General features: G+C 69.3%; 36 protein-coding genes and 1 rRNA gene (1 of these 37 only partly in view). 14 read left to right on the forward strand and 23 right to left on the reverse strand.

From position 1 onward, the window contains the following. Positions 1 to 124, reverse strand: partial view of a Fe-S cluster assembly protein SufB gene (gene sufB, locus ASF76_RS07290; protein WP_055955461.1) — the start only. The gene continues 1,295 nt to the left of window position 1, outside the view; 124 of the gene's 1,419 nt are visible here — the first part of the coding sequence; the start codon lies at positions 122 to 124; the stop codon falls past the left edge of the window. Between the two features lie 255 nt (positions 125 to 379). Here sufB and ASF76_RS07295 point away from each other — a divergent pair, with 255 nt between their 5' ends. Both ASF76_RS07295 and ASF76_RS07300 read left to right on the forward strand, forming a co-directional pair. After that, positions 380 to 1,366 carry a COX15/CtaA family protein gene (locus tag ASF76_RS07295; RefSeq protein WP_055955143.1) on the forward strand — a complete coding sequence of 329 codons (987 nt, stop codon included), beginning with the start codon at positions 380 to 382 and terminating at the stop codon, positions 1,364 to 1,366. 200 nt (positions 1,367 to 1,566) lie between these two features. After that, complete coding sequence (locus ASF76_RS07300) at positions 1,567 to 2,052, forward strand: hypothetical protein (protein WP_055955146.1); 486 nt, start codon at positions 1,567 to 1,569, stop codon at positions 2,050 to 2,052. A 492-nt stretch (positions 2,053 to 2,544) separates the two neighbouring features. Here ASF76_RS07300 and ASF76_RS07305 read toward each other — a convergent pair whose 3' ends face one another. Further along, positions 2,545 to 3,471 carry a heme o synthase gene (locus ASF76_RS07305; protein WP_055955149.1) on the reverse strand — a complete coding sequence of 309 codons (927 nt, stop codon included), beginning with the start codon at positions 3,469 to 3,471 and terminating at the stop codon, positions 2,545 to 2,547. A gap of 225 nt (positions 3,472 to 3,696) precedes the next feature. Here ASF76_RS07305 and tkt point away from each other — a divergent pair, with 225 nt between their 5' ends. From tkt to ASF76_RS07340, 7 genes are all read left to right on the forward strand, one after another. Next, positions 3,697 to 5,796, forward strand: a complete 2,100-nt coding sequence (gene tkt, locus ASF76_RS07310; RefSeq protein WP_055955152.1) for a transketolase — start codon at positions 3,697 to 3,699, stop codon at positions 5,794 to 5,796. Positions 5,797 to 5,814: 18 nt separating this feature from the next. Then, the gene (gene tal, locus ASF76_RS07315) at positions 5,815 to 6,936 is read left to right on the forward strand and encodes a transaldolase (RefSeq protein WP_055955159.1); all 1,122 of its coding nucleotides are present in this window, start codon (positions 5,815 to 5,817) and stop codon (positions 6,934 to 6,936) included. Then, complete coding sequence (locus ASF76_RS07320) at positions 6,933 to 8,558, forward strand: glucose-6-phosphate isomerase (RefSeq protein ID WP_055955162.1); 1,626 nt, start codon at positions 6,933 to 6,935, stop codon at positions 8,556 to 8,558. The genes tal and ASF76_RS07320 overlap by 4 nt, the downstream gene beginning before the upstream one ends. Before the next feature lie 3 nt (positions 8,559 to 8,561). Further along, the gene (gene zwf / locus ASF76_RS07325; protein ID WP_055955165.1) at positions 8,562 to 10,112 is read left to right on the forward strand and encodes a glucose-6-phosphate dehydrogenase; all 1,551 of its coding nucleotides are present in this window, start codon (positions 8,562 to 8,564) and stop codon (positions 10,110 to 10,112) included. Then, complete coding sequence (locus tag ASF76_RS07330; RefSeq protein ID WP_055955168.1) at positions 10,109 to 11,056, forward strand: glucose-6-phosphate dehydrogenase assembly protein OpcA; 948 nt, start codon at positions 10,109 to 10,111, stop codon at positions 11,054 to 11,056. The genes zwf and ASF76_RS07330 overlap by 4 nt, the downstream gene beginning before the upstream one ends. Continuing rightward, on the forward strand, positions 11,053 to 11,841 hold the full coding sequence (pgl, locus tag ASF76_RS07335) for a 6-phosphogluconolactonase (protein ID WP_055955171.1): 789 nt from the start codon (positions 11,053 to 11,055) through the stop codon (positions 11,839 to 11,841). Before ASF76_RS07330 ends, pgl begins: the two co-directional genes overlap by 4 nt. A 174-nt stretch (positions 11,842 to 12,015) precedes the next feature. Next, positions 12,016 to 14,547 (forward strand): AAA family ATPase, encoded by a 2,532-nt coding sequence (locus tag ASF76_RS07340; RefSeq protein ID WP_055955174.1) that lies wholly within the window; start codon positions 12,016 to 12,018, stop codon positions 14,545 to 14,547. Positions 14,548 to 14,590: 43 nt separating this feature from the next. On the opposite strand, the gene ASF76_RS07345 is transcribed toward ASF76_RS07340, so the two are convergent. After that, on the reverse strand, positions 14,591 to 15,871 hold the full coding sequence (locus ASF76_RS07345) for a glycosyltransferase family 2 protein (RefSeq protein ID WP_162240807.1): 1,281 nt from the start codon (positions 15,869 to 15,871) through the stop codon (positions 14,591 to 14,593). Positions 15,872 to 16,164: 293 nt separating this feature from the next. On the opposite strand from ASF76_RS07345, the gene ASF76_RS07350 reads away from it, so the two are divergent. The 4 genes from ASF76_RS07350 to ASF76_RS07365 all read left to right on the forward strand — a co-directional run bounded on the left by ASF76_RS07350 (position 16,165) and on the right by ASF76_RS07365 (position 20,856). Then, on the forward strand, positions 16,165 to 17,493 hold the full coding sequence (locus ASF76_RS07350) for a nucleotide sugar dehydrogenase (protein ID WP_082484906.1): 1,329 nt from the start codon (positions 16,165 to 16,167) through the stop codon (positions 17,491 to 17,493). A gap of 2 nt (positions 17,494 to 17,495) precedes the next feature. Continuing rightward, entirely contained in the window at positions 17,496 to 18,545 is a 1,050-nt protein-coding gene (locus tag ASF76_RS07355) for an NAD-dependent epimerase/dehydratase family protein (RefSeq protein WP_235561251.1), read from the forward strand. 83 nt (positions 18,546 to 18,628) lie between these two features. After that, positions 18,629 to 20,110, forward strand: a complete 1,482-nt coding sequence (locus ASF76_RS07360; RefSeq protein ID WP_055955180.1) for a polysaccharide deacetylase family protein — start codon at positions 18,629 to 18,631, stop codon at positions 20,108 to 20,110. Next, positions 20,107 to 20,856 carry a hypothetical protein gene (locus ASF76_RS07365; RefSeq protein WP_055955183.1) on the forward strand — a complete coding sequence of 250 codons (750 nt, stop codon included), beginning with the start codon at positions 20,107 to 20,109 and terminating at the stop codon, positions 20,854 to 20,856. The genes ASF76_RS07360 and ASF76_RS07365 overlap by 4 nt, the downstream gene beginning before the upstream one ends. A gap of 70 nt (positions 20,857 to 20,926) precedes the next feature. Here ASF76_RS07365 and ASF76_RS07370 read toward each other — a convergent pair whose 3' ends face one another. The 12 genes from ASF76_RS07370 to ASF76_RS07420 all read right to left on the reverse strand — a co-directional run bounded on the left by ASF76_RS07370 (position 20,927) and on the right by ASF76_RS07420 (position 33,157). Continuing rightward, positions 20,927 to 21,280 carry an RNA polymerase-binding protein RbpA gene (locus ASF76_RS07370; protein WP_055955187.1) on the reverse strand — a complete coding sequence of 118 codons (354 nt, stop codon included), beginning with the start codon at positions 21,278 to 21,280 and terminating at the stop codon, positions 20,927 to 20,929. 1 nt (position 21,281) lies between these two features. Then, a complete protein-coding gene (gene secG / locus ASF76_RS07375; protein WP_055955190.1) occupies positions 21,282 to 21,530 on the reverse strand; it encodes a preprotein translocase subunit SecG in 249 nt (82 codons plus the stop codon). 112 nt (positions 21,531 to 21,642) lie between these two features. Then, positions 21,643 to 22,431, reverse strand: coding sequence for a triose-phosphate isomerase (tpiA, locus tag ASF76_RS07380; protein WP_055955193.1), 789 nt, complete (start codon positions 22,429 to 22,431; stop codon positions 21,643 to 21,645). Continuing rightward, on the reverse strand, positions 22,422 to 23,636 hold the full coding sequence (locus ASF76_RS07385) for a phosphoglycerate kinase (RefSeq protein WP_055955196.1): 1,215 nt from the start codon (positions 23,634 to 23,636) through the stop codon (positions 22,422 to 22,424). Before ASF76_RS07385 ends, tpiA begins: the two co-directional genes overlap by 10 nt. A gap of 6 nt (positions 23,637 to 23,642) precedes the next feature. Beyond that, complete coding sequence (gene gap, locus ASF76_RS07390) at positions 23,643 to 24,653, reverse strand: type I glyceraldehyde-3-phosphate dehydrogenase (RefSeq protein ID WP_055955199.1); 1,011 nt, start codon at positions 24,651 to 24,653, stop codon at positions 23,643 to 23,645. Positions 24,654 to 24,756: 103 nt separating this feature from the next. Then, positions 24,757 to 25,383 carry a superoxide dismutase gene (locus tag ASF76_RS07395; RefSeq protein WP_055955202.1) on the reverse strand — a complete coding sequence of 209 codons (627 nt, stop codon included), beginning with the start codon at positions 25,381 to 25,383 and terminating at the stop codon, positions 24,757 to 24,759. A gap of 82 nt (positions 25,384 to 25,465) precedes the next feature. Then, positions 25,466 to 25,771, reverse strand: coding sequence for a hypothetical protein (locus tag ASF76_RS17020; protein WP_156459162.1), 306 nt, complete (start codon positions 25,769 to 25,771; stop codon positions 25,466 to 25,468). Between the two features lie 17 nt (positions 25,772 to 25,788). Continuing rightward, the gene (gene whiA / locus ASF76_RS07400) at positions 25,789 to 26,766 is read right to left on the reverse strand and encodes a DNA-binding protein WhiA (RefSeq protein WP_055955205.1); all 978 of its coding nucleotides are present in this window, start codon (positions 26,764 to 26,766) and stop codon (positions 25,789 to 25,791) included. 41 nt (positions 26,767 to 26,807) lie between these two features. Next, entirely contained in the window at positions 26,808 to 27,686 is an 879-nt protein-coding gene (gene rapZ / locus ASF76_RS07405; RefSeq protein ID WP_055955207.1) for an RNase adapter RapZ, read from the reverse strand. A 30-nt stretch (positions 27,687 to 27,716) separates the two neighbouring features. Continuing rightward, positions 27,717 to 29,642, reverse strand: a complete 1,926-nt coding sequence (gene uvrC / locus ASF76_RS07410) for an excinuclease ABC subunit UvrC (RefSeq protein ID WP_055955212.1) — start codon at positions 29,640 to 29,642, stop codon at positions 27,717 to 27,719. Positions 29,643 to 29,663: 21 nt separating this feature from the next. Further along, the gene (gene uvrA, locus ASF76_RS07415; RefSeq protein ID WP_055955215.1) at positions 29,664 to 32,633 is read right to left on the reverse strand and encodes an excinuclease ABC subunit UvrA; all 2,970 of its coding nucleotides are present in this window, start codon (positions 32,631 to 32,633) and stop codon (positions 29,664 to 29,666) included. 89 nt (positions 32,634 to 32,722) lie between these two features. Then, complete coding sequence (locus ASF76_RS07420; RefSeq protein ID WP_055955218.1) at positions 32,723 to 33,157, reverse strand: MarR family winged helix-turn-helix transcriptional regulator; 435 nt, start codon at positions 33,155 to 33,157, stop codon at positions 32,723 to 32,725. A gap of 35 nt (positions 33,158 to 33,192) precedes the next feature. Here ASF76_RS07420 and ASF76_RS07425 point away from each other — a divergent pair, with 35 nt between their 5' ends. Continuing rightward, entirely contained in the window at positions 33,193 to 33,429 is a 237-nt protein-coding gene (locus ASF76_RS07425; protein ID WP_055955221.1) for a hypothetical protein, read from the forward strand. Positions 33,430 to 33,453: 24 nt separating this feature from the next. On the opposite strand, the gene ASF76_RS07430 is transcribed toward ASF76_RS07425, so the two are convergent. From ASF76_RS07430 to rrf, 8 genes are all read right to left on the reverse strand, one after another. Further along, a complete protein-coding gene (locus ASF76_RS07430; RefSeq protein ID WP_055955224.1) occupies positions 33,454 to 33,876 on the reverse strand; it encodes a VOC family protein in 423 nt (140 codons plus the stop codon). A gap of 14 nt (positions 33,877 to 33,890) precedes the next feature. Then, on the reverse strand, positions 33,891 to 35,960 hold the full coding sequence (gene uvrB / locus ASF76_RS07435; RefSeq protein WP_055955227.1) for an excinuclease ABC subunit UvrB: 2,070 nt from the start codon (positions 35,958 to 35,960) through the stop codon (positions 33,891 to 33,893). 88 nt (positions 35,961 to 36,048) lie between these two features. Continuing rightward, on the reverse strand, positions 36,049 to 36,651 hold the full coding sequence (coaE, locus tag ASF76_RS07440) for a dephospho-CoA kinase (protein ID WP_055955229.1): 603 nt from the start codon (positions 36,649 to 36,651) through the stop codon (positions 36,049 to 36,051). Between the two features lie 62 nt (positions 36,652 to 36,713). Then, complete coding sequence (locus ASF76_RS07445; protein WP_055955232.1) at positions 36,714 to 37,415, reverse strand: hypothetical protein; 702 nt, start codon at positions 37,413 to 37,415, stop codon at positions 36,714 to 36,716. A 92-nt stretch (positions 37,416 to 37,507) separates the two neighbouring features. Continuing rightward, on the reverse strand, positions 37,508 to 38,059 hold the full coding sequence (locus ASF76_RS07450; RefSeq protein WP_055955235.1) for a GIY-YIG nuclease family protein: 552 nt from the start codon (positions 38,057 to 38,059) through the stop codon (positions 37,508 to 37,510). Positions 38,060 to 38,091: 32 nt separating this feature from the next. Beyond that, entirely contained in the window at positions 38,092 to 40,338 is a 2,247-nt protein-coding gene (gene treS / locus ASF76_RS07455) for a maltose alpha-D-glucosyltransferase (RefSeq protein WP_055955473.1), read from the reverse strand. 134 nt (positions 40,339 to 40,472) lie between these two features. Beyond that, positions 40,473 to 41,687, reverse strand: a complete 1,215-nt coding sequence (locus ASF76_RS07460; protein ID WP_055955238.1) for an MFS transporter — start codon at positions 41,685 to 41,687, stop codon at positions 40,473 to 40,475. 150 nt (positions 41,688 to 41,837) lie between these two features. Further along, positions 41,838 to 41,954, reverse strand: a 5S ribosomal RNA gene (gene rrf / locus ASF76_RS07465). Positions 41,955 to 42,079 lie beyond the last annotated feature (125 nt).

Here is a 42,079-nt window from a genome sequence, read left to right on the forward strand (position 1 = left end):
CGCGAACGACGTCCTCGTTGATCCCCCGCTGCGCGAGCGCACCGGCGGCATCGGTGTCGTGCCAGCCGAACTCGTATTGCCCCAGGCTTTCGAGCTCGGGTCGGTCGATGAGTACATCGGACATGGTGATCACTCTCCTTCTCGGGCCTCAACGGTGTCATCCGCCCCGGCATTCCGGACTCCGGTCGAAGTCCCAGGAATGTCGCTGGTGGGCCCGTTCGAAGGCGCTGGCGGCGCGCCTAGACTGTCTCTGGTGCGGATCGCGCGAGCGACGCACCCGGACCCTTCGATTCTACAGGCACCCGCTCCCGGAACGGCAGCACCGCTCCCCCGCACACCGGGACCGCCGGGGCCACCTCGACGCCAGGAAGCCGCACGCATGCCCTCCGCTTCGTCCCCCACGTCACCGACCCGCGCTCCCGAGCCCCTGCGACGCTTCGTCGCGTGGTTGCCCGTCGACGTCGACCGGCGGGTGCGGGTGTTCGCGTGGCTGTCGTTCATCGCGGAGGTGCTGATCATCGGCACCGGCGGCGCCGTCCGGCTCACCGGGTCGGGACTCGGCTGCCCGACGTGGCCGCGGTGCACACCCGACTCCCTGATCAACACGCCCGAGATGGGCATCCACGGCGTCATCGAGTTCGGCAACCGCACGCTGACCGGGCTCGTCGGCATTCTGGCGATCGCGGTCGTCGTGCTCGTGTGGCGCATGCGTCACGAGCGCCGGGTGCTCTTCGTCCTCTCGCTCATCGTGCTGGTGGGCATCGTCGCGCAGGCGATCGTGGGCGGCATCACGGTGCTGACGGGCCTGAACCCCTTCATCGTCGGCTTCCACTACGTCGCGTCGGTCTCGCTCGTCGCCGTGTGCGCGGCCTTCCTGGTGCGGATGTACCAGCCGGCCGGCGCCCGCACACTCGCCGCCCCGCGCTGGTTCGCAGGACTCGTGCACGCCACCACAGCGATCCTCGCGCTGACCATCGTCTTCGGCGTGCTCACCACGGGTGCGGGTCCCCACTCGGGTGACGAGGCCTCCATTCGCAACGGGTTCGACGCCGAAGTGCTCGAGCACGTGCACGCGTGGCCCGGGTACGCACTGTTCGCCCTCACCCTCGTGGTCGTCGTGATCGCGTGGCGGCTCCGCCTGCCGGTACGTCGTTGGGCGACCGCCTTGCTGGCCGTCGAACTCGTGCAGATCGCCGTCGGCCTCTACCAGGCGCGCAACGGCCTGCCCGAGCTCGCCGTCGGCACCCACATGGTGCTCGCCGCTCTGGCCGCGGCGACCATGACCGTCGTCGTTCTTCGCCTGAAGCAGCCGGCCATCGCCAACGAGCCGATCATGCGTCGCGAGACGGCGTCCGCGCGCCGCTGAGCACCCGCCGGCCGGTGCCGTCGGGGCGAGACGGCGCTCTTATACGCTCATAGGGCATTCATCGGCGACCCCTAACGCCGACACCGCCGGGTGAGACAGTGTTGTTCCCCGGGTGCCCCGCGCCCGTGATCCATCCGATGCCACCGCGTCGGATGACGCTTTCCGACTCCCCCGGGTCGGAACGACAAGGAGTTCATCCCATGCACACTCGTCCCCGTCTGCTGACCAGCATCCCCTTCTGGGTGCTCGTCGCCGGATCCCTGGCCGCCATCATCGGCGGACTCGCGATCGTCCTGAACGGGATCACCGCGATGGAGGAGGTCCTCAACGACCCCAACGCCACCGTCGTGCAGGTCTACGTCGGTCAGTCGTGGGTCGTCGTCGGCGCCGCGGTGCTCGGTGCCGGTGCCGTGGGCATCGTGGCCGTTCTCGCGCTGGGCGCAGCCGCCGCCCTGACCCGCCGCCCGGACGTGGCGGTCGAGAGCATCGACTGGTCCAGCGACGACGAGACGGTCGCCGAGCCCGCCGTCGCGGCGTACACCCCCGCCACGACCGCCGCCCCCATCTCGGTGGAGGACGCCGACGTCGAGACGCCGTCGACGGCTCCCGCTCCGGCCCGCGCCGCGGCCGAGGCCGGTCACGACGCCCCCAAGCTCGATGCCGGAGACGACGCCACGCGTCGCTGATCCCGCTCGGACGAACGCGCCCGCTCCCTTCCGGGGGTGGGCGCGTTCGCGTGCCTCGACCTCGCGCGTCGGCTCCACCCCGCGCCTCGACTCCGCCTCGCGCCTCGACGCCACTCGCCCACCGGAGGAAATTCCGCGAGCGGAGGACGGATGCCGGAGCGGCGGCCCTCCGCCGGCGGAACCTCCTCCGCTTCCGCGGCCACCCCGCGGCATCCACGCCCTCTACCGAACGCCGCGGCTCACCGAACGCCGCGGCGCGCGCCACCCGCCCACCGGAGGAGATTGCGCGAGCGGAGGATGGATGCCGCAGCGGCGGTCATCCGCCGGCGGAACCTCCTCCGCTCCCGCGGCCTCTCCGCCCACACCCGTCGACGCCCACGCCCAACCGCGTCGCGGTCGAGCGACGTCGGGGGCGCGACGGCATCCCACGCGCCACTGCTCAAAACGCCGAAGCGCCCGCCCCGATGGGGGACAGGCGCTTCGCGGATCAGGTCAGAAGGGCAGCAGCGGGTCGACGGCGATCGCGACGAACAGCAGCGTGAGGTACGTGATCGACGCGTGGAACACGCGCATGGGACGAGGCTCGCCGCCGCGCACGGCGCGAGAGTAGAGGCGGTGCGATTCGTAGATGAACCAGCCACCGAACACCAGCGACGACACGGTGTACACCAGACCCATGGATGCCACGGGGATCAGCAGCAGCGAACAAGCGACGGTGGCCCACGCGTAGAGGATGACCTGCAGACCCACCTCGGATCCGCTCCGGGTGGCGCCCAGCATCGGGACGTCGACTTCTTCGTACTGCGCGGCGTACTTCATCGAAAGCGGCCAGTAGTGCGGCGGCGTCCACAGGAACACGAGCGCGAAGAGGATGAGCGCCGCCCACGAGAGCGATCCCGTGACGGCCGACCAGCCGATGAGCACCGGGAAGCAGCCCGCGATGCCGCCCCACACGATGTTCTGCTCGGTGCGGCGCTTGAGGATCATCGTGTAGATCACGACGTAGAAGAAGATGGCCGCGGCCGACAGACCGGCGGCCAGGGGGTTGGTGAACGCCCACAGCCAGACGGTCGAGACGGCGGCGAGCGTCCACGCGAACACGAGTGCACCGCGCGGCGAGACCTCGCCGGTCACGAGCGGACGGTTCTCGGTGCGCTGCATGTGCGCGTCGATGTCGCGATCGAGGTACATGTTGAACGCGGCCGCCGACCCGGCGCTCAGCGAGCCACCGATGACCGTGGCGAAGATCAGCCACAGGTCGGGCAGGCCGCCCTGGGCCAGGATCATCACCGGGACCGTGGTGACGAGCAGCAACTCGAGCACGCGGGGCTTGGTCAGGGCGATGTAGGCCCGGACGGTGCGTCCGACGGAGCGGCGATCGGTCGGCGCAATGACGTGCGACGTCGTCGAGATGTCCATCGTCCCCCGGGGTAGCGCGTAAAGATCCTCCCCGATTCTATGCCATCCGCACCACACGCCCGGCCGCCTGTCGAGCCCCGTCACGATCCGCAACAGCGTCGCGGGTTCTCGCTATGCTGGCGGTGAACGCGCGCCCCGCGGCGACACCCCCACCCCCCTCCCACTCCTACGGTGGTGAGCGCGGACGTCGGTCGTGAACGGGCGCAGATCGAGAGAGGCACCGTTTTGTCGGACTTCGAATGGGATGAAATCGATCGGCGCGCGGTGGACACCGCCCGCATTCTGGCGGCGGATGCCGTCGAGAAAGTGGGAAACGGTCACCCCGGCACCGCGATGTCGCTGGCCCCGGCCGCATACCTGCTGTATCAGCGGGTGCTGCGACACGACCCGGCGGACACGCACTGGCCCGGCCGCGACCGCTTCATCCTGTCGGCGGGTCACTCGTCGCTCACCCAGTACGTCCAGCTCTACCTCGGCGGCTTCGGCCTCGAGCTCAAGGACCTCGAGGCGCTGCGCACATGGGGTTCGCTGACCCCCGGCCACCCTGAATACGGCCACACCGACGGCGTCGAGATCACCACCGGCCCGCTCGGCCAGGGTCTGGCCTCGTCCGTCGGCTTCGCGTACGCCGCCCGCTACGAGCGCGGCCTCTTCGACGCCGAGAGCCCCGCCGGCGAGAGCCCCTTCGACCACTTCGTCTACGTCATCGCCGGTGACGGCGACCTCCAGGAGGGCGTGACGAGCGAAGCCTCCTCGCTCGCCGGCCACCAGGAGCTCGGCAACCTCATCGCGATCTACGACTCCAACCAGATCTCGATCGAGGACGACACCAACGTCGCGTTCACCGAAGACGTCGCCAAGCGCTACGAGGCGTACGGCTGGCAGGTGCAGACCGTCGACTGGAAGAAGACCGGCGAGTACGTCGAAGACGTCGCCGAACTCCACGCCGCGATCGAGGCCGCCAAGGGCGAGACGAGCAAGCCCTCGCTCATCATCCTCAAGACGATCATCGGTTGGCCCTCCCCCGGCAAGCAGAACTCGGGCAAGATCCACGGCTCCGCTCTCGGCGCCGACGAGCTGAAGGCCACCAAGGAGGTGCTCGGCTTCGATCCCGAGCAGCACTTCGCCGTCGCCGACGACGTGATCGCCCACACCCGTCAGCTCGTCGAGCGCGGCGAGGCCGAGAAGGCCGCCTGGCAGTCGACCTTCGACGCGTGGGCCGCGAAGTATCCGGAACGCAAGCAGCTGTGGGACCGCCTGCAGGCTCGCGAACTGCCCGAGGGTATCGCCGACGCCCTGCCCGCCTTCGAGGCCGGCAAAGACGTGTCGACCCGCGCCGCCTCCGGCACCGTCATCAACGCCCTCGCCGCCGAGCTCCCCGAGCTGTGGGGCGGCTCGGCCGACCTCGCCGAGTCGAACCTGACGACGATCAAGGATGCCAAGTCCTTCATCCCCTCGTCGTGGTCGACGCACGAGTGGTCGGGAGACCCCTACGGTCGTGTGCTGCACTTCGGCATCCGCGAGCACGCGATGGGAGCGATCCTCAACGGCATCGTGCTGCACGGACCCACCCGGCCCTTCGGCGGCACGTTCCTCATCTTCAGCGACTACATGCGCCCGCCGGTGCGTCTCGCCGCCCTGATGAACATCCCGACCATCTTCGTCTGGACGCACGATTCCGTGGCGCTCGGCGAGGACGGCCCCACTCACCAGCCGGTCGAGCAGCTCGCGACGCTCCGCGCCATCCCGAACTTCGCCCTCGTGCGTCCCGCGGATGCCAACGAGACGTCCGTCGTGTGGCTCGAGCTCCTGCGTCGCACTGCCGGCCCCGCCGGTATCGCCCTCACCCGCCAGAACATCCCCGTCTTCGCCCGCGGCGAGGGCGCGGCATCCGGTGACGAGTTCGGCTCCGCGGAGGGCGCCGTCAAGGGCGCGTACGTGCTCGCCGAGGCGGCAAACGGCGAACCCGACGTCATCCTGATCGCCACCGGTTCCGAGGTGCAGCTGGCCGTCGAAGCGCGCGAGACCCTCGCCGCCGAAGGCGTGCACGCCCGCGTCGTGTCGGCTCCGTCGCTGGAGTGGTTCGCCGAGCAGGACGAGGCGTACCGCGAGTCGGTGCTGCCCGCGTCGGTCAAGGCGCGCGTGTCGGTCGAGGCCGGCTCCGCCCTCAGCTGGGCGGGGATCGTCGGCGACGCCGGACGCTCCGTCGCGATCGACCACTTCGGTGCGTCGGCCGACTACAAGACCCTGTTCCAGAAGTTCGGCATCACGGCCGAGGCCGTCGTCGAGGCTGCGCGCGACTCGCTCGCCGCGGCCAAGAAGTAATCCGAGGAGATTAACGACATGAGCACTCCCACCGCAGACCTCGCCGCCGCCGGCGTCAGCATCTGGCTCGACGACCTGTCGCGTCAGCGGATCCAGTCCGGCAATCTCGCCGAGCTGATCAACGCCCGCAACGTCTCGGGCGTGACGACCAACCCCACGATCTTCGCCGGAGCCCTCTCCAAGGGCGAGGCGTACGAGGGCCAGGTCAAAGAGCTCGCCGCCGCCGGCGCCGATGTCGACGAGGCGATCTTCTCGATCACCACCGACGACGTCCGTGACGCGTGCGACATCTTCCTCCCCGTGTTCGAGGCCACCGGCGGTGTCGACGGCCGCGTGTCGATCGAGGTCTCTCCCGACCTCGCCCACGACACCGAGGCAACCGTCGCGCAGGCCAAGGATCTGTCGGCGCGCGTTGACCGCAAGAACGTGCTGATCAAGATCCCCGCGACCAAGGCCGGCCTGCCCGCCATCACCGAGGTCATCGGTGCGGGCATCTCGGTCAACGTCACGCTCATCTTCAGCCTCGAGCGCTACGAAGAGGTCATCGACGCCTACCTCGCCGGTGTCGAGAAGGCGCAGGCCGCCGGCCACGACATCTCGACCCTGCAGTCGGTCGCGTCGTTCTTCGTCTCGCGCGTCGACACCGAGATCGACAAGCGTCTCGCGACCCTCGGCACCGACGAGGCCGCCGACCTCAAGGGCAAGGCGGGCATCGCCAATGCGCGTCTGGCCTACGAGCTGTTCGAGAAGAAGTTCTCGGAGGACCGCGCCAAGAAGCTGCTCGACGCGGGCGCGACCGTGCAGCGTCCGCTGTGGGCGTCGACCGGCGTGAAGGACCCGGCGCTCCCCGACACCCTCTACGTGACCGAGCTCGTCGCCCCCGGCACCGTGAACACGATGCCCGAGAAGACGCTCGAGGCCACGTTCGACCACGGCGTGATCGCCGGCGACACCGTCACGGGCGCCTACGCCGACGCGCACGAGGTGTTCGACCGCCTCGCCGCCGCGGGCGTCGACGTCGCCGACGCGACGCAGACGCTCGAAGACGAGGGCGTCGAGAAGTTCATCGCCTCCTGGCACGAACTGCAAGACACCGTCAAGACCGCCCTCGAGGCCGGAAGCGCCCAGGCCGCCAAGTGAGCTTCGCGGTCAAGGTCACGGGCCACGTCGGCTCGGTCGTGTCGGCCGAGCTGCCGGGCCTGACCGGCTCGCTGGTCGCGTCGGGCATCACCGCCGGCGACGCGAGCCTCTGGGGCCCGGCCGCTGAAGACGAAGCCTCCCGTCGGCTCGGGTGGGTGCGAGCGGTCTCCGTCTCGCGCCCGCTCGTGCCCGAGATCACGGCCCTGCGCGACGACCTCGTCGCGCGGGGCGTGACCCGCGTCGTGCTCGCGGGGATGGGCGGTTCGTCGCTCGCGCCCGAGGTCATCGCCCAGACCGCCGGCGTTCCGCTGGTCGTCCTCGATTCGACCTCTCCCGGGCAGGTGCTCGCCGCGATCGACGGCGACGCCGAGTCGGGCGGTCTCGCGCAGACCGTCCTGGTGGTCTCCAGCAAGTCCGGTTCGACGATCGAGACCGACTCCGCCAAACGCGCCTTCGAGGCCGCGTTCCGCGACCTCGGCATCGATCCGGCCGAGCGCATCGTCGTGGTGACCGATCCCGGCTCGCCGCTGGAGCAGTCGGCGCGAGCCGATGGCTACCGGGTCTTCACTGCCGACCCCGAGGTCGGCGGGCGCTACTCCGCCCTCACCGCGTTCGGTCTCGTTCCCACGGGGCTCGCCGGCGTCGACATCGACGACCTCCTCGACGAGGCGGATGCCACCCTCCTCGAGGTCGCGATCGACTCCCCCGAGAACCCGGCGCTCGTCCTGGCCGCCGCGATCGCCGGCGGTGGGGCGCTGCGCCGCGACAAGCTCGGCCTGGTCACCGACGGCAGCCACATCGTGGGTCTGCCCGACTGGATCGAGCAGCTCGTCGCCGAATCGACGGGCAAGGACGGCTCCGGCATCCTTCCCGTGGTGCTGCTTCCCGTCTCACCCGAGCTGGAGTCCCGACCCGATGACCTGCAGGTCGTCCGGTTCGTCGACGACGCATCGGCGTTCCACCTGTTCGAACGCCACACCGACGAGGTGCTGGTCAGCGGATCGCTGGGCGCGCAGCTGGTCGTCTGGGAGTACGCGACCGCGATCGCCGGCCGTATGCTCGGGATCGACCCGTTCAATCAGCCGGATGTCGAGTCGGCGAAGGAAGCCACCCGCGGTCTGCTGCAGGCGCAGCCGGCTCCCACCGCGCCGGCATTCGTCGAGGGCGGCGTGGAGGTACGGGTGTCCGACCCGACTCTGGCCGCCAGCGGCACCGTCGCGGGCGTACTCGCGGCCCTGTACGAGCGGGTCGCCGCAGACGGCTACTTCAGCATCCAGGCCTACGTGAACCGCCTCGAGCTCGCGCAGCTCGCGGGCCTGCGCGAACTCGTGGCCGCGGATTCGGGTCGTCCCACCACCTTCGGATGGGGTCCCCGCTTCCTGCACTCCACGGGCCAGTACCACAAGGGAGGACCCGCCACCGGCGTCTTCCTCCAGATCACCGAACGCACCGACGTCGACCTCGAGATCCCCGGTCGACCGTTCACGTTCGGACAACTCATCCAGGCACAGGCCGCGGGAGACGCGAGCGTGCTGGCGGAGGGCCACGGCCGTCCCGTCGTCACGCTGACGCTGACCGACCCGCAGGTCGAAGTGCTCTCACTCTTCGAGGCGGCACAGTAAGACATGGTCGTAGAGATCACACCGGGTCACAATCCCCTGCGCGATCCCGAGGATCGCCGTTTGAGCCGGATCGCGGGGCCCAGTGCCCTCGTGATCTTCGGCGTCACCGGCGACCTGTCGCGCAAAAAGCTCATGCCGGCGGTCTACGACCTCGCCAACCGCGGTCTGCTGCCCCCGGGCTTCGCCCTGGTCGGCTTCGCCCGTCGTGACTGGGAGGATCAGGACTTCGCCGAGGTCGTCTACGACTCGGTCAAGAAGTACGCCCGCACCGAGTTCCGCGACGAGACGTGGAAAGAACTGCTCGAGGGCATCCGCTTCGTCCAGGGCGAGTTCGACGATCCCGAGGCGTTCCAGCGTCTGCGTGCGACCGTCGACAAGCTCGACACCGAGCGCGGGACCATGGGCAATCACGCCTACTACCTCTCGATCCCACCGAAGGCCTTCCCCCTCGTCACGACGCAGCTGAAGGCGTCCGGGCTCGTCGGCGAGACGGCCGACGACACCACCGGCTGGCGCCGCGTCGTCATCGAGAAGCCGTTCGGACACGACCTTGCCTCGGCGCGCGAGCTGAACGAGGTCGTGGAGAGCGCCTTCCCCGCCGACGCGATCTTCCGCATCGACCACTACCTCGGCAAAGAGACGGTGCAGAACATCCTCGCGCTGCGCTTCGCCAACGAGCTGTACGAGCCGATCTGGAACCGCAACTACGTCGACCACGTGCAGATCACCATGGCCGAAGACATCGGCGTGGGTGGCCGCGCGGGCTACTACGACGGCATCGGCGCGGCGCGCGACGTCATCCAGAACCATCTCCTGCAGTTGCTGGCGCTCACGGCGATGGAGGAGCCCATCAGCTTCAACGCCGCCGACCTCCGCGCCGAGAAGGAGAAGGTGCTCGCGGCGGTGCGTCTGCCCGAGAATCTCGCCGAGTCCACGGCCCGAGGGCAGTACGCCGGCGGCTGGCAGGGTGGCGAAGAGGTGCGGGGCTTCCTCGAGGAAGACGGCATGAACCCCGAGTCGGTCACCGAGACGTACGCCGCGATCAAGCTCGAGATCAACACCCGCCGCTGGTCGGGGGTGCCGTTCTACGTCCGCAGCGGCAAGCGCCTCGGGCGCCGCGTCACCGAGGTTGCCGTGGTGTTCAAGCGCGCCCCTCAGCAGCTGTTCTCGCGCAGCCAGACGCAGGAGCTCGGGCAGAACGCGCTCGTCATCCGCGTGCAGCCCGACGAGGGCGTCACGATCCGCTTCGGCTCGAAGGTCCCGGGCGACGGCACGCAGGTGCGCGACGTGACCATGGACTTCGGCTACGGACATGCCTTCACCGAGGCGAGCCCCGAAGCCTACGAGCGCCTCATCCTCGACGTGCTGCTCGGCGACCCGCCGCTGTTCCCGCGGCACGAAGAGGTCGAGCTCAGCTGGAAGATCCTCGACCCGATCGAGGAGTTCTGGGCCGCCGAGGGCGGTCCGCTCGAACAGTACTCGCCCGGGTCGTGGGGGCCGGCATCCGCCGACGAACTCCTCGCCCGCGACGGCCGCACCTGGAGGCGCCCGTGATCATCGACCTGCCCGACACCACCGTCAGCGCGATCTCGAAAAAGCTCGTCAGCGTGCGAGAAGAGGGCGGCGCCGTCGCCCTCGGTCGCGTGCTGACCCTCATCATCGTCACGCACCACGGCGCCGAAGAAGAGGTCATCGAGGCCGCGAACGACGCGTCGCGCGAGCACCCGATGCGCGTCATCGCCGTGCTGTTCGGCGACGAAGACGAAGAACCCCGTCTCGACGCCCAGATCCGCGTCGGCGGCGACGCCGGTGCCAGCGAGGTCGTCGTCCTGCGTGCCCACGGCGCTGCCGGCTCCAACGCCGAGAGCCTCGTCACGGGTCTTCTGCTCCCCGACGCCCCGGTCGTCGCGTGGTGGCCGGCCGAGGCTCCGGCCAACCCCTCGCGCTCGGCCATCGGACGCATCGCGCAGCGCCGCATCACCGACGCCTCGTCGCAGGCCGATCCCGCGGCGTGGGTGGCCGAACTGGGCGAGCACTACGCCCCCGGTGACACCGACTTCGCGTGGACCCGCCTCACGCGCTGGCGCGAGCAGCTCGCGGCTGTGCTCGATCAGCCGCCGTACGAGCCGGTCACCGCGATCGAAGTGCGCGGCGCTGCCGACTCCCCCTCGACCTCGTTGCTCGCGGCGTGGCTGGGCATGAAGCTCGACGCCCCCGTCGACTACGCCTACCTCCCGGCAGACGAGTGGGCGAGCGGCATCAAGTCGGTCCGTCTCACGCGCGCGAGCGGCGACACGCTGCTCGAGCGTCCCGAGGCGGGGGTCGCGATCCTCCGCCAGCCCGGGCAGCCCACGCACGATCTCGCCTTCCCGCGCCGCACGCTCCGCGAGTGTCTGGCCGAGGAACTGCGCCGCCTCGACCCCGACCTGCTCTACGGTCGCGTGATCACCGACGGACACGATCTGCTGCACGCCGCGAGCGAGAGGAGCGGGTCGTGAGCGACGGTTCCGCCAAGCGCGTCATCATCAAGCGCGATGCCGACGCCCTCGCCGAGTACGTCGCCACCCGCTTCGTGAATCGCATCGTCAAGCGTGTCGCCGAGGGCAAGCGCATGCACATCTGCCTCACCGGCGGCACCATGGGCGGGGCGGTCCTGCGCACCGCCGCGCGTGACGAGCGCGTCGCCGACATCGACTGGTCGCTCGTGCACTTCTGGTTCGGCGACGAGAGGTTCGTGCCGCGCGACAGCGACGACCGCAACGAGAAGCAGGCGCGCGAGGCCTTCCTCGATCACATCGACGTCCCGGCCGAGAACATCCACGCCGTGGCATCCAGCGAAGACGGGGTCGATCTCGACACCGCGGCGATCGCCTACGCCGACGAGCTCGCGCAGTTCGCCCCGTCGGATCGCAGCGAGACGGGCCCGTGGCCGTCGTTCGACATCTGTTTCCTCGGTGTCGGCCCCGACGCGCACATCGCCTCGCTGTTCCCGGACCGCCCCGAGATCTCGGTGACCGACCGGGCCACCGTGCCCGTGCGGGAGTCCCCCAAGCCGCCGAGTGAGCGGGTCTCGCTCACGCGTCCCGTCATCAACAGCTCGAAGCGCGTCTGGATGGTCATCGCCGGCGCCGACAAGGCCGCGGCCCTCGGGCTCGCCCTGGCCGGGGCGAGCTACCAGAGCGTTCCGGCCGCGGGGGCGAAGGGTCGCCGTCGCACGGCGTTCTTCGTCGACGAGGTCGCCGCCGATCAGGTGCCGCCGCAGCTCATCGACCGCGAGTACTGAGCGTCCACGCTCGACACGAGGACCGGATGCCATCGGCATCCGGTCCTCGTCGCTCTCCGCCACGACACCCCTTGCCTTTGCCCGAGACGCGATCTAGCCTTCGATCGGGGGGCATCCTGATCCGGCCCGGGAGAATGATCTCCGGCTGCCGGACGACGCAGTTGGGGACGTGGGATGCCATTTGTCGGTCGTGCGCGCGAGAAACGCATCGCGCAAGACGTCATCGAAACCACCGGGGGCGCAGGGTGCCTTTTCACCGGGGAGAAGGGCATCGGTAAAACCGCTCTGGCTCGCGAGATCGCAGCTCGGCACGACGCCGTCGTCATCACGGCGAGCCCGAACGAGCGGATGTGGCAGTATTCCGGGCTTTCCGCCCTGGCGACGGGTCTGAGCGGCGAGCGACGCAGCGCCGTCGACACCGTCCTCGCGCGCAGCCACGACTGGCCCGAGCACCTCCTCGCCGAAGAGCTCAGCCGAACCCTTCATCTCGTTCACGACGAGCCCGACGTCGTGGTCATCGACGATCTCGACCAGGTGGACAGCGCGAGCCTGACCGTGCTGTCCTACGTGTTCGGTCGGCTGCGGGGAACCGGCCTCAGCGTGGTGGCGACGGCGGGTACCGCTGACCGCAGGCGCGATTTCGCCGGCCTGCGGCACTCCCGTCTGGAGCGGCTGTCCTTCGACGAGTCGCTCGACCTCGGACGCGCGGTTCTTGGATCGGGCGCGGCCCTCGCGGTACTCGCCACGGTGGCGGGCTCCGTCGGCGGCGATCCCGCCATCCTCTCGCGCGTGCGCCTCACCCCGTGCGAGGCAGCGGGCGACGATCCGCTGCCGTTCCCGCTCCGACTCGCGGAAGACGAATCAGACCGCCGTGGGCGGGCGGACCGGGAGTTCTCCGACCCCCGCGTCGCCGAGCTCATGGACCTCCTGTGCACCGGACCGGTCTTCGGGCACGACCGCCTGCGCGCCGCCGCCTCAGCCCTCGGGATCGAGATGGGTACCCTCATCGACGCAGGCCTCGTCGCCGTCCACGGAGAGCTCGCACGCATCGCCGACCCCGCGCTCCGCCTGCGTCTGCTCGCCTCGCTCTCCGCCGACCAGCGGTCCCGGCTACACATCCGGGCTGCCCAGGAGCACGCGGAGAAATACCCCGCGACCCACCTGTGGCACCGCAGTCACGCCGAGCCCGACGCCGATCGCGAACGTCTCCTGGTCGCCGCGGTCGATCTTGCCCGCGACGGCGAACCGTCGGCGGCGGTCGAGTTCGCGGAGCGCGCTCTGGGCGGGCGCATCGACGACGCTTCACGATGCGGCCTCCTCGTCGACCTCGGCGAGGCTCTCGTGATGCAGGGACACGATGTGCGGGGTCAGCATTACCTCCGGCGCGCCGGAGTACCGAGCGACCCCGACGTGCGCACTCGCGCGGCGCTGGCGTGGCTGCGGGCGACGACGGCCGCCGATCAGATCGTCGACGACGCGATGCTTCGTGTGGCGGCGGAGACTGACGACCCGCGCGCGGCCGAACGTCTTCTGTGCGAGAGTGCCCGGCTGCATCTGTGGCGCGGAGAGACGGAGCGCGCGCACGATCTGGTCGTCCTCTCCGTCGCGCGGGGCGTCGCCTCGACCGAGACGGCGCTTCTCGCCCGCCTCCTCGACGAGTTGGGCGCCGACGTCCTGCTCCCCGTCACCGTCGACACGGGCCTCGCCGCGAACGTCGCGGAGGGGGATACCCCGATCGAGCAGGAACTCCTCGCGTTGAGCACCGCCGTGCTGCGTGAGGAGTACGCCACCGTGCGACGCGGCATCCACGCGCTCCTCGAACGCCGGCCGCGTCCGCAGCCGTACTGGCGCGATCAGCTGCGGCGCCTCCTCGTGACGACGGAGGTGCGTGGCGGTGATCCTGTCGCCGCGCGCGACGCCGTCACCGCCTGGCGGCGCGAGTGGGTCCCCGGGCGCCCATCCGAGGTGTCCGACGTCCTCGTGCTCGCGAGCGCCGCCGCGCTCGATCCACTCGGACCCGGGGCGGGCGAGCTCGTCCGTCGCGGGCGCGATCTCTCCCGACGCGAGGGCACACCGACGCCGTTGCCGTGGTTCGCCGTCCTCGAGGGGGGGTCCGCTCTCGCGGAGGGGCGCTTCGACGACGCGGTCGCTTCCCTCGAGGCCGCGCGAGAAGCGGTGCCCTGCGAGGATCCGTCGCTGCTGCGCTGTGACGCCGACCTAGTCGAAGCGCTCTGGTTGAGCGGTCACCGCGCGGATGCGCGCCGCATCCTCGCCCGCCTCGAAGCGGCGTCCGTCCGCACCCCGCGCCGGTGGACGACGCTCGCGGTGGCGCGCTCGCGCGCCGTCTGCCGCAGCGATCGCGACGGCGCCGCCGCGTTCCGCGAGGCGGAGGCGATCTGGCGCACCGATGATCCGCCGATCGAGCGCCTTCGCCTCCGCGCGGCGCGTGACCGCTGTCTGCCGACCACGGATCGGCCGGTACTGCGTGCCGCGCCGCGTCCCGCCGATCGGGGACGCTCGCTCACCGCTCAGGAACGCGATGTCGTCGCGCTGGTCAGTCAGGGCCTTCGCAACCGCGACATCGCCGCCGCGCTCTTCATCTCGCTGCGCACCGTCGAACTGCGGCTGACGGGCGTCTACCGCACGCTCGGCGTGAGCTCGCGCGTGCACCTGGTCGCGCTGTTGCACGGCGCGTCCCTGCCCTGATGCCCGGACACGCGAGGACGACGTCGGACTCGGATGCCGGGGCTCAGGGCGAGACGGGTGACAACGCCGCCCGGCGGTCGGGGCTGCGCCAGCGACCGTCGGAGGGCCGTCCGCGTCCGATCGCCGCGACGAGCGCGCGGAGGCACAGCACCGCGTCCCAGACCCGCAGCAGCGGGAAGAGGAGCATCCATACGCGCGGCCGAGTGCCGGTGACGGCGCAGGAGAACACCGTCATCGCCGCATCCGCCGCGAGGAAGGCCGCGGCCAACGGACCCACCGGCAGCACGGTCGCCACCGCCGACGCGACGGTCGACGCCTCTCCGGCGAGCATCACGCTCGCTGCGGCCGCGATCGCGGCGACCGCCAGGACCGGCACCATCGCGGTGAGCACGAGGCTGGAGACGACCGTCTCCACCGCGAACACGCCGACGGACGCCCAGAACAGGCCCCGGCGCGGACCGTGGCGCCGCACCGTCTGCCAGAAGCCGAGACTCCACCGCCGCATCTGCGCCGAGTAGTCCCGGAAGAGGGCGGGGTCCTGCGTCTCGGCAATCGCGCACGCCGGGTGGAACGCGATGCGTCCCAGACGCTTCGCGTGCACCTCGAAGGTCATGTTGAAGTCCTCGATCGAGAGCCCGGGCGCGTCGATGTCGATGCGGTCGAGGACGTCGGTGCGGTACATGCTCGCGAATCCCGGCACGATCGCCACCGCATCCGTCGCGCGTGCCGCCTGACCGAATTTGTGGAGGTACTGCGTGCAGACGTAGGTCCGCTCCCGGTAGGACGTGAGAAGCCGGCCCATCCCCCGGGTCGCGGCATCCGGGGCCGTCGTCGCCCGTCCCGCCACCGCCACCACCCCCTCATCGGTGAAAAGCGGCAGGCCGGTGCGCAGGTAGTCCGGTCGAGGACGCGAGTCGGCATCGAGGAGGAGCAGCAGCGGGAAGCGCTCGGGGATGCGGAAGTGCGCGAGGCCGGCGCGGATCGCTCCCGCCTTCCCCCGGTTGGGGACGAGATCCCATGCCGTGGCGCCCGCCTCGCGGGCGCGCGCCGCGGTCTCGTCGTTCGAGCCGTCCGAGACGACGAAGACGTTGCGCGCCGGGACGAGGGCGCGTGCCGCGCGGACGGCGTCCGCGATCACGAGCTGCTCGTCGTGCGCGGCGATGAGCACCGCCACCTCCTCGGGACGGAAGAACATCGACGGCGACAGCAGGGATGCGCCGGTGCGCCCTTCGGCGGCGAGCCGACACAGGGCGGCGACCCCCCACACCGCGGTCGAGAGCCCGATCGTGCAGATCACGACGATCAGCACGACAGCGAGTGTCACGCGACCCATCCCGCGGGTGTTCGCGCGGCGGGCGTGGCCGTCGGCGCATCGCTGACCGCTCGAGACACGGCATCCCCCTTCGCTCGCGCTCGACCGTACGCGTCGACAGCCGCCGTCGGCGCGCGCCGACCCGCACGCCGGATGCGGTCTCCCGCAAGATCGCGTGCGGTTCGCGGCGACCCGCACGATCGCCGCCCGTTGCTTGACGGTCGCCTCCGCCGCGGCTGAGGGTGAGCGAGGGGTCGACCGTGAGATCCGACTCTGCTTCACCTACCCGCTTCTGGAGGATGATGATGTCCACACTCGATGTCCGGGCGGACCTGTTCCCGGCCCCGCTCGACCCCGCACCGGCAGACGTCCCGTTCGATTTCGACGTCGCCATCGTCGGTCTCGGATACGTCGGCCTGCCAACGGCTCTCGCCCACCACACGAGTGGCGCTCGGGTGCTCGCGCTGGATGCGTCTTCTCGCCGTCTGCGCACGATCGCGGCCCGCGGTGCCGATCTCATCGACTCCGACCGCGAGCGGCTCGACGTCGCCCTGCACGCCCCGGGTGACTTCCGGCTGACCGGGGACGTCCGCGAGCTCGGCCGCGCCGCCGCCATCGTCGTGTGCGTGCCCACCCCCGTCGACGACCGACAGGTACCCGATCTCGTCCCGCTGCGCACGGCCTGCGCCACCGTCGTCGCCGCCGCACGCCCGGGTCAGCTGATCATGCTCACCTCCACCACCTACGTCGGCTGCACCCACGACCTCATCGAGCAGCCCCTGCGCGATAGGGGGATGCAGATCGGCCGCGACGTGTTCGTGACGTTCAGCGCCGAACGCATCGACCCCGGCAACGTCGGTTTCGCCCAGGAGGTGGTCCCCCGCGTGGTGGGCGGGGCGACCCCTGAATGCGAGGAGGAGGGCGCGCGTCTGCTCTCCCGGTACGCGGCGCGCGTGCACCGCGTGTCGAGCCTGGCGACCGCCGAGATGACGAAGCTGCTCGAGAACACGTTCCGCGCGGTCAACATCGCCCTCGCCAACGAGTTCGCCGACATCTGCGGGGCACTCGAGGTCCCGGTGACCGAGGTGATCGAGGCGGCGAGCACGAAGCCGTACGGATTCATGGCGTTCTACCCCGGGCCGGGTGTCGGCGGTCACTGCATCCCGTGCGACCCGCACTACCTGCTGTGGCAGCTCAAAGCCCTGCACGTAGATGCCGGCCTCATCACGGAGGCGATGACGCGCATCGCCGCGCGTCCCCGTCGGGTGGTGGAGCGCATCCGCGACGTACTCGGGAAGGCGGGCAAGAGCACCCTCGGCGCGCGGGTCCTCGTGGTCGGGGTCACCTACAAGCCCGACGTCGCCGATCTCCGCGAGTCCCCCGCCCTGGAGATCATCGACCTGCTCATCGATCTCGGTGCCGAGGTGCAGTACGTCGACACGCATGCGGCGCACATCCACCTCGGGTCGGGGCGCGAGCGCGATTCGCTCGCCGATCCCGCCGCGTTCCGGCCCGATGTGGTGCTCGTGCACACGCGCCACCACGACAGCGATCTCGCCTGGCTCGACATCGACACTGTCGTCGTCGACGGCACCTACCGCAGCGCCGACATCGCGGGACGGGTGCTGCTGTGAGCGTGCAGGTGTATCCTGGCCGCGCCGCGACACGATCGCTCGTCACCGGCGGCGCCGGTTTCGTCGGCAGCCACCTGGTCGAGCACCTGCTCGGTCTCGGCGATGAGGTCGTCGTCCTCGACGACCTCTCCACCGGATCCGCCTGCAACCTCGCCGGAGTCGTGGACCACCCGCGGCTGACCATGATCCACGGCTCCATCCTGAACACCCTGACGGTGGGCCAGGCGATGCAGGGATGCGACCGTGTCTTCCATCTCGCGGCGGCGGTGGGCGTGAAGCTCATCGTCGAGCAGCCACTGCGGGGCCTTCGCGTCAACATCCACGGCACCGAGAACGTCCTCACCGCCGCGATCGAGCGGCAGGCCTCGGTGCTGCTGGTGTCGACCAGCGAGGTGTACGGCAAGAACACCGCCGATCGCCTGCGCGAGGACTCCGACCGGGTCCTCGGCGACCCGCTCCTCTCGCGCTGGACCTACGCCGGCGCCAAGGGCATCGACGAGGCATTCGCGAAGGCGTACTGCGACCAGGAGGGTCTGGATGTCTCGATCGTGCGGCTGTTCAACACCGTCGGGCCGCGTCAGACCGGCCGCTACGGCATGGTGCTGCCGAACCTCGTCGGGCAGGCGCTGCGCGGTCAGCCGCTGACCGTGTTCGGCGACGGTCTGCAGACGCGCTGCTTCTCCGCCGTCGAGGACGTCGTCCCCGCAATGGTCCTCATCGAGCGCGACCCGCGTTCGCGCGGACAGGCGTACAACCTCGGGGGCGCACGCGAGATCTCGATCCTCGACCTCGCACACGAGGTCATCCGCACCCTCGACAGCCGCAGCACGGTCGAACTGGTGCCGTACGCACAGGCCTACGCGCCGGGCTTCGAAGACATGCGCCGTCGCGTGCCCGACAACACCAAGGCGAACGCCCTCGTCGGCTACGAGCCGCGTACCTCGCTGACCTCGACCATCATGCGGGTCGCCGCAGACCTGCTCTCGCGCGAACGACTCGGGTCGGATGCCATGCCCCTCGCCGGTGCCGAGTCGTTCCGGGGTGCGTTGTGATCCCCCGCGGGCCGGGCGCCCGTCGGCCGATCCCCAGCGGGCCGGGCGCCCGATGGCCGATCCCCCGCGAACCGGTCCCCCACGTGCAGGTCGCCCGCACGCCGGTCGCCCGCACGCAGGTCGCCCGTACGTCGAGGGCGGCCCTACGCCGCGGTGTCGCCGTGGTTGCGGCGGTCGCGGTGGCAGCCGGGGCTGTCGTCATCTGGTCCCCCGCGCCGCCCGCCGAGGCCGCGACCCGCACGATCGTGAGCCTGACGTTCGACGATGCCAATGCGAACCAGTTGCAGGCGCTCCCCGCCCTCCGATCGAACGGCATGCGGGCGACGTTCTACGTGCCCTCGGGGTTCATCGGCGCCACGGGTCACATGACGCGCGCCGATCTGACGAGCCTGAAGAACGCCGGGCACGAGGTCGGCGGGCACACCGTGAACCACCCCGACCTCGCGCAGGTGAGCGTCGACGAGGCGAAGAGGCAGATCTGCACCGACCGCCGCAACCTCACGTCGTGGGGGTTCACCGTCCGCAGTTTCGCGTACCCCTTCGCCTCCAGTACCCCCCAGGTCCAGCAGGCCGCGGCAGCGTGCGGGTACAGCAGCGCCCGGCTGCTCGGCGACATCCGCAGTCGATTCGGATGCCCGGAGTGCTCCTACGCCGAATCGACGCGACCCGCCGACCGCTATGCGCTGAAGGCCCTGGATCAAGTGGATGCCACCTGGTCGCTCGACGACCTGAAAGCCGGCGTCACGAATGCCGAGCGCAACGGCGGCGGGTGGGTGCAGTACACATTCCACGACGTGTGCGCCGACGCGTGCAGCGACCTCGCCGTCACCCCGAGCGTGTTCTCGAGCTTCGTGGCGTGGCTGAAGACCCGACAGGCCGCCGGCACCGTGGTGCGGACGATCGGCGACGTCATCGGCGGCGCCGCCAAGCCGCTCGTCAACGGACCGGTCGTCGCGGCCCCCACCGGGTCGACGAACGGCATCACCAACCCGAGCCTCGAGGTCGGTGCTCCCGACTGCTGGATGCGCGGCGGCTACGGTAACAACGCCCCCGCCTTCAGCACGGGGGCACCCGCGCACACGGGCTCGGTGGCCAGCGGCATCACCATGTCGAACTATGCGGACGGCGACGCGAAGCTCCTCCCGCAGTTCGATCTCGGGCAGTGCGCGCCGACGGTGACGGCCGGTCGGACGTACACGCTCCGCGAGTGGTATCTCGCCAGCGGGGTCACCCAGTTCGCGGTCTACTTGCGCTCCACGACCGGGGCGTGGTCGTACTGGACCTCGAGCCCGTGGTTCGCCCCGGCGACGCAGTGGACGCAGGCCGACTGGACGACACCGGCGATCCCCGCGGGCTACGACGGCATCAGTTTCGCCCTCACGATCTTCGCCGACGGCACCCTGCGCACCGACGACCTGCAGCTGTACGACAGCGCCGGTGCGCCCCCGCTGTCCTCCGCCGGCGCGGTGACGCCGCCCACCTCATCGACCTCACCGGCCGCGGCGACGCCGCCCGAGGGTCCGGTCGAGCTCTTCCGGCCCACCGAGGCCACCACCGCGGGATGACCGCGCGGCAGACGACGGTGGCGGCGATCACCCTCGCGGTGGTCGTCGCCACCGTCGTGTGCGCGTGCGCACCGGTCGAATCGTCTCGCCCCGACACCGGCTACCCCTGGCACACCGGGATCGTGGCGACGACGTTCTGGGTGGGCGAGGTGTTCGATCCCGAAGCCCCCGACGGCAGTCAACGCGTGTCGACGTACGACAGCGACTGGCTCGCCGCGTACGGCGGGTGCGACGGCATCGACACCGGCGAGGAGTGTCGCACCGAGTCGCGGACGGCGGACACCGACTACTTCCCCACAGGGATGACACCCCGGGAGAACCCGTTCTACCTCGACCTGCCCTTCGACGACGTCAACGATCGCGAGGGGTTCGCGCTCCGTGGCGAGGTCGTCCCGTGGGCTCACGACCCCGCCTTCGCGTCATCCGTCGACGACCCGACGGTCAGCCTGATGAAGAACCGCTGGGTCGTCCTGCACAAGGACGGGCACCTCTGCTACGGGCAGATCCAGGACGCAGGGCCGGGCGAGTACCACGACGCCGACTACGTGTTCGGCTCCGACGACCGACGCCCCGCCAACACCCGCTTCAACGGCGCCGGTCTCGACGTCTCACCGGCGCTCAACGGATGCCTCGGCTTCGCCGATCTCGACGGCGAAGACGACCGGCTCGACTGGGCATTCGTCGACGATGCCGATGTCCCGCCGGGACCGTGGACGCGATTGATCACCCATTCACCGGTCCGCTAGGCGAGCGTCGAGAAAACGGCCGAACGAACGACGAAGGGCCGGATGCCATGGCATCCGGCCCTCTCGATCGTCACTGACCGCGGCGCTCGCGCAACTGCTGCAACGCGTCGTCGAGGAGGGAAGCGGCTTCTTCGTCGCTTCGACGCTCCTTCACGTAAGCGAGGTGGGTCTTGTAGGGCTCCGCCTTGGCCAGGGCCGGGGGGTTCGCCTTGTCGCGCCCGGCCGGAAGGCCCGAGTGCGGTGAGTCGATCGTCTCGGGGATCTCGTCGTCGGGAATGCCCGCGGCGAAGTAGCGCACCGTCTCGTTTCCGAGGGCGTCCCAGTAGGACACGGCCACGCGATCGGCGTGAAAGCCGTGATCTTGTTCACCCATGGGGCCGGCACCGACGCGGGAGCCGCGGATCGCATTACCTCCGGTGGCCATGTCAGAGCTCCGCGAACTTGGTCAGCAGGCCGAGGCCGACGATGGTGACGAACCACGTCAGAGCCAGGACGACCGTGAAGCGGTTGAGGTTGCGCTCCGCGAGTCCGGAGGAACCCATCGCCGAGCTCATGCCGCCACCGAACATGTCGGAGAGACCGCCGCCGCGACCCTTGTGGAGCAGGATGAGCAGGGTCAGCAGGAGGCTGGTGACGCCCAGGAGCACCTGCAGGACGAACTCGAGAATCTGCACTGTCGAAAGCCTTTCGCGAGCGGCCTGGTCGACCGCACAAGCGTCAAGTATAGAGGGAGGGGGCGCGGACGCACGGATGCCCGCGGCGAGGCGCCGCGGGCATCCGTGAGCGTCAGACGCCGACGTGCTTCTGGAACCGGATGATCGCGGCGAACTCGTCGACGACGAGGCTCGCACCGCCTACCAGGGCACCGTCGACGTCGGGCTCGCGCATGAAGCCGGCGATGTTGCCCGACTTCACCGAACCGCCGTACAGCACGCGCGTGCGGGAGGCGGCGTCAGCACCGAGCTTGTCGGCGACGACCGCGCGGAGCTTCGCGCAGACCTCCTGCGCCTGGTCGGGCGTCGCGGCCTGACCGGAGCCGATCGCCCAAACGGGCTCATACGCGACGACGATGTCGGCATCCGCCGACACACCCTCGAGTGCGACCTCGAGCTGCCCGACCGGAACGGCGCTGGCGCCGAACTTCTCGAGGTCATCCGAGGTCTCGCCGACGCAGATCACGGGCACGAGGCCGTGGCGCAACGCCGCCTGCGTCTTCGCCGCGATGACCTCGTCGCTCTCGTGATGGAACTGACGACGCTCGGAGTGCCCGATGATGACGTACTTCGCGTCGAGTTTGGCGAGGAACTGGCCCGAGATCTCCCCGGTGTACGCACCGGAGTCGTGGGCCGAGAGGTCCTGCCCGCCGAGGGCGAACTCGATCTTGTCGGCGTCGAGGAGGGTCTGCACCGTGCGCAGGTCGGTGTACGGCGGGAACACCGCGACCTCGACGCTGCCCTTGTCGTGCTTCGCCTCCTTCAGCGTCCAGTGCAGCTTTTGGACGAACGCGACCGCCTGCAGGTGGTCGAGGTTCATCTTCCAGTTGCCGGCGATGAGAGGGGTTCTGGTCACTGCCATCCGAGGACCTCCAGTCCGGGGAGCTTCTTACCTTCGAGGAACTCCAGGCTCGCGCCGCCACCGGTGGAGATGTGGCCGAACGCCTCGTCCGCGAAACCGAGCTGACGCACGGCTGCGGCGGAGTCGCCGCCGCCGACGACACTGAGGCCGTCGACCTCGGTGAGCGCCTGGGCGACGGTCTTGGTGCCGGCTTCGAACGCCTTCATCTCGAACACGCCCATCGGGCCGTTCCAGAAGACGGTGCGCGAACCGCGGATCGCGTCGGCGAAGATCTCCGCCGTGCGGGGTCCGATGTCGAGTCCCAGTCCGGACGCACCGAAGTCGGTGTCCTCCAGGGCCTGGGCGTCGGCGACGACGTGCTCGGCGTCCGCCGAGAACGATGCCGCGACGACGGCGTCGACGGGGAGGACGATCTCGACGCCGCGCTCCTTCGCCGTGGCGAGGTAGCCCTTCACGGTGTCGATCTGGTCCTTCTCGAGCAGGCTCGCGCCGACCTCGTACCCCTCGGCGACGAGGAAGGTGAACATCATGCCGCCGCCGACGAGGAGCTTGTCGACGCGGGGCAGCAGGTGTTCGATCACGCCGAGCTTGTCGCTGACCTTCGATCCGCCGAGCACGACCGTGTAGGGGCGCTCGGGGTTCTCGGTCAGACGGTCGAGGACCTCGAGCTCCTTCTGAATGAGCAGGCCCGCGGCCGAGGGCACCAGCTGGGCGAGGTCGTAGACGCTCGCCTGCTTGCGGTGCACGACGCCGAAACCGTCGGAGACGAGGGCGTCACCGAGACCGGCGAGCTCTCGCGCGAAGGCCTGACGCTCGGACTCGTCCTTCGAGGTCTCCCCTGCGTTGAAGCGCAGGTTCTCGATGACGGCGACCTCGCCGTTCTCGAGCGAGCCGACGGCATCCTGAGCCGACTCGCCGACCGTGTCGCGCGCGAACGCGACCGGCTGGCCGAGCAGTTCGGACAGGCGCTGCGCGACCGGCTCGAGCGAGTACTTCGGGTCGGGCGCCCCATCGGGGCGGCCCAGGTGCGAGCACACGACCACACGCGCGCCGGCGTTGATCAGTGCATTGAGAGTAGGAAGCGACGCGCGCACGCGGCCATCGTCCGTGATGACGCCGTCCTTGAGGGGGACGTTCAAATCACAACGGACGATGACCCGCGTGCCGGCGAGCGACCCCAGCGAATCGAGGGTGCGCAGAGCCATGAAGGGTTACAGGCGCTCGGCGACGTACTCGGTGAGGTCGACGAGGCGGTTGGAGTAACCCCACTCGTTGTCGTACCACGACGAGACCTTGACGAGGTTGCCGCTGACGTTGGTCAGCTCCGCGTCGAAGATCGACGAGTGCGGGTTGCCCTGGATGTCGCTCGAGACGATCGGGTCTTCGGTGTACTGCAGGATGCCGTTGAGGCGGCCCTCGGCGGCGGCCTTCTTGTAGACCTCGTTGACCTGGTCGACGGTCAGACCGTCGGTGGGCGTGATGATCGTGAGGTCGACGATCGAGCCGGTGGGCACCGGCACGCGGTACGACGAGCCGCTGAGCTTGCCGTTGAGCTCGGGCAGCACCAGGCCGATGGCCTTGGCGGCACCGGTCGAGGCGGGGACGATGTTGATCGCCGCACCGCGGGCACGACGGAGGTCGCTGTGCGGGCCGTCCTGCAGGTTCTGGTCGGCGGTGTAGGCGTGGGCGGTCATCATGAAGCCGCGCTCGATGCCGAACGCCTCTTCGAAGACCTGGGCCAGCGGCGCGAGGCAGTTCGTGGTGCACGACGCGTTGGAGATGATGACGTCGGTCTCGGGGTTGTAGGTCTCTTCGTTGACGCCCATGACGATGGTCGCGTCGTCACCCGTGGCGGGAGCCGAGATGAGCACCTTCTTGGCACCACCCGTGATGTGCTTCTTGGCGTCTTCCGCCTTGGTGAAGCGACCGGTCGACTCGATGACGATGTCGACACCCAGCTCGCCCCAGGGGAGGTTGGCGGGGTCGCGCTCTTCGAAGACCTTGATGGTCTTGTCGCCGACGGTGATGGAGTCAGCGGTGTACGAGACGTCCTCGGTCAGCACGCCGCCGACGGAGTCGTACTTGAGGAGGTGCGCCAGCGACTTGTTGTCGGTGAGGTCGTTCACCGCCACGATTTCGAGGTCGGCCCCCTGCGCGAGAGCCGCGCGGAGGTAGTTGCGTCCGATACGGCCGAAGCCGTTGATTCCGATCTTGACGGTCACGGAATTTCTCCTGAATCAGTTGTGCGCGATATGCGCGTGATTGCGGTGTTCGCTGGCGGACAACGGCGTCCCGGCGGAGTGCCCACCGGGACGCCCACGCCGTTTACGACAGTACCAGCAGACCCGCGGTCTTCTCGCGGGCGGCGGTGAAGCGCTGCTGGGCGTCGGCCCAGTTGGCGATGTTCCAGAACGCCTTGACGTAGTCGGCGCGCACGTTCTTGTAGTCGAGGTAGTACGCGTGCTCCCAGACGTCGAGCAGGAGGATCGGGACGGTGCCCGCGACGATCTGACCCTGCTGGTCGAAGAACTGCTGGATCACGAGGTTCTCACCGATCGAGTCCCAGAAGAGTCCGGCCCAGCCGGAGCCCTGCACGCCGAGAGCGGCGGCGGTGAACTGCGCGCGGAACGCATCGAACGAGCCGAACTGGTCGTCGATCGCCGACTCGAGGTCGCCGGTGGGCTTGTCGCCGCCGTTGGGCGAGAGGTTCGTCCAGAAGATCGAGTGGTTCGTGTGGCCGCCGAGGTTGAACGCGAGGTCCTTCTGCAGACGGTTGATGTTGGCGAAATCGCCCTTCTCGCGCGCTTCGGCGAGCAGGTCGAGGGTGGTGTTCGCGCCGTTGACGTAGGTCTGGTGGTGCTTGCTGTGGTGCAGCTCCATGATCGTCGCACTGATGTGCGGCTCCAGGGCCGAGTAGTCGTAGGGCAGTTCGGGCAGCGTGTACTTCGCCATGATCTCAACTTCCGAATCGGGCGCCGCCGGGACCTCTCCGCCGAGACGACGTGCGAGGAACCGCGCAGCGAGGGTGACGTCTTCATCCTATTGAGGGGTAACGCCCGACCCACAGGGTTGCTTCCCCGGATGACGGAAGGTAGCGCCCGCCGCGTCGGGCGCAGGCGGGATCGGATGCCGCGGACAACGGCATCCGGAAGATGCCCGCGCACGGCGCATCCACGCCGTCTCCGCCGCGGGAGCGGTGAACGCGGAAGCGGAGCGCGCGGGAGCGGTGCACGCCGAAGCAGAGCGCGCGGGAGCGGTGCACGCGGAAGCAGAGCGCGTGGGAGCGGTGCACGCCGAAGCAGAGCGCGCGGGAGCGGATCGCGCGGATGCCGCGGATCACGGCATCCGAGACGGGTCTCAGTCCTCAGCGCCCATCGGCACGGCGGCCTCGGTGCCCGGGATGCCCTCGACCTCGGCCTTCTTGTCGGCCATCGCCAGCAACCGGCGGATGCGTCCGGCCACGGCGTCTTTCGTGAGAGGCGGGTCGGCGTGATGCCCGAGCTCGTCGAGGCTCGCGTCGCGGTGCGCCAGGCGCAGCTCGCCGGCCTGCTGCAGGTGGTCGGGGACCTCGTCGCCGAGGATCTCGAGCGCGCGCTCCACCCGGGCGCAGGCGGCCACGGCGGCCTGGGCCGAGCGGCGGAGGTTGGCGTCGTCGAAGTTCACGAGGCGGTTCACGCCGGCGCGCACCTCGCGGCGCTGACGCATCTGGTCCCACTCCCCCGCGGTGCGGCGGGCGCCCATCTCGTACAGCGCGCCACGGATCGCCTCGCCGTCGCGCACCACGACGCGCGGAACCCCGCGCACCTCGCGGGCCTTGGCCGGGATGCCGATGCGGTGACCGGCACCGACGAGCGCCATCGCCGCCTCGGACGACGGGCACGAGATCTCGAGGGCCGCGGACCGGCCCGGATCGCTCAGCGAGCCGCTCGCCAGAAACGCTCCGCGCCAGATGGCGCTGAGGTCGGGCCGCGAGCCCGTGGTCAGCTTGTTGGGAAGACCGCGCACCGGGCGGCGACGCTGATCGAGCAGTCCCGTCTGGCGTGCAAGGGTCTCGCCGGCCTCGATGACGCGCACGGCGTAGTAACCCCCGGTACGACCCCCGGAGCCCTGCACGTGGTGCAGTTCGGGACGCACGCCGTACAACTCCACGAGGTCGCGGGCGACCCGACGCGCGAGGACGTCGGAGTCGAGTTCAGCCTCGACGGCGACGCGGTTGGCGATGGAGTGCAGACCACCGGAGAAGCGCAGGAGGGCCGTGAGCTCGGCGACGCGCGCGGTCGGGCGCGGGTCGCGAACGGTGATGAGTTCGGCCTTCACGTCGGCGGTCAGCGGCACGGTTCTCCTCGGGTGGGGGGCGGCGGGGGCGACGGTACAGCCTACTCGCGACCGAGGTCGCGATGAGCCACGCGGACGGCCACCCCGGGAACATCGGCCAGACGTGCAGCCAGCTCCCGCGCCATCACCACCGAGCGATGCTTGCCGCCGGTGCAGCCCACCGCCACGACCGAATGCCGCTTGTTCTCGCGCTGATACCCGTCCAGCACCGGGCGGAGTGCGGCCGCGTAGGCGTCGAGGAATTCCGACGCCCCCGTCTGGCCCAGCACGTATTCCCGCACCAGGGGGTCTTCGCCCGTGAGGGGCCGGAGGTCTTCGTTCCAGAACGGGTTCGGTAGGAAGCGCATGTCGGCGACGAGGTCGACGTCGGGCGGCAGCCCGTACTTGAAACCGAAGCTCATGAGCGTGACGGTGTGGCGCGCGGCACCCTCTTCACCGAACAGTGTCACGGTGCGCAGCGACAGCTGGTGCACGTTCAGACCCGAGGTGTCGATCACCATGTCGGCGGCCTCCCGCAGGGGCGCGAGACGCTCGCGTTCGCGTCGGATGCCGTCGACGATGGTGCCGTCGCCCTGCAGGGGATGCGGTCGGCGCACGGCCTCGAACCGGCGCACGAGCACCGCGTCGCTGGCATCCAGGAAGACGACCCGCACTTGACGACCCGCCTGCAGTGCGCGCATCGCCTCGGGCAGGTCGCTGAACAGCGATCGGCCGCGCACATCGACCACGACGGCCACCCGGGGCACCGCACCGCCCGCGAGCTCGGTGAGCTCGAGCAACGGCCGCAGCATCTGAGGCGGCAGGTTGTCGACGACGTACCAATCGAGGTCCTCGAGGGCGTTGGCGACGGTGGACCGCCCGGCCCCCGACATGCCGGTGACGATCAGCACCTCACCTGGCTCGTCGCGTTCCGGCTCCATGGGCGTGGCCTCCCGTCGTGTCGTCACAGCCTACCGAGCCAGGTGCGAGTGAATCGCCTCAGCGAGCGCCGGACCGATCCCGGGAAGAGCCGTGATCTCGTCGGGACTGGCGTCTTTGAGCGCTGAGACCGACCCGAAGTGCCGGAGCAACGCCTTGATGCGGGTGTCGCCGAGCCCGGGGACCTCCGCGAGCACGCTCGTGATGTCGCGCTTTCGACGCTTGCGCTGGTGCACGATGGCGAAACGGTGGGCCTCGTCGCGCAGGCGCTGCAGCAGATAGAGCGCCTCCGAGGTGCGCGGCAGGATGACCGGGTAGTCCTCCCCCGGCAGCCACACCTCTTCGAGCCGCTTGGCGATGCCGCACAGCGCGATCTCCTCGTGCCCCGCGTCGGCGAGCGCCCGGGCCGCCGCCGCGACCTGCGGCTGGCCGCCGTCGACGACGAGCAGTTGTGGCCGGTACGCGAAGCGCGGGCGTTTGCGCGCGGTCACGACGTCGCCGTCGGCGGTGGCCTGATCGGAGTCGGGGTCGGCGATGATCGCGCCCCCGACGGTCTCGGGCTCGATCTCCTCGGGCCGGTCGAGGTAGGCGAGTCGTCTCGTGAGCACCTGATACATCGAGTCGGTGTCGTCGGTGGTCTCGGCGACGCCGAACGAGCGGTACTGGTCTTTTCGCGGCAGCCCGTCTTCGAAGACGACCATGGATGCCACGACGTTGGTGCCGGCGAGGTGCGACACGTCGAAGCACTCGATGCGCAGCGGTGCCTCGGTCATGCCGAGCGCCTCCTGCAGATCGGTCAGGGCCTGCGAGCGGGCGACGTAATCGCTCGTGCGGCGCGTCTTGTGCAGCATGAGCGCCTGCTGCGCGTTCAGCGTGGCCGTCTTCAGCAGGTCGGACTTACGTCCGCGCTGGGCCACCTGCAGGGTGACCGGGCGCCCGCGACGCTCACGCAGCCATGCTTCGAGCTGCTCGGCGTCGTCGGGGAGTTCGGGCACGAGCACCTGCCGCGGGATATCAGCGGCATCCGCATCGCCGTAGGTGCGCTGCAGCACCTGATCGACGAGCTCGGCGCCCGAGATGTCGATCTCTTTCTCGATCGTCGTCGCGCGCACACCGCGCACACGGCCGCCGCGGACGACGAAGTGCTGCACGGTCGCGGCGAGCTCGTCTTCGGCGATGCCGAACAGGTCGGCGTCGGTGTCGGATGCCAGCACCAGGGCGCTCTTGCCGAGCACGGCGTCGATGGCCTGCAGGCGGTCGCGGTAGTGTGCGGCCGACTCGTAGTCCATCGCGGCCGAGGCCTCTTTCATGCGCGCGGTGAGGTCGCGCGCGAAGCGCTGGTCGCCGCCCGACATGAACGCGATGAAGTCGTTGACCACGGCCCGGTGCTCGTCGATCGTGACCTTCATCGAGCACGGCCCGCCGCAGCGGCCGATCTGCCCCGGGAAGCACGGACGCCCCGACGCCATCGCCGTTTTGTAGGACGAGTCGCTGCACGTGCGAATGGGGAAGACCTTGATCATCAGGTCGATCGTGTCGTGCACCGCCCACACCTTGGGGTACGGGCCGAAGTACTTCGCGCCGCGGATCTTGCGGTTGCGGGTCACGATCACCCGCGGCGCCTCATCGGCGAGGGTGATCGCCATGAAGGGGTACGACTTGTCGTCGCGATAGCGCACGTTGAAGGGCGGGTCGAACTCCTTGATCCACATGTACTCCAGCTGGAGCGAGTCGACGTCGCTCGGCACGACCGTCCACTCGACGCTCGCCGCGGTGGTCACCATCCGGCGCGTCCGCTCGTGCAACGAGTACAGCGGAGCGAAGTAGTTCGACAGTCGCGCCCTCAGGTTCTTGGCCTTGCCGACGTACAGCACCCGCCCCTCGGCGTCCCGGAACCGATACACCCCCGGGTTGGTGGGGATCTCTCCGGCCTTGGGTCGGTAAGGCAGGTGCGACATCCGTTCTCGGGATGCCACGGGTCAGCCCGCCGCGCTCACGAGCTCCCGCTCGGCGCTGTCCGCGTCGAGCGAGGGGGCGTTGCGCTGCGTCCCTGTGCGCCCGGTCTCGAGGAGCTCGGCGAGGAAGGCGCCGGTGTGGCTCCCCTCGACCTTCGCGACCTGCTCGGGGGTGCCGGTCGCCACGATCGTGCCGCCGCCGGCGCCGCCCTCGGGCCCGAGGTCGATCACCCAGTCGCTGCTCTTGATGACGTCGAGGTTGTGCTCGATGACGATGACCGAGTTGCCCTTGTCGACGAGGCCATTCAGCACCTTCAGCAGCAAGGACACGTCCTCGAAGTGCAGACCCGTCGTCGGCTCGTCGAGCACGTAGATGGACCGGCCGTTGCTGCGGCGCTGGAGCTCGGTGGCGAGCTTGACGCGCTGGGCCTCACCCCCCGAGAGGGTCGTGGCCGACTGGCCGAGCCGGACGTAGCCGAGACCGACGTCGACCAGGGTCTTGAGGTAGCGGTGGATCGCCTGGATGGGCTCGAAGAACTCCGCGGCCTCCGAGATCGGCATCTCGAGCACCTCGGCGATGTTCTTGCCCTTGTAGTGCACCGACAGGGTGTCGCGGTTGTAGCGCTTTCCGTGGCAGACCTCGCAGTCGACGTACACGTCGGGCAGGAAGTTCATCTCGATCTTCAACGTGCCGTCGCCCGAGCACGCCTCGCAACGGCCGCCCTTGACGTTGAAGCTGAATCTGCCGGCCTGGTAGCCGCGGACCTTCGCCTCGGGGGTCTCGCTGAAGAGCGTGCGGATGCGGTCGAAGACGCCCGTGTAGGTCGCCGGGTTCGAGCGCGGCGTGCGGCCGATGGGGGCCTGGTCGACGTGCACGACCTTGTCGAGGTTGTCGAGACCGGTCACGCGGGTGTGCTTGCCGGGGACGCGGCGCGCGCCGTTCAGCTTCGAGGCGAGGACCTCGTACAAGATGCCGTTGACCAGCGTCGACTTGCCCGATCCGCTCACGCCGGTCACCGCCGTGAGGACACCGAGGGGGAAGTCGACCGTGACGTTCTGCAGGTTGTTCTCGCGTGCGCCGACGACGGTGACCTGGCGCTTCTTGTCGATCTTGCGTCGTTTCTTCGGCGCCTCGATCGCGCGACGGCCCGAGAGGTATGCGCCGGTGAGGGAGCTCTCGTCGGTCAGCAGTTCGGCGAGGGGCCCGGAGTGCACGACGTTGCCGCCGTCTACACCGGCGCGGGGTCCGATGTCGACGACCCAGTCGGCCGCGTGGATGGTCTCTTCGTCGTGCTCCACGACGATGAGGGTGTTGCCGAGGTCGCGGAGGGTCTCGAGCGTCTGGATCAGACGGCGGTTGTCACGCTGGTGGAGTCCGATGGAGGGCTCGTCGAGAACGTACAGCACGCCCGTGAGGCCCGAGCCGATCTGCGTGGCGAGGCGGATACGTTGCGCCTCGCCGCCCGACAGGGTGCCGGCCGCTCGCCCGAGGCTGAGGTAATTGAGCCCCACCTGCAGGAGGAAGTCGAGGCGCGCGCGGATCTCGCGCAGCACCGCCGCAGCGATGGTGGCCTCGCGGTCGGTGAGAGTGAGTTCCGAGAAGAACTCGCGGGCGTCGGAGAGGCTCATGCGGGATGCGGCGGCGATGGAGGTGCCGTCGACGAGCACGGCAAGCACCTCGGGCTTGAGGCGGTCGCCGTCGCACACGGCGCACGGGACCTCGCGGAGGTACTCCGACCAGCGCTGGCGCTGCGCGTCGGACTCCGCCTGCAGGTACTGACGCTCGATGTAGGGCACGACACCCTCGAACCCCGAGGAGTAACGCATCTCACGGCCATAGCGGTTCTTCCACTTGACCGTGACCTTGTAGTTCTCGCCGCGCAGCACCGCCTGCTGCACGTCGTGCGTCAGCTTCTTCCACGGGGTGTCGAGCGAGAAGTCGAGATCACGGGCCAGACCCTCGAGGAGGCGCTCGTAGTACTGGAAGAGGCCCTTGCCCTGCGTCGTCCACGGCAGGATGGCGCCGTCGCGGATCGACAGCTCCTCGTCGCCGAGCATGAGGTCGACGTCGACCGACATGCGCGTTCCGAGACCCGAACAGACCGGGCAGGCGCCGAAGGGGGCGTTGAACGAGAACGTACGCGGTTCGATCTCGGTGAGCTGCAGCGGGTGCCCGTTGGGGCAGGACAGCTTCTCGGAGAACGACTGCCAGGCGTCGTCGCCCTCTTCGTCGACATAGTTCACCTGCATGATGCCGCCCGCGAGACCCATCGCCGTTTCGACCGAATCGGTGACGCGGCTGAGGCTGTCTCCGGATGCCACGAGCCGGTCGACGACGACGGCGATGTCGTGCTTGTAGCTCTTCTTCAGCGTCGGCGGCTCGGCCAACTGGATCAAGTCGCCGTCGACGACGGCGCGCGCGTAGCCCTTCGCACTGAGCTCCTTGAAAAGGTCGACGAACTCGCCCTTCTTCTGCGTGACGACCGGGGCGACGATCTGGTAGCGGGTGCGCTCCGGCAGCTCCATCAGCTGGTCGGCGATCTGTTGGATCGTCTGACGCTGGATGCGCGCACCGCAGTCGGGGCAGTGGGGTACGCCGACGCGCGCCCAGAGCAGACGCATGTAGTCGTGGATCTCGGTGATCGTGCCGACCGTCGAGCGGGGGTTACGGTTGGTCGATTTCTGGTCGATCGAGACCGCCGGGCTGAGACCCTCGATGAAGTCGACGTCGGGTCGATCGACCTGCCCGAGGAACTGGCGCGCATAGGCGCTCAACGACTCGACGTAGCGGCGCTGACCCTCGGCGAAGATCGTGTCGAATGCGAGGCTCGACTTGCCCGAGCCGGACAGGCCGGTGAAGACAACGAGGGAATCGCGTGGGATGTCGAGGTCGACGTTCTTGAGGTTGTGCACGCGCGCACCACGCACACTGAGCTTTCCGCTCGTACCTGAGGTGGCGGGCGAGGTGGGCGAAGAAACGGGAACGATCGGCACGTGTTAAGTCTAGGTCGGGCCTCCGACATCGGCCCCGGGTTCGCCCCGGGCGCACGGATGTGCGAGAGTGCGGCGACGCGAGGCGGGCTTCACTCCCCCGCTCGAGCGCCCCCGGCGAAGGGCGCGAGACCGTCGCGGAGCGCGATCAGCGCTTCCTCCGAGACGCCCACTCGCGCCATGATCTGGCCGGGGACGGCGAGGGCGGATTCGCGCAGCGCGCGCCCCTCGTCGGTGAGCGCGATGTCGAGCACCCGCTCGTCGTCGGTGCGGCGGGTGCGATCGACGCGACCCTGCGTCTCGAGACGTTTGACCAGAGGTGACAGCGTGGCCGGTTCCATCGCGAGCTCGGCGGCCAGCGCCCCGAGCGTGCGCGGCGATCGCTCCCACAGGGCGAGCATGACCAGGTACTGCGGGTGCGTCAGGCCGAGCGGCTCGAGCACGGGGCGGTACATCGAGACGATGTTGCGGGCGGCGGTGACGAGGGCGAAGCACACCTGGTTCTCCAGCTTCAACGGATCCTGCACGCGCGACCTCCCAAATCGTTAGTACACTAATAATCATGACACGAAAGGATGCACCTCGCCCGCCGCTCCGCGAGCGCGTGCGCGAGGCGGGCGGTTGGTATCAGTACCTCAATACGCGTCTGATCCGTGTCGCCGGCCCGGCTTCGGTCGGCCCCTACGAGACGACCCCGGAGCCCATCCGCACGGGTCGCCCCTGCCCCCTGTGCGGTCACCCGATGACGGAGCACAGCGTCGACCGATCCGGGCCGAAGCCCCTGCTGCACTGTCCCTGACACGGGTGGCGTGCCGGGCGGTCGTCACCCCAGCTGCGGGCGCCCCGCCTCGTCCAACGGCCACCCCGGGTTGACGGCGACCTCCCACGGGTGACCGTCGGGGTCGATGAAGACTCCGGAATACCCGCCCCACGGCGTCGGTGCACCCGCTCGCGCCAGTCGCGCACCCGCTGCCACGGCGTCGGCCAGGACGGTGTCGACTTTCTCCGCCTCGAGGACGTTGTGGGCCAGGGTCACACCACCCCATCCGCCGCCGTCTTCGACGCCCGAATCCGCGGCCAGTTCGTCGCGACCCCACAGTGCTAGGACGAGGCCGCCCGTGTCGAAGAACGCGATCTCGCCATCGACGGATGTCGGATGCGCCCTCCACCCCAGCGCACGGTAGAAGGCGATCGAGCGCGAGAGGTCGCGGACTCCGAGGGTCACGAGGGTGATGCGTTGGTCCATGTGCGGTTGCGGGCTCAGGCGTGCCCGGCTCTCTCCATCGCTCGGAGCTCTTTCTTCATGTCCTGCACCTCGTCACGGAGACGCCCGGCAAGCTCGAACTTGAGCTCCGCCGCCGCCGCCAACATCTGTTGCGTGAGGTCGGCGATCGTCGACTCGAGCTGATCCGCCCCTTCGGCGGCGATCCCCGTCCGACGCAGCGACGGCGTGGGCGACTTGCCCTTGCCCGCCTTGTCGTTACGGGCGAGCAGCTTCCTCGTGTCAGTGGCCTCGCGGTTCAACACCTCGGTGATGTCGGCGATCTTCTTCCGCAGCGGCTGCGGGTCGATCCCGTGTTCGGTGTTGTAAGCGACCTGCTTCTCGCGCCGTCGATCGGTCTCGTCGATCGCGTTGCGCATCGAGTCGGTGATCCTGTCGGCGTACATGTGCACCTCACCGGAGACATTTCGTGCGGCACGGCCGATGGTCTGGATGAGCGACGTCCCGCTGCGGAGGAATCCCTCTTTGTCGGCATCGAGGATCGCCACGAGCGAGACCTCGGGCAGGTCGAGTCCTTCTCGCAGCAGGTTGATGCCCACAAGCACGTCGTAGACGCCGGCGCGCAGCTCGGTCAGCAGCTCGACGCGCCGCAGGGTGTCGACGTCGGAGTGCAGGTACCGCACCCGCACACCGTGTTCCCCGAGGAAGTCGGTCAACTCTTCGGCCATCTTCTTGGTCAGGGTGGTGACGAGCACGCGCTCGTCACGTTCGACGCGCACACGGATCTCTTCGAGCAGATCGTCGATCTGGCCCTTCGACGGTTTCACGACGATCTCGGGGTCCACCAGGCCCGTCGGACGGATGATCTGCTCGACCACCCCGTCGGCGATGCCCATCTCGTACCGACCCGGCGTCGCCGACAGGTAGACGGCCTGACCGACGCGCTCCTTGAATTCATCCCACCGCAGGGGGCGGTTGTCCATGGCGCTCGGCAGTCGGAACCCGTGCTCCACCAGCGTGCGCTTGCGCGACGCGTCGCCCTCGTACATCGCACCGATCTGCGGCACCGTCACGTGCGACTCGTCGATGACGAGCAGGAAGTCGTCGGGGAAGAAGTCGAGCAGCGTGTGCGGCGGGTCGCCGGGCATGCGGCCGTCCATGTGACGCGAGTAGTTCTCGATGCCCGAGCAGAAACCGAGCTGCTGCAGCATCTCGAGATCGAACGTCGTGCGCATGCGCAGACGCTGCGCTTCGAGGAGCTTTCCCTGCGACTCGAACTCTTTCAGGCGCTCCTCGAGCTCGTGCTCGATGGTGCCGATCGCTCTCTGAACCGTCTCGGTGCCGGCGACGTAGTGAGATGCCGGAAAGATCGGTACGGAATCCATCTTCTCGATGACGTCACCGGTGAGCGGGTGCAGCGTGTACAGCGCCTCGATCTCGTCGCCGAACATCTCGATGCGGATGGCGTACTCCTCGTAGACCGGGATGATCTCGATCGTGTCGCCTCGCACGCGGAAGTTGCCGCGCGAGAAATCGACGTCGTTGCGGTTGTACTGCATCGAGATGAACTTGCGGATGAGCGCGTCGCGGTCGTACCGCTCCCCCACCTGCAGGGCGACCATCGCGCGCAGGTATTCTTCGGGCGCGCCGAGGCCGTAGATGCACGACACCGTGGACACGACGATCACGTCGCGTCGGGACAGCAGCGAATTGGTGGTCGAGTGGCGCAGGCGCTCGACTTCGGCGTTGATCGATGAGTCCTTCTCGATGAACGTGTCGGTCTGCGGCACATAGGCCTCGGGTTGGTAGTAGTCGTAGTAGGAGACGAAGTACTCGACGGCGTTGTTCGGCATCAACTCGCGGAACTCGTTCGCCAGCTGCGCCGCGAGGGTCTTGTTGTGCGCGAGCACCAACGTGGGGCGCTGCACCTGCTCCACCAGCCAGGCCGTCGTCGCCGACTTTCCGGTACCGGTCGCACCCAGCAGCACGACGTCGGTCTCGCCGGCGTTGATGCGCCCGGCGAGGTCGGCGATCGCCTGCGGCTGGTCGCCGGAGGGCGAGTACTCGCTGATGACCTCGAAGGGACGGACGGAACGCGTTGCCTGCATGATTCCAGCGTAGGCGGGGCCTCCGACATCGGGGTCGGGTTGCGTTTCGCCGTACGCGAGCGCGACGGCGAAAAGAGAGACCCGACCGTCAGCGAGGGCGCGTCACGCGGTCCCACAGCTGGTCGACCTGCTGCCGGGTGGCATCCAGGGTCGTGCCCGTGTCGATGACCACGTCGGCGAGGGCGAGGCGCTCCTCGTCACCGACCTGCGACCCGATGCGCGCGCGCGCATCCCCCTCGCTGAGTCCGCGGATCTCGACGAGACGGCGTACACGTTCCTCCACAGGCGCATGGGCGACGACGACGAGATCCCAGGTATCCCCGCCTCTCGCCTCCGCGAGCAGCGGCACGTCGTAGACGACAACGGCGTCCGGATCGGCGGCGAACGCCTCATCGAACCGCCGCTGCGATTCCGAGCGGACGGCGGGGTGCACCAGCGCATTCAGGGCGGCGAGCCGGTCGCGGTGACCGAACACCAGAGCACCGAGAGCAGGACGATCGAGCGCGCCGTCATCACGGAGCACCGCGGAACCGAACTCCGCGGCGATCGCCTCGAGTACAGGCGATCCGGGCGCCTGTACCTCGCGAACGATCGCGTCCGCGTCGATGACGACGGCTCCGTGGTCGGCGAGAGCGGTCGCGATGGTGGACTTGCCCGAGGCGATTCCACCCGTCAACGCGAGAAGAGGCATTGGACGAGGATGTCACATCGTGGGGCGCACGAAGCCGAGCCCGGCCCTCTGACCGCCTGCCCTCAGAAGCCGAAGTCGCCCCCGAAGTCGCCACCGAAGTCCGCTCCGATGTCGCCGCCCGCACCGGGGTCCACCCCGCCGGCGTCGACCGCCCCGACATCACCCGCCGCGGCATCGCCCGCACCCGCCTCGCCCGCCCCGGCATCCGCGGCGGCGCCGTCGGCGTACCCGGCGTCGTACCCCGGGTCGAACATCGCGCCCACGAGCGCCGAGCCCACCACGTATCCGCCGATCGTGCCGAGCATCGACGCGCCCAGCATCGAGCCGAAGCCCGGGCCTCCCGAGAACGACCTCCCGCCGAACGTGCGCTCCATGAAACCGGGCTGCGAGTACTCGGCGCGGGTCGCGGCGCGCGCGAGAGAGGCGGGCTGGTCGTCGGCCGGGCGCTCGGAGGGCGCCAGACCTGACGAGAGATCCTGCAGTACCTGCTGACGCTGCGCGGGCGTGAGCTTGCCGAACGCCTCGGCGTGCACCTGCTCCACCGTCTCGGGCGGAGCTGTGCGCAAGAGGTACCGGTAGCGATCGACGGCCTGTCGGTCCTCGTCGGATCCGGATGCCACGAACTCACCGCCGCCGGCCGGTGGGGGTGCGTACCTGCCGTCGGCATCGCGCAGTTCGCTCGCCGCACCACGCGGTGCAGCCGATGCGGCCGCGCGCTGCGGCGTCTCGTCGCCGGATCCGAAGAGTCGATCGAGGAATCCCATGGTGCGCTGCCTCCTACATCGTGTGCGGCCCACGCTAGACGGCTCGCCTCAGAGCCCACGAGGGCTTGCCGCCGGCGCGAACAGGTGTTCCCTCACCCGCGCCGGGCGATCGCTTCGCTCACCCACCGGGCGTACCGGGCCCACGGGTCGTCGACCCCGGCCGCGAGTCGGTCGATGTGCGCGTCGAGAGCAGTGGACCGCCGGAACCATTCCGTGCGCCCGAACCTCTCGTCGGCGAACAGCTCGTGACGGCGCCGCTCGACCAGCCTGTCGCCCGGCTCGAAGGCGAGGAGTTCGTCATGCCAGATGGCGGCGAGCCGCTGTCGCGGCCGTGCTGTCGTACCGATTTTGATGCGGTCCTCGAACTGCAGGTAGTACACGACGTCAACGCGGGGCGGAGGTAGTTCATCGTCGACGGCGTCGCCGTGCGGCCATTCGCATACCGCGCACAGCCACCCGGTCGGCCACCGCACCCCGAGGCGCGATGCGCACAGTCGGCACGGTGTCGGCAGAAGGTCGGTCACACCGTCGTGCGCTGTCGTCCACTCCGCGCTGACGGCCGCGTGCCACTCGCAGAGCGCCACCGGCGCCGCGGGGTCGACGGCACCGGCGCAGGAGACGACGAGGCAGACGGGGGCGGACATGCGCTCACGCTATGCCCGACCCCCGACATCGCTCACTCGTCGCTCTCGGGACCCTCCATCACCAGGAAGAGACCGGCGTACGGACCCAGCTCGATCGAGAAGCTCTGCAGTTCGTCGACACGTCCGAGCACGTCACCGGTCGCGGCATCCACTGCGGTGCTTTGCGGAACGAGATACTCGGAGCGCACCGTCCCCTCGATCGTCTCGGCCGAGAAGTTCAGCACCGTGATCTGCAGCGGTGCGTCCTCGGCGCGGCGGTCGCCCCCGTCGAGTCGATGCACCAGAACGAGCATGCTCGGGTGACCCACCTGGGGGATGTCGATCTGCGACGCGATCGCGATGCCGTGGTCACCGCGGATGCGTAGCACGTCGCGCAGCCCAGACAGGAACGACTGCGGATCCGCCTGCTGGTCTCCCAGCGATCCGTAGAGCGAGCGGGCACGCGGCATCCCCGAGATCGACGACGCCGCGTCGGGGGCCACATCGAGCAGATCGTGGGCACCGCGCTCGATCCAGCGGGTGTCGCCCGACGAGATGAGGTGGCGCACCTCGTCGGCGGGCAGCGTAAGCGATCCCGTGAGGTCCCATCCCGACAGGGCGAACACGCCGGGCTGCCACGAGTTGTACTTCGCCAGCAGGAGGTGCGCGTCGCGGATGGCGGGCACGTCGGCCTCGGTGATCTCGCCGAGGGTGGATTTGCCCTGCGTGGCGGCGATGAGGGATGCCGTCGTGCAGGCGATGCCGTTCTGGGTGAAGACGAGGTTGTAGTCGGCGTCGACCGTCAGTTTCTCGGTCAACTCCGCGCGCACCATCTCGGCGATCTCCGCTCCCGAGTGCTCGTCATGCCGGAAGGGATAGAGCGTGTCGCGATGCGTGGTCGCCCAGTGGACGAGTTCATAGGTCAGCTCGTCGTGGTTCTGCATGCCGTGCACCAGCTGCACCGGCTCGACGCCCGTTTCCAGAGCGGTGTTGAGGGCGAGGCGGAGGAACTCCGTGTTCGCGGTCGCGAGCGCGTGGTGATAGCCCGGGCGCGTGACGAAGTCGTACGACAGGTCGGCGCCGACCGCGCTGGTGTCGCGGATGTCCTCCATCGTCAGGTTGAGCTCCTGGAAGGTGAAGCCGCCGACCTTTCGCACCATGCCGGCGATGATGTGGTTCGCCGCGTGCGAGAGCGGGTGGCCCTCCGACCACGCGGGAAGACCTTCGGCGCTCTTCTCGACACCGAGGAAGCCGTTGGCGTCCAGGCGAAGGGCGCTCGTTCCGAGGTCGCCGAGCGAGTGCAAAGCGTCGCCGATGACCAGCCGCATCCCGGCGAAAGTGGGGTCGAGCCAGTTGATCGAGGGCTGCCCCTCCTTGAAGTAGTGCAGGTAGACCCACCGGCGCTCGAGACCGTCGGTGCCGACGACGGGCGCCGTCGCGCTCCAGTTCGTCTCCTTCACACCGGGCGTGTAGAAGATGACGCGCTGCAACTCGCCGATGATGTAGCCGCGCGCGCTCAGCTCGCGTTCGGTGTCGGCGTCGAGATTGACCGAATCGCGCCCCGCGGGCACCTCCGGCAGCATTTCCCAGTCCTCCCGAGGGATCTCGACCATGTGGTAGATGCCGGGATAATCCTTGTAGGCCATCTCGGCGAGGCGGAAGTCGGCGCCCTTCCCCGTGTGGCCGGGGACGATGTCGTCGATCACGCTGCCGCCGTGCGACTCCGCCACATCGGCCACCCGCCGGAAGGCGTTCTCATCGCCGAACTCCGGGTCGATCTGCGTGCTGATGCGGTCGAAGTGACCGTCGACGCTCGGCGTCTCCTGCCATCCCGTGATCCCGCCGGCCCGCTTGACGGGACCCGTGTGGATGCCGTTGATCCCCACCCACTCGAACGCCTCCCACAGAGCTTCATCGCCCAATGCCTCGAGGAAGGACTCCCCCGGTCGAGTGATGAGCGAGATGGGGTACGCCGTGAACCACACGTCGGTCGACTCGATGGCCCGTCGAGCATCGGGACGCGCATAGGGGTTGCGCCACATCGACGGCTGACCCGACAACTGCCGGCTCAGGACGTCGGCGTCCTTCAACATCGACTGCCGCACGAGCCATTCGACGTAGGACGGGTTGAGTCCGTTGGCGTTTCGTGGATCGGTGAGGAACCGCCGCAGCGTGCCGCCGCGGAACTGGTCTCGCGGGCGAAGGCGCCGCGGCCGGGCCGGGTACCGCTGCTCGTCGTAGCTGATCTCGGACACGTTCTCGGCCGCATCCTCCGCATCCACCGGTGTCGACCCCACCATCTCGTCGTCCGTCACACTACGCTCGCCCGCATCGTCCACTCGCGACCTCCCTCACGTCCTTCTCGACGCTAGTCGGTCGAGACGATGATGCGCCGAGGCATTGACCTGGGCGCGGAAAACAGTGACTGTTGCCGTCACCGCGCGGGCGACGACGCCGGGCGCAGCGCCCATACCGCAAGCCCCATGGCCGACGCGCACATCGCCACCACGGCCCCGAGGAACCACCCCCACCCGGCTGTGCCGAAAACGATGCCCAACGCCCATCCGAACAGACTCGATCCGGCGTAGTAGCCCAGGTAGTAAAGCGACGAGGCCTGTGCGCGCGCCTCCGGATGCGCCGCGACCGGCGTCCACCCGGATGCCACGGCATGCGCACCGAAGAATCCCGCGGTGAAGGCGACGAGCCCGACGATCACACTCACGACAGCCGGCACGAACATCAGCGCCGCACCGGCCGCCATGACCACGGAGCACACCAGCAGCACGGATAGTCGACCGTGGCGGACAGCGAGGGCGCCCGCGCGGGGCGACGAGACGGTGCCCGCCAGATAGGCGAGGAACAGCAACGTCACCACGGCCGGTGCAAGGGAGAACGGCGGGTCGATGAGGTGGAACCCGAGGTAGTTGTAGACCGCGACGAAGGCGCCCATCAGCAGAAAACCCTGTGCGTACAGCGCGAGCTGCACCGGCGACCGTAGATTGAGCCACAGACGCCGCCGCACGGACGCGCCGGGTGTCGTGCGAAGACGTCCCGGCACGAACCCCCGAGATGCGGGCACGAGGATCAGAAACAGTACCGCCGCGATCAGACACAACAGAACAACGGATGCCACCCCCCAGCGCCATCCGACCGCCTCGGCCACCCAGCCCGAGACGACCCGGCCGCTCAGCCCGCCGACCGTCGTCCCGGCGATGTAGGACCCCGCTGCCGCCGCGACATAGCGCGCGTCGACCTCTTCGCTGAGGTAGGCGAGGGCCACGGCCGGCACCGCGCCGAGCGCGACACCCTCGAGCAGACGCAGGACGAGCAGGGTGCCGAGATCGTGTGCGAGGGGGGTGAGACCGCCGAAGAAGGTCGCGGCGATGAGGCCGATCGTCATGGCGGGGACGCGGCCGACCCGATCGGCCACGATCGACCAGGGGATGACGGCGACGGCGAGACCCAAGGTCGACGCCGACACGGTCAACGCCGCCGCCGACGGAGTCGTCGGGACGCCTGCCGCGATAGCCGGCAGCACCGCCTGCGTGGCGTAGAGCTGCGCGAATGTCGCGACGCCGCCGAAGAACAGCCCGACCAGGAGGCGGCGATATTCACGGCCGCCCGGCACGTGCCCTGTGAAGTCGGTCACCCGTTCGAGCCTACTTCCGGAGTCCGGGTACGACGAAGCGCTGGTGCGTGGTCCCCGGTTGGGGGATCACATACCAGCGCGTGGTGGTGCGTGGGTGGTGAAATGCGAAATGGCCACCCAGCGTTGGGTGGCCATTTCGGCTTAAAGGAAGTCCGGCGGTGTCCTACTCTCCCACAGGGTCCCCCCTGCAGTACCATCGGCGCTGAGAGGCTTAGCTTCCGGGTTCGGAATGTGACCGGGCGTTTCCCTCTCGCTATGGCCGCCGAAACGCTATTGATGTTCCGTAAACCAACAACGATATTTCATTGTTGTTGTTCTCGACCGTACATCGAGAACCACTCAGTGGACGCAAGCACCAAAAACGGTGTGTTATCAAGTCATCGGCTTATTAT

Source organism: Microbacterium sp. Leaf151 (assembly GCF_001424225.1).
Lineage (GTDB): Bacteria > Actinomycetota > Actinomycetes > Actinomycetales > Microbacteriaceae > Microbacterium.

Coding starts and splice junctions, on each gene's coding strand:
- treS (WP_055955473.1), bottom strand. CDS start 40,338: ATGGTGGGGTCGACACCGGTGGATGCGGAGGATGCGGCCGAGAACGTG.
- ASF76_RS07430 (WP_055955224.1), bottom strand. CDS start 33,876: ATGGACCAACGCATCACCCTCGTGACCCTCGGAGTCCGCGACCTCTCG.
- ASF76_RS07370 (WP_055955187.1), bottom strand. CDS start 21,280: ATGGCCACCGGAGGTAATGCGATCCGCGGCTCCCGCGTCGGTGCCGGC.
- ASF76_RS07300 (WP_055955146.1), top strand. CDS start 1,567: ATGCACACTCGTCCCCGTCTGCTGACCAGCATCCCCTTCTGGGTGCTC.
- ASF76_RS07450 (WP_055955235.1), bottom strand. CDS start 38,059: ATGTCCGCCCCCGTCTGCCTCGTCGTCTCCTGCGCCGGTGCCGTCGAC.
- rapZ (WP_055955207.1), bottom strand. CDS start 27,686: ATGGAGCCGGAACGCGACGAGCCAGGTGAGGTGCTGATCGTCACCGGC.
- ASF76_RS07340 (WP_055955174.1), top strand. CDS start 12,016: ATGCCATTTGTCGGTCGTGCGCGCGAGAAACGCATCGCGCAAGACGTC.
- ASF76_RS07350 (WP_082484906.1), top strand. CDS start 16,165: ATGTCCACACTCGATGTCCGGGCGGACCTGTTCCCGGCCCCGCTCGAC.
- zwf (WP_055955165.1), top strand. CDS start 8,562: ATGGTCGTAGAGATCACACCGGGTCACAATCCCCTGCGCGATCCCGAG.
- ASF76_RS07305 (WP_055955149.1), bottom strand. CDS start 3,471: ATGGACATCTCGACGACGTCGCACGTCATTGCGCCGACCGATCGCCGC.
- tal (WP_055955159.1), top strand. CDS start 5,815: ATGAGCACTCCCACCGCAGACCTCGCCGCCGCCGGCGTCAGCATCTGG.
- ASF76_RS07445 (WP_055955232.1), bottom strand. CDS start 37,415: ATGGGATTCCTCGATCGACTCTTCGGATCCGGCGACGAGACGCCGCAG.
- tpiA (WP_055955193.1), bottom strand. CDS start 22,431: ATGGCAGTGACCAGAACCCCTCTCATCGCCGGCAACTGGAAGATGAAC.
- coaE (WP_055955229.1), bottom strand. CDS start 36,651: ATGCCTCTTCTCGCGTTGACGGGTGGAATCGCCTCGGGCAAGTCCACC.
- ASF76_RS07365 (WP_055955183.1), top strand. CDS start 20,107: ATGACCGCGCGGCAGACGACGGTGGCGGCGATCACCCTCGCGGTGGTC.
- ASF76_RS07425 (WP_055955221.1), top strand. CDS start 33,193: ATGACACGAAAGGATGCACCTCGCCCGCCGCTCCGCGAGCGCGTGCGC.
- ASF76_RS07395 (WP_055955202.1), bottom strand. CDS start 25,383: ATGGCGAAGTACACGCTGCCCGAACTGCCCTACGACTACTCGGCCCTG.
- ASF76_RS07385 (WP_055955196.1), bottom strand. CDS start 23,636: ATGGCTCTGCGCACCCTCGATTCGCTGGGGTCGCTCGCCGGCACGCGG.
- ASF76_RS07295 (WP_055955143.1), top strand. CDS start 380: ATGCCCTCCGCTTCGTCCCCCACGTCACCGACCCGCGCTCCCGAGCCC.
- uvrB (WP_055955227.1), bottom strand. CDS start 35,960: ATGCAGGCAACGCGTTCCGTCCGTCCCTTCGAGGTCATCAGCGAGTAC.
- uvrC (WP_055955212.1), bottom strand. CDS start 29,642: ATGTCGCACCTGCCTTACCGACCCAAGGCCGGAGAGATCCCCACCAAC.